The 55,979-nt window shown below is 44.3% G+C and carries 57 protein-coding genes (1 of these 57 cut by a window edge); 31 read left to right on the forward strand and 26 right to left on the reverse strand.

The window, feature by feature from the left end; translation table 11 throughout:
* The first annotated feature begins 1,380 nt into the window (after positions 1-1,380).
* Positions 1,381-1,821, forward strand: coding sequence for a hypothetical protein (locus ACHUFM_RS00990; RefSeq protein ID WP_394178690.1), 441 nt, complete (start codon positions 1,381-1,383; stop codon positions 1,819-1,821).
* A gap of 545 nt (positions 1,822-2,366) precedes the next feature.
* Here ACHUFM_RS00990 and ACHUFM_RS00995 read toward each other — a convergent pair.
* The gene (locus tag ACHUFM_RS00995; protein WP_394178692.1) at positions 2,367-3,551 is read right to left on the reverse strand and encodes an MFS transporter; all 1,185 of its coding nucleotides are present in this window, start codon (positions 3,549-3,551) and stop codon (positions 2,367-2,369) included.
* 263 nt (positions 3,552-3,814) lie between these two features.
* Here ACHUFM_RS00995 and ACHUFM_RS01000 point away from each other — a divergent pair, with 263 nt between their 5' ends.
* From ACHUFM_RS01000 to ACHUFM_RS01010, 3 genes are all read left to right on the forward strand, one after another.
* Positions 3,815-4,450 carry a DUF998 domain-containing protein gene (locus tag ACHUFM_RS01000; RefSeq protein ID WP_394178694.1) on the forward strand — a complete coding sequence of 212 codons (636 nt, stop codon included), beginning with the start codon at positions 3,815-3,817 and terminating at the stop codon, positions 4,448-4,450.
* A 161-nt stretch (positions 4,451-4,611) separates the two neighbouring features.
* The gene (locus ACHUFM_RS01005; RefSeq protein ID WP_394178695.1) at positions 4,612-4,935 is read left to right on the forward strand and encodes a DUF2834 domain-containing protein; all 324 of its coding nucleotides are present in this window, start codon (positions 4,612-4,614) and stop codon (positions 4,933-4,935) included.
* Positions 4,936-5,110: 175 nt separating this feature from the next.
* Positions 5,111-5,566, forward strand: a complete 456-nt coding sequence (locus tag ACHUFM_RS01010) for a GFA family protein (RefSeq protein WP_394178697.1) — start codon at positions 5,111-5,113, stop codon at positions 5,564-5,566.
* A gap of 330 nt (positions 5,567-5,896) precedes the next feature.
* Here ACHUFM_RS01010 and ACHUFM_RS01015 read toward each other — a convergent pair whose 3' ends face one another.
* Positions 5,897-6,364: a MarR family winged helix-turn-helix transcriptional regulator gene (locus tag ACHUFM_RS01015; RefSeq protein WP_394178699.1), complete on the reverse strand. Its 468-nt coding sequence runs from the start codon at positions 6,362-6,364 to the stop codon at positions 5,897-5,899.
* A gap of 90 nt (positions 6,365-6,454) precedes the next feature.
* Here ACHUFM_RS01015 and ACHUFM_RS01020 point away from each other — a divergent pair, with 90 nt between their 5' ends.
* On the forward strand, positions 6,455-7,621 hold the full coding sequence (locus ACHUFM_RS01020) for an Acg family FMN-binding oxidoreductase (protein WP_394178701.1): 1,167 nt from the start codon (positions 6,455-6,457) through the stop codon (positions 7,619-7,621).
* Between the two features lie 88 nt (positions 7,622-7,709).
* On the opposite strand, the gene ACHUFM_RS01025 is transcribed toward ACHUFM_RS01020, so the two are convergent.
* Together ACHUFM_RS01025 and ACHUFM_RS01030 are read right to left on the reverse strand one after the other, a co-directional pair.
* On the reverse strand, positions 7,710-8,357 hold the full coding sequence (locus ACHUFM_RS01025) for a LysE family translocator (protein ID WP_394178703.1): 648 nt from the start codon (positions 8,355-8,357) through the stop codon (positions 7,710-7,712).
* Positions 8,358-8,435: 78 nt separating this feature from the next.
* Positions 8,436-9,230 carry a helix-turn-helix domain-containing protein gene (locus ACHUFM_RS01030; protein WP_394178705.1) on the reverse strand — a complete coding sequence of 265 codons (795 nt, stop codon included), beginning with the start codon at positions 9,228-9,230 and terminating at the stop codon, positions 8,436-8,438.
* 189 nt (positions 9,231-9,419) lie between these two features.
* Here ACHUFM_RS01030 and ACHUFM_RS01035 point away from each other — a divergent pair, with 189 nt between their 5' ends.
* Positions 9,420-9,791 (forward strand): SpoIIAA family protein, encoded by a 372-nt coding sequence (locus tag ACHUFM_RS01035; protein ID WP_394178707.1) that lies wholly within the window; start codon positions 9,420-9,422, stop codon positions 9,789-9,791.
* A 7-nt stretch (positions 9,792-9,798) separates the two neighbouring features.
* On the opposite strand, the gene ACHUFM_RS01040 is transcribed toward ACHUFM_RS01035, so the two are convergent.
* Positions 9,799-11,145 carry an anti-phage deoxyguanosine triphosphatase gene (locus ACHUFM_RS01040; protein WP_394178709.1) on the reverse strand — a complete coding sequence of 449 codons (1,347 nt, stop codon included), beginning with the start codon at positions 11,143-11,145 and terminating at the stop codon, positions 9,799-9,801.
* 111 nt (positions 11,146-11,256) lie between these two features.
* Between ACHUFM_RS01040 and ACHUFM_RS01045 the strand changes: the two genes are divergently transcribed.
* Complete coding sequence (locus ACHUFM_RS01045) at positions 11,257-11,532, forward strand: LysR family transcriptional regulator (RefSeq protein WP_113875020.1); 276 nt, start codon at positions 11,257-11,259, stop codon at positions 11,530-11,532.
* Positions 11,533-11,543: 11 nt separating this feature from the next.
* On the opposite strand, the gene ACHUFM_RS01050 is transcribed toward ACHUFM_RS01045, so the two are convergent.
* Positions 11,544-12,203: an NUDIX hydrolase gene (locus ACHUFM_RS01050; protein WP_394178712.1), complete on the reverse strand. Its 660-nt coding sequence runs from the start codon at positions 12,201-12,203 to the stop codon at positions 11,544-11,546.
* A gap of 8 nt (positions 12,204-12,211) precedes the next feature.
* Complete coding sequence (pabB, locus tag ACHUFM_RS01055) at positions 12,212-13,648, reverse strand: aminodeoxychorismate synthase component I (protein WP_394178714.1); 1,437 nt, start codon at positions 13,646-13,648, stop codon at positions 12,212-12,214.
* 88 nt (positions 13,649-13,736) lie between these two features.
* Here pabB and ACHUFM_RS01060 point away from each other — a divergent pair, with 88 nt between their 5' ends.
* From ACHUFM_RS01060 to ACHUFM_RS01080, 5 genes are all read left to right on the forward strand, one after another.
* Entirely contained in the window at positions 13,737-14,603 is an 867-nt protein-coding gene (locus ACHUFM_RS01060) for an alpha/beta fold hydrolase (RefSeq protein ID WP_394178716.1), read from the forward strand.
* A 67-nt stretch (positions 14,604-14,670) separates the two neighbouring features.
* Positions 14,671-15,198, forward strand: a complete 528-nt coding sequence (locus tag ACHUFM_RS01065; protein ID WP_394178718.1) for a GspH/FimT family pseudopilin — start codon at positions 14,671-14,673, stop codon at positions 15,196-15,198.
* Entirely contained in the window at positions 15,195-15,557 is a 363-nt protein-coding gene (locus tag ACHUFM_RS01070) for a hypothetical protein (protein WP_394178720.1), read from the forward strand. The genes ACHUFM_RS01065 and ACHUFM_RS01070 overlap by 4 nt, the downstream gene beginning before the upstream one ends.
* Positions 15,557-16,453: a hypothetical protein gene (locus ACHUFM_RS01075; protein WP_394178722.1), complete on the forward strand. Its 897-nt coding sequence runs from the start codon at positions 15,557-15,559 to the stop codon at positions 16,451-16,453. The genes ACHUFM_RS01070 and ACHUFM_RS01075 overlap by 1 nt, the downstream gene beginning before the upstream one ends.
* Entirely contained in the window at positions 16,450-16,902 is a 453-nt protein-coding gene (locus ACHUFM_RS01080; protein ID WP_394178724.1) for a hypothetical protein, read from the forward strand. Before ACHUFM_RS01075 ends, ACHUFM_RS01080 begins: the two co-directional genes overlap by 4 nt.
* Here ACHUFM_RS01080 and ACHUFM_RS01085 read toward each other — a convergent pair.
* Positions 16,886-17,146, reverse strand: coding sequence for a PP0621 family protein (locus ACHUFM_RS01085; protein WP_394178726.1), 261 nt, complete (start codon positions 17,144-17,146; stop codon positions 16,886-16,888). The two genes, ACHUFM_RS01080 and ACHUFM_RS01085, sit on opposite strands and share 17 nt — an antisense overlap.
* A 73-nt stretch (positions 17,147-17,219) precedes the next feature.
* Between ACHUFM_RS01085 and ACHUFM_RS01090 the strand changes: the two genes are divergently transcribed.
* Positions 17,220-18,857, forward strand: a complete 1,638-nt coding sequence (locus ACHUFM_RS01090; protein WP_394178728.1) for an NAD+ synthase — start codon at positions 17,220-17,222, stop codon at positions 18,855-18,857.
* A 121-nt stretch (positions 18,858-18,978) separates the two neighbouring features.
* Here the strand turns inward: ACHUFM_RS01090 and ACHUFM_RS01095 are convergent, their stop codons facing one another.
* Entirely contained in the window at positions 18,979-19,944 is a 966-nt protein-coding gene (locus ACHUFM_RS01095) for a hypothetical protein (RefSeq protein ID WP_394178730.1), read from the reverse strand.
* Between the two features lie 654 nt (positions 19,945-20,598).
* Between ACHUFM_RS01095 and ACHUFM_RS01100 the strand changes: the two genes are divergently transcribed.
* The 13 genes from ACHUFM_RS01100 (at position 20,599) to ACHUFM_RS01160 (ending at position 31,225) form a co-directional block, all read left to right on the forward strand.
* Entirely contained in the window at positions 20,599-21,291 is a 693-nt protein-coding gene (locus ACHUFM_RS01100; protein WP_394178732.1) for an aspartate/glutamate racemase family protein, read from the forward strand.
* 58 nt (positions 21,292-21,349) lie between these two features.
* On the forward strand, positions 21,350-21,799 hold the full coding sequence (locus ACHUFM_RS01105; protein ID WP_394179060.1) for a DUF6151 family protein: 450 nt from the start codon (positions 21,350-21,352) through the stop codon (positions 21,797-21,799).
* A gap of 141 nt (positions 21,800-21,940) precedes the next feature.
* Entirely contained in the window at positions 21,941-22,561 is a 621-nt protein-coding gene (locus ACHUFM_RS01110; protein WP_394178734.1) for a pyridoxamine 5'-phosphate oxidase family protein, read from the forward strand.
* A 17-nt stretch (positions 22,562-22,578) separates the two neighbouring features.
* On the forward strand, positions 22,579-23,214 hold the full coding sequence (locus ACHUFM_RS01115; protein WP_394178736.1) for a LysE family translocator: 636 nt from the start codon (positions 22,579-22,581) through the stop codon (positions 23,212-23,214).
* Between the two features lie 8 nt (positions 23,215-23,222).
* Positions 23,223-23,573 (forward strand): putative quinol monooxygenase, encoded by a 351-nt coding sequence (locus ACHUFM_RS01120; RefSeq protein WP_394178738.1) that lies wholly within the window; start codon positions 23,223-23,225, stop codon positions 23,571-23,573.
* Between the two features lie 52 nt (positions 23,574-23,625).
* Positions 23,626-24,111 carry a DUF6653 family protein gene (locus ACHUFM_RS01125; protein WP_394178740.1) on the forward strand — a complete coding sequence of 162 codons (486 nt, stop codon included), beginning with the start codon at positions 23,626-23,628 and terminating at the stop codon, positions 24,109-24,111.
* An 81-nt stretch (positions 24,112-24,192) separates the two neighbouring features.
* A complete protein-coding gene (rluF, locus tag ACHUFM_RS01130; protein ID WP_394178742.1) occupies positions 24,193-25,227 on the forward strand; it encodes a 23S rRNA pseudouridine(2604) synthase RluF in 1,035 nt (344 codons plus the stop codon).
* 72 nt (positions 25,228-25,299) lie between these two features.
* Positions 25,300-25,899: a hypothetical protein gene (locus tag ACHUFM_RS01135; RefSeq protein ID WP_394178744.1), complete on the forward strand. Its 600-nt coding sequence runs from the start codon at positions 25,300-25,302 to the stop codon at positions 25,897-25,899.
* A gap of 11 nt (positions 25,900-25,910) precedes the next feature.
* Positions 25,911-26,909: a hypothetical protein gene (locus ACHUFM_RS01140; RefSeq protein WP_394178746.1), complete on the forward strand. Its 999-nt coding sequence runs from the start codon at positions 25,911-25,913 to the stop codon at positions 26,907-26,909.
* Between the two features lie 116 nt (positions 26,910-27,025).
* Positions 27,026-27,529, forward strand: coding sequence for a DUF2867 domain-containing protein (locus ACHUFM_RS01145; RefSeq protein ID WP_394178748.1), 504 nt, complete (start codon positions 27,026-27,028; stop codon positions 27,527-27,529).
* Positions 27,530-27,697: 168 nt separating this feature from the next.
* Entirely contained in the window at positions 27,698-28,975 is a 1,278-nt protein-coding gene (locus ACHUFM_RS01150) for a PqiA/YebS family transporter subunit (protein WP_394178750.1), read from the forward strand.
* A complete protein-coding gene (gene pqiB, locus ACHUFM_RS01155; protein WP_394178751.1) occupies positions 28,965-30,611 on the forward strand; it encodes an intermembrane transport protein PqiB in 1,647 nt (548 codons plus the stop codon). Before ACHUFM_RS01150 ends, pqiB begins: the two co-directional genes overlap by 11 nt.
* Positions 30,611-31,225, forward strand: a complete 615-nt coding sequence (locus ACHUFM_RS01160; RefSeq protein WP_394178753.1) for a PqiC family protein — start codon at positions 30,611-30,613, stop codon at positions 31,223-31,225. Before pqiB ends, ACHUFM_RS01160 begins: the two co-directional genes overlap by 1 nt.
* A gap of 50 nt (positions 31,226-31,275) precedes the next feature.
* Here the strand turns inward: ACHUFM_RS01160 and ACHUFM_RS01165 are convergent, their stop codons facing one another.
* Positions 31,276-32,193, reverse strand: coding sequence for a homocysteine S-methyltransferase family protein (locus ACHUFM_RS01165; protein ID WP_394178755.1), 918 nt, complete (start codon positions 32,191-32,193; stop codon positions 31,276-31,278).
* A 147-nt stretch (positions 32,194-32,340) separates the two neighbouring features.
* On the opposite strand from ACHUFM_RS01165, the gene ACHUFM_RS01170 reads away from it, so the two are divergent.
* Positions 32,341-33,003, forward strand: coding sequence for a hypothetical protein (locus ACHUFM_RS01170; protein ID WP_394178757.1), 663 nt, complete (start codon positions 32,341-32,343; stop codon positions 33,001-33,003).
* A 45-nt stretch (positions 33,004-33,048) separates the two neighbouring features.
* Here the strand turns inward: ACHUFM_RS01170 and ACHUFM_RS01175 are convergent, their stop codons facing one another.
* On the reverse strand, positions 33,049-33,891 hold the full coding sequence (locus ACHUFM_RS01175) for an alpha/beta fold hydrolase (protein WP_394178759.1): 843 nt from the start codon (positions 33,889-33,891) through the stop codon (positions 33,049-33,051).
* Positions 33,892-34,056: 165 nt separating this feature from the next.
* Positions 34,057-35,346: a cation:proton antiporter gene (locus ACHUFM_RS01180; RefSeq protein ID WP_394178761.1), complete on the reverse strand. Its 1,290-nt coding sequence runs from the start codon at positions 35,344-35,346 to the stop codon at positions 34,057-34,059.
* A gap of 271 nt (positions 35,347-35,617) precedes the next feature.
* Between ACHUFM_RS01180 and ACHUFM_RS01185 the strand changes: the two genes are divergently transcribed.
* On the forward strand, positions 35,618-36,481 hold the full coding sequence (locus ACHUFM_RS01185; protein ID WP_394178763.1) for an isocitrate lyase/PEP mutase family protein: 864 nt from the start codon (positions 35,618-35,620) through the stop codon (positions 36,479-36,481).
* A gap of 112 nt (positions 36,482-36,593) precedes the next feature.
* On the opposite strand, the gene dapA is transcribed toward ACHUFM_RS01185, so the two are convergent.
* Positions 36,594-37,466, reverse strand: a complete 873-nt coding sequence (dapA, locus tag ACHUFM_RS01190) for a 4-hydroxy-tetrahydrodipicolinate synthase (RefSeq protein WP_394178765.1) — start codon at positions 37,464-37,466, stop codon at positions 36,594-36,596.
* Positions 37,467-37,816: 350 nt separating this feature from the next.
* Between dapA and ACHUFM_RS01195 the strand changes: the two genes are divergently transcribed.
* Complete coding sequence (locus tag ACHUFM_RS01195; protein WP_394178767.1) at positions 37,817-38,434, forward strand: LysE family translocator; 618 nt, start codon at positions 37,817-37,819, stop codon at positions 38,432-38,434.
* Between the two features lie 89 nt (positions 38,435-38,523).
* Here ACHUFM_RS01195 and ACHUFM_RS01200 read toward each other — a convergent pair whose 3' ends face one another.
* From ACHUFM_RS01200 to leuS, 7 genes are all read right to left on the reverse strand, one after another.
* On the reverse strand, positions 38,524-41,142 hold the full coding sequence (locus ACHUFM_RS01200) for a cyclic nucleotide-binding domain-containing protein (RefSeq protein WP_394178769.1): 2,619 nt from the start codon (positions 41,140-41,142) through the stop codon (positions 38,524-38,526).
* Positions 41,143-41,168: 26 nt separating this feature from the next.
* The gene (locus ACHUFM_RS01205) at positions 41,169-41,777 is read right to left on the reverse strand and encodes a flavin reductase family protein (RefSeq protein ID WP_394178771.1); all 609 of its coding nucleotides are present in this window, start codon (positions 41,775-41,777) and stop codon (positions 41,169-41,171) included.
* Positions 41,778-41,928: 151 nt separating this feature from the next.
* Positions 41,929-42,612, reverse strand: a complete 684-nt coding sequence (locus tag ACHUFM_RS01210; RefSeq protein ID WP_394178773.1) for a TIGR02466 family protein — start codon at positions 42,610-42,612, stop codon at positions 41,929-41,931.
* 101 nt (positions 42,613-42,713) lie between these two features.
* Positions 42,714-44,735 (reverse strand): methyl-accepting chemotaxis protein, encoded by a 2,022-nt coding sequence (locus ACHUFM_RS01215; protein WP_394178775.1) that lies wholly within the window; start codon positions 44,733-44,735, stop codon positions 42,714-42,716.
* Between the two features lie 117 nt (positions 44,736-44,852).
* The gene (gene holA / locus ACHUFM_RS01220; RefSeq protein WP_394178777.1) at positions 44,853-45,890 is read right to left on the reverse strand and encodes a DNA polymerase III subunit delta; all 1,038 of its coding nucleotides are present in this window, start codon (positions 45,888-45,890) and stop codon (positions 44,853-44,855) included.
* A 24-nt stretch (positions 45,891-45,914) separates the two neighbouring features.
* The gene (locus ACHUFM_RS01225) at positions 45,915-46,490 is read right to left on the reverse strand and encodes an LPS-assembly lipoprotein LptE (RefSeq protein ID WP_394178779.1); all 576 of its coding nucleotides are present in this window, start codon (positions 46,488-46,490) and stop codon (positions 45,915-45,917) included.
* Between the two features lie 3 nt (positions 46,491-46,493).
* Positions 46,494-48,941, reverse strand: a complete 2,448-nt coding sequence (gene leuS / locus ACHUFM_RS01230) for a leucine--tRNA ligase (RefSeq protein WP_394178781.1) — start codon at positions 48,939-48,941, stop codon at positions 46,494-46,496.
* Positions 48,942-49,129: 188 nt separating this feature from the next.
* Here leuS and ACHUFM_RS01235 point away from each other — a divergent pair, with 188 nt between their 5' ends.
* Entirely contained in the window at positions 49,130-49,546 is a 417-nt protein-coding gene (locus ACHUFM_RS01235) for a hypothetical protein (RefSeq protein WP_394178783.1), read from the forward strand.
* 20 nt (positions 49,547-49,566) lie between these two features.
* On the opposite strand, the gene lnt is transcribed toward ACHUFM_RS01235, so the two are convergent.
* The 5 genes from lnt to miaB are packed head-to-tail and all read right to left on the reverse strand — an operon-like array spanning position 49,567 to position 54,943.
* On the reverse strand, positions 49,567-51,153 hold the full coding sequence (gene lnt, locus ACHUFM_RS01240) for an apolipoprotein N-acyltransferase (protein ID WP_394178785.1): 1,587 nt from the start codon (positions 51,151-51,153) through the stop codon (positions 49,567-49,569).
* A 1-nt stretch (position 51,154) separates the two neighbouring features.
* Positions 51,155-52,024, reverse strand: a complete 870-nt coding sequence (locus ACHUFM_RS01245) for an HlyC/CorC family transporter (RefSeq protein WP_394178787.1) — start codon at positions 52,022-52,024, stop codon at positions 51,155-51,157.
* Between the two features lie 12 nt (positions 52,025-52,036).
* Entirely contained in the window at positions 52,037-52,501 is a 465-nt protein-coding gene (gene ybeY / locus ACHUFM_RS01250) for an rRNA maturation RNase YbeY (protein ID WP_394178789.1), read from the reverse strand.
* On the reverse strand, positions 52,501-53,574 hold the full coding sequence (locus ACHUFM_RS01255; RefSeq protein WP_394178791.1) for a PhoH family protein: 1,074 nt from the start codon (positions 53,572-53,574) through the stop codon (positions 52,501-52,503). Before ACHUFM_RS01255 ends, ybeY begins: the two co-directional genes overlap by 1 nt.
* A gap of 13 nt (positions 53,575-53,587) precedes the next feature.
* Entirely contained in the window at positions 53,588-54,943 is a 1,356-nt protein-coding gene (gene miaB, locus ACHUFM_RS01260; protein ID WP_113874985.1) for a tRNA (N6-isopentenyl adenosine(37)-C2)-methylthiotransferase MiaB, read from the reverse strand.
* Positions 54,944-55,123: 180 nt separating this feature from the next.
* On the opposite strand from miaB, the gene ACHUFM_RS01265 reads away from it, so the two are divergent.
* Entirely contained in the window at positions 55,124-55,837 is a 714-nt protein-coding gene (locus ACHUFM_RS01265) for a hypothetical protein (protein WP_394178794.1), read from the forward strand.
* On the opposite strand, the gene ACHUFM_RS01270 is transcribed toward ACHUFM_RS01265, so the two are convergent.
* Positions 55,834-55,979, reverse strand: the 3' portion of a protein-coding gene (locus ACHUFM_RS01270) for an OmpA family protein (protein WP_394178796.1). 850 nt of this gene lie beyond the right edge of the window; 146 of the gene's 996 nt are visible here — the last part of the coding sequence; its start codon lies beyond the right edge, outside the window; its stop codon occupies positions 55,834-55,836. The genes ACHUFM_RS01265 and ACHUFM_RS01270 overlap by 4 nt on opposite strands.

The raw sequence follows: 55,979 nt of genomic DNA on the forward strand, positions 1-55,979 counted from the left end.
AACCTCACAGCAACTCGGAGTAGGCTACCAAACCAAATCTCGTGTTCCTTCCCATTTTCAAGGGGAAGGCTAGGATGGGGTTTTACTGTGTTCGATAGTTTGTTTGTTTCTTCTGAATGGCTTTGCTTGGGGAGCTTTTTTCCGCTCTGCTGAGCGGGTAACTTTTGCCAAACGATGCAAAAGTAACCAAAAAATCTTTTTCAGAATCATAAGGGCTCTTTTCTTTTTGACGCTTCCGATATCTATATAGCGTTCTGTACCGTAAGGTGTTGAATGGCACTTATAGCTGGAGGTTGACTGTCGGTTACTGACTTGGGAAGACCATAAGGTCGCGCAATCAGGATCGCGTCGAACTGACAACAGTTGAGTTGCTCATTACCTCTTTTTACGTTTAAAAGCGTTTCACACCTGATGAACTCTCATGTTCCTTCCCCTTATGTCTTCAAGGGGAAGGTTAGGATGGGGTTAGTCCAGCAACCTAAAACGAACTCATTGCCATCTACAACCAAACCAAATCTCTTGTTCCTTCCCCTTATGTCTTCAAGGGGAAGGCTAGGATGGGGTTTTACTGTGTTCGATAGTTTGTTTGTTTCTTCTGAATGGCTTTGCTTGGGGAGCTTTTTTCCGCTCTGCTGAGCGGGTAACTTTTGCCAAACGATGCAAAAGTAACCAAAAAATCTTTTTCAGAATCATAAGGGCTCTTTTCTTTTTGACGCTTCCGATATCTATATAGCGTTCTGTACCGTAAGGTGTTGAATGGCACTTATAGCTGGAGGTTGACTGTCGGTTACTGACTTGGGAAGACCATAAGGTCGCGCAATCAGGATCGCGTCGAACTGACAAGGGTTGATTGGCTCATTACCTCTTTTTACGTTTAAAAGCGTTTCAAACCTAAAGAAATCTCTTGTTCCTTCCCCTTATGTCTTCAAGGGGAAGGCTAGGATGGGGTTAGCCCAGCAACCTCAAACGAACTTAGTGCTTACTACGAAATGTATGTATTGGTCTGACGAACTCAGCGACATCAGGTAAGCCTTTTGAACGGTCATCAAAAAACTGCACATCTATACCGTTTATTTTTTGGATTGCCATTTTTTGGCGCGCTTTGCCTAAAAACTAATCATAGTATTGCGCGTTTGCGCTGGAAGAAAAATAAAAAGTCTTTTAGTATCAATGGATAGGGATATCCTCAGCAAAAATAACGCGCTGTGGATAAATGAAATAACGCGCATGTTCGTTATTTCAGTTTTGGATTTTGTTTATATATCGATAAAAACTTTTTATATCAATGGTTTATAAAGGTTTTGGTAAAGTCTCTGAGTTGTCTAAACGCGCATGCGCACTATTAAAATGTTAAATTTCTAAGCGAGGAAGCACAAGTATATGGCTAAACCAGCACGGATGGTTATGCCAGATGAAAATGATCCACAAGCCATAGAGCTAGCAGGCAAATACGAATCAGCCTTGAAAAAGGAGTTCTATATTTGCGTTGCTCTATTAATAGTAACTTTTGGCATATTTAGTTCTTTAAATTTTGCTCCATTCATGAGGCCGAGCTTTGAAACGGCAGGCTCATGGCTTGAAAGATCGGGGGCACTAGTTGGTGTAATGGCAATGTTTATCGAGTTTCGCTCGAGACGCATTAGCAACCTATTAGATAATGTAATACCTCAACTTCCGCCATCGCTATTTCAACAAATTGACCGTTACTCTACTCATGAATCTATTATTCATAAAATAGTACTTTTTTTAGGCATATCGGGCGCAGTTATATGGAGTTACGGCTCCCCAATACTTATTGGTATACAAAGCTTATGCGGGTAAAAAATTTAACAAGGCAAGGCAAAATCGCCCTGCGGGCTGGACGCGCTAACGCGCGCCTTTGCTTGCGGCGTTAGCTGTATTTCAAGGAGCGATAATATTAACAAGGATAGAGTTAAACGGTTATTTATAGGATTTCTTTTACCACCCATTCTTGGTTCATTATGTATTAGCATGATTTTTTTATTGCTAGGCAAAGTGAGTATAGCTTTTAGTGGGTTAATTCTATATATCCCGTTTGCATTTATACTCACAGGTTTTCAATCAATTGTATTTAGCTTTGTGATGGAGTTTTTTGTATTACCTAAAATTTCATATAAATATTATGTGATTTTAATCGGCCTTACTTTAGGCATATTGAGCTCATTCTTTATGGGGGCAGTGTTTTGTGTGGTTGGGGCGCTAGTTGGTGCTATGACCAGCAATTTTTTATTTGGGCGGTATAATACCGCTAACAAGCCAATAAGAGGCTGATAACCGTTTGTTCTGTTTCGCTTCACATTTTTAAACTAAAGTGCTCTGCCCCGTTTTTCAACAGCTGCCACAGTTTAAGTCGTTTCTGTCGTTATCATTGGAAGCGACTTTCTAGCGCTGAGCCATACGCTTAACATGGCGGCAAGGATAAAAGGGATCATTAATAAGTTGAGTATTTCCCAGCCGAAAAGATTTTGCCAGTAGCCCGCTAATACACTGCCGATCGTTGCTCCCGTGAAGACTAAAAAATCGTTTAATCCTTGTACTTTTGCTTTGTCTGCTGGTTGGTACGTTTTGGTTAACAGGGCTGTTGCGCCAATGAAGGTAAAGTTCCAGCCAATACCAAGAAAGATCAAGGCAGTCCAAAAGTACCAATAGCCTGAACCAAACTGATTTAAGACAACGCAAATCAGTAAGAGCAAACAGCCTGCTTGTATCACCTTCGTCGTACCATACTTTTGAATGAATTTTCCGGTGAAAAAAGAAGGGGCAAACATCCCTAATACATGCCATTGAATCACGGTGGCAGTATGCCCAAAGTGAAAACCATGTCCATGCATTGCTAATGGTGTTGCGGTCATGACCAGAGTCATAACGGTATAGCCAATCACACCAGACGTAATGGCGGCGAGTAAATTGGGTTGTTTTAGTAGGGTTTTATAAGATCTTGGTGTGCCCGTTTGCTCTTCTTGCGTTGGTTGCCTAAGAGGTAACATAAGAATCAGAATGGTGGTAGCAATATACAAAACCAATAAAGCGGCGAATGCGCCAAGATATTGAGTATCCGGTACTATAAATTCAGCCCAAATAGCCATATTAGGTCCTAATATGGCGGCGATCACTCCCGCTCCCATAATTAAGCTAATGGCTTGTGGAGTTTTGTCATTAGGGGCATTTTCAATGGCGGCGAATCGATACTGTTGGCCAACACCAATGGCCATGCCTAACAGTAAGGTTGCACAGCAAAAAAGGACGAAATTAGTCTGTTGTAACGCATAAAAGGCGGTAAATGCTCCAATTATGCCGATAAGGTTGCCAATGAAAAAGCCCTTTTTTCGGCCCACCGTTCGCATTAATAGTGCGGCTGGTAAAATGACGCCCATTAAACCTAGAAATTGCGTAGCGACAGGCAATGTTGCCAGAGATAAATTAGGAGCGAGTTGTTGTCCTATTAAAGCAGTAACAGAGACAAGTAAAATGTTGCCTGTTATTAGCAGCGCTTGTCCTAAAGCCAAACCCCAAACACTTACTCCTAACATACTCATTCCTTGTGGCTGATTTATCGTTTTATTTGATTTTACCATCAAAATAAAAGAGGCAAATCAGTATAGTGTTTACCCTAGGGAAGGTGCAAATAAGTCGTCTGCACATCACTCTTCAGAGATCATTTCTCTAATAATTGGGGGCAGAGTAAAATTAAATATAGTTTTACTCTGCCCCCTTTAATAAATATAGTTTTACTCAGCTCCCTATAAGACTCACAAGCTCGCTGGACAGCCTTAGACAAACAAGGAAGGACACGTTGAACCGTCGATATTTGCTTCTCGCTTTACCTGTATTTAGCTTTCTTTGGTTTGCCTGCACTATTTTCATAGCGGGTCACTTTTACCCAGATTACAGTCATGTTGCTCAATTTATTAGTGAATTGGGGGCAACTGGGTCGCCCTATGGGAATTATGTAAACTATTTAGGCTTTATCCCCACTGAGTTGTTTCTGCTTGGTTTTGTCTTTGTTAGTGATTCCGTATTACCTCGTACAAAATGGAATACCATTGGGCTTATTTTGATTGCTGTCTATGGGGTTAGTCTTGGTGTCGCAGCTTTTTTTCCATGTGACTTTGAGTGTGAGCCCGATGTACCAACACTGTCTCATCTTATTCATATGGCGTCGGCTTTTCCGGGCTACCTATGCGGGATTCTCGCTATATTCTGTATATCTTCAGCTTCTAAGTCATGGTCAAAATCAAAGACATTTAAATACACTGGTTATGTGGCAGGGATATTCGCTTTGTTCGCATTGGTAAATTTAGACCCGAGCTCAAACACAGTAGGGTTAAATCAACGTGTTTTGGAGTTTACACTGTATTCATGGTTTATTTATTTTGGGTACTGTTTGAGAAGGAAATTGCCTAACAAAGCTATAAAAGGGGACAAATAACAGCTGTATTTTTGCACTTGAGGCAAAGGCGTATTGATCAGCTTCGCAACCCCTTTAATCCTCTTTGGTAAGGGGATTAAAGGGGTTGCTCAAATTCTCGTTATGTTGCTTACTGGTTACCTCCGGTCGATGAGGAAGTCATTTTTCAAAAGGATTAGATTGTGAATATCAAACATTTATATTTGTTGCTTTGCGTTGTGGGAACCTTGGTTCCTTTAAGCCAGTTTGTTCCTTGGGTTTTGGAACATAGGGTAAATATTCCATTATTTTTCGATGAGCTTTTTCAAACAAGAATTGGTGCTTTCTTCGGACTGGATGTGGTTATTTCAGCATTGGCGCTGTTTGCTTTTATGTTTTATGAAACAAAGCAGCGCAAGATAGCCTATGCTTGGACAGCGGTATTAGGCACGCTTTGTATTGGTGTTTCTCTTGGTCTTCCTCTGTTTTTGTATTTAAGGCAGCGGAGTGTGGAGCAAGGCCATTAAGCCACTCGTCAACTTACCGCAGCCGTCATATTGAGTCTGTTCGTGTTTTCATAAGGATAGACATAGACTGCGCAATATTACTCATGACAGGGATTTATTTTTCAGTATTTCGTTTCCAATTTTTGGTTCGGGATCGAATAAGCGCTAACGATTTTATATTTGGAGGTAGAGTAACGTGAACAGTACATCTCATAAGGTTAAGGGACATTGCCGTTGCGGTCAGGTCACATTTGAAATGGATGCTAAGCCAATGATTACGATGGCTTGTCATTGTACAGGGTGTCAGCAAATGACGGCGAGTGCATTTAGCTTGAGTTCGTTATTTCCGAGTGCTGCGTTTTCGATTACGTCAGGGGAGCCTGTAATTGGTGGACTGCACGGCAGCACGCGTCATTTTTTCTGCGGGCACTGTATGAGTTGGTTGTTTACTCGCCCAGAAGGGATGGATGATTTTGTCAATGTGCGTTCAACCATGTTAGACGACGCAGGAAGCTATCAATCATTTATTGAGACCTACACGGATGAAAAGTTGGCGTGGGCAGTGACCGGTGCAGAACACAGTTTTAGTCAGTTCCCGCCACAGGAAGCCTTTCCTGAGTTGCTTCAAGCCTATGCGCAAAAGCAAGGCTAAAGATGAATACACTTGGTATGCAATAATCTAAGGGAAGATGGTTAGTGGCGTTCAAGTGTAATCTTAGTCTCTGATGCCTTTACTTTAACCTTAAAGCTAGTGGTGTTCCCTTGTTTTTTATTTTTATTGGTAAATTTTGAGCCAACGAACATCATCGTTTCATCGAAATTGGTTGAGCGGTTGGAGCCAAGCATAAGGTATTTCTTATAAAGGTGGTTCTCATATGTCTTGTTAGTATATAAGCAAGGATGGCCATCCTGTCTGTCCATGTTTGTACCACATGGTGTTACTTTCCGAGAGCAACTGGTTGATGATTCAAGACCATGGCTTCTAGCGAATACGGTTATCATCTAGCCAGTCTTTTAGCGTTTCAAGATGTTGATGAAATTGCTTTAAATTCAGGTCGTCCCATTCACTAAACGTCTGAGAAATGTCCGGAAGCAGAGACTTGAAGATATCATTGCACAGTATTTGCCCTTCTTTGGTGATGGTTAAATACCGTTTGCGTTTGTCATAGGCATCCGTTGTCGCATTTAAAAAGCCCTTATTAAGCAATGTGGTGACAATTTTTGTAATACCTGGCTGGTTCATTTCCATCACTTCTGCAAGTGCGGTGACTGTCCAACTTTTGTCTGGCTGGTGGGTAAAGTGGTTGAGCACACTGAATTGCGACAAGGTGAGTGGCATGCCTTCAAATAGACGATTCTGACGAGTCGTCATTAATTGTTGAATGATGCTCAGTAATACGGTTGTGCGTACTTGTATTTGTTCTCGTTGATCCAGTTTTTGTTGCGACATAAAAATAATCTCTTGTATATGTATTCCGGGGAATGTAATGTTTATTCCTTGGAATGTATATTAGCACGTCAATCAGTGGAGAGACTAGCCATGAATCGTAGGAACTTTATCAAAATCATTGGAGCGGGAACGGGTGGGGTGGTATTGAGCAGTCATTTGACAGGGTGTGACGTTGCATTAGATAACCAAGCTTTCGGTTGGAATGGTCCTGATAAATCGATACAGGATATACGAATGCAGGTGCTTGCTTATGCCATGCTTTGCCCTAATCCACACAATATTCAACCTTGGATGATTCGCCTGACCGGATCGGATAGCTTTAATTTGTATGTCGATCCTGAGCGGATTTTGCCCGAAACAGACCCGATTTACCGACAAATACACATAGGCCAGGGCACTTTTTTAGAAACCTTGGCAATCGCTGCGAGTGGATTAGGGTATAAGGCTGAGATGACGTATTTCCCTGAAGGAATGTACGGCAATACGGAGTTGGTTGATAAGCCTGTAGCGGGGATTAAGCTGGTTAGTGAGGCGGGAATCATTAAAGATCCGCTATTTGATTTTCTGTTACTGCGTCATTCGAATAAGCGTGAATACAGCGATTATCGAGTCGTTCAAAGCGAGCTTGATGCATTGCACGCAGCGCATCAGCGTCACAGTGAATTCTCATTAACCTTTGTGAATTCGCCACAGGAAAAAGCGCTTCTGACACAAATACTCACTGAGGCAATGCAAATTGAAGTGGGTAATCGACAGCGTGATCTGGAAACAATCAAGATGTTCCGTTTCAATGAGGATGAAATCCGAACATTTCGCGATGGTTTTGGGGTAGCTCAAACGGGGCTGACGGGCTTCAAGAAAATCTTTGTCGAAAGCTTTTTGCTGGATCGAAAAACAGTGGAGGCTGACACGACGGAATTTGGTCAACAGAGCGTTGATATGGTGCGGAAAGTGGCTGAATCTACCAACACATTTGCGTGGATTTCGAGTCGTGGGAATACTCGATTGGATCAGGTAAAAGTAGGTCGAGATTATTGTCGTATGAATTTGCAAACGGCCTCTATGGGGCTTGCACAGCATCCAATGAGTCAAGTTTTGCAAGAGTACGATGACATGCTCGCGCTTCAGGGGGAGTTTAAAAAGCACTTTGGTATCCCTGAGTCGGAAACCGTACAAATGCTTTTCCGACTCGGCAAGGCAGCTCCTGTTGAGCATGGTCCGAGACGATTGGTGGCTCAGATTATTAAAGTGATTTAGCAAGTACGATGGATCGCATGGTAAAACGATGAGTCATGAAGGGCTTGGAGATTCATCGTTAATATTTTCCATGTTTTCAATGTTCTTCCTAAACCATTAAGACTCCCCATAAAATGCCAGCGCCGAGTAAACAAAAGAGCACACCGCAAAGTAGGTCTATGTAACGACTGATGTGTGCCAGTAGTACTTGGCTAGCGGGTTTGGTCAGTAGCCAAGCTAAGGCGCTGAACCAAGCAAGAGACAATCCCCAAATAATGAGTAATGCGGAGCCTTTGCCTGCCCATGACATACTGGCTGGGATTAAGCTGGACATAAGGCTGATGAAAAACACCAATGCTTTTGGGTTGAATAGGTTGGTTAGGAAGCCTTTTGAAAATGCCTGTTGTTTTTGACTTAATATCGCTTTGCTTTGTGTCTGCGAGGGGGACGGAGTTTGCTGCCAGTTTCGGTAACTGCTAATCAAAGCGCTGCTGCCTAGATACAAAAGGTAAGCACTGCCTAAACCTTGTAAAAGGTGAAATAAAGTTGGTTGCTGATGCACCAGCAAGCTGATGCCGGTAATACTAAGAACGGCGTGAGTTAAGATACCTAATGACAAGCCAAGGGCAATGTAAAAACCGGTTTGGCGACCATAACGAGACGCGTTTTGTACCACGAGGGCAAAGTCAGGTCCTGGGCTGATTAAAGCAACAAGATGCACTAGTGCTAAGGTGAATAAGAGGGATACTTCGTTCATTCTACTTTCTACTGTTTACTATAGGAGGAAGTTTATTATTGTTAATCTTTTCATATTGAGCTTGTAAAATATTGACGTTTAACGAATTTGTGAAGGGCAAAGGCCAAAGCTGTGTTTAAAGGCTTTGCTAAAGTGAGCTTGGTCGTAGAAGCCTACCTGTTGTGCTACGTCTGTGCCGGGTACTTTGGACTTTAATAATTTCACAGCCTGCTCAAGGCGCAAGCGAGTAAACCAAGCGTAAGGTGTTATGCCGATTTTGGCTTTAAATTGGCGTTGGAATTGGCTGGGGCTGAGGCCACATAAGTCGGCCAGTTGCTGTAAGGAAACCGGTTCGGCTAGATGGGCCAGTAAACATTCTCTTAACCTTTCTAGGTCACTTTTCCCCAAGGCGTATGTTGGTCTGATGCGGTTTTGGCCATAACGTTCGATCAAGGGCGAGAAGCCTTCGTAGGGTAGACAGTCACGGGCTAGCTGGCTGATGCTTTCATCACATAAGGCCACATAGGCTTGGCTGAGTGATTGGAATACCATTGGGTCTTGAATAATATTATGAGTAAAAGCTAATTCGCCTTGGGGTGATCCTGAGATGTTTAGGTCGTGAAACCAGTGTGGTTCCACTGAAAAGACCTGCGTCTTATAACCTGACGCTTCTAGTGCACGACCATCGTGTAGGACATCCGGCGGCATGATGACAATGTCGCCCGGCCCAACACGCTGGCGCTCACCTTGTGACGCAAAGGCTTGTTGACCTTCTGTAATGAGCCCAAAGTGATAATCAAGGTGGTAATGGCGGTCAAATTCGAAGGATTGATAATGTCCGCTGATTAAACTCACGCATGGGTCAGACGATGTGAAGTGTTGTACTTTGTCCATGTTGGTGCTTTATCCAAGACGATACTGTGATTTATGAAGGTGCTGTTATTCTTGAAGGCCGTGTCTCAGTCGTTGATTTTATTGATTAGCTTAATGTAGGAATGGTTTGTTGTCTTGTAAAAAACTGACAGTCTCAGGGAAAAGGTCTAACGTTAAAGTCACGGATTGCTGCTTCATAAGGAGAAGAGTATGTTTCGCGTTGAAAAACAAGGTGACAATCATTTACACATTGAGCTTGACGGTCAGATGGATTCAGGGCAAATGGAAGTCGCGTTAAATGAGTTTATTCTATTGGCGCAAGGCATTGAACAAGGCACTATGTTGTATGAAATTACCGCTTTTCATATGCCATCGTTTAGTGCTATTGGTATTAAATTATCGAAATTACCTACTCTGTTTCGTTTGCTCGGTAAGTTTCGTAAAGCCGCGGTGCTGAGCGATGAAAAGTGGCTACAGACAGTCAGCGAGATTGAAGGGCTGTTGATTCCTGGCCTCGACATTAAGGCTTTCCCATTGGCTGAAAAAACGGTCGCCGAGGCATGGTTGGCGGCAGAATCCTAGTAAGTCTTTACATGGGTTCGAATACTGAGCCTAAACTTGGCACGAACAGTTTGTTGTACATGCGGCTGGCGTAGTCATCGGTCATGGATGCCATGTAGTCACAAATGATGCGTAGGCCGCTTTCCCCTCGATCACAACTTTTTTGCCATTCGCGAGCGATTTCTCTGGGTAATAATCTGGCTGGATCAGCACTGTAGGTTTCGAACATTTCTAGTAGCATTTGTTGGCCTTTGTAAACCAGCATTTGTACTTCTGGGCGTTGAATAATGTGCTGCATTTCAAACTGCTTGAGTAGGGCTAAGGCTTGTCGTTGACCTTCAGGTAAGCCCACTTGATAGCGTAATAATGGGTGTTCGAAATTCGGATTTTCCACCACCTGACAGGAGGTAATGAACCAGCTGACCAAATTGCCAATGGCTTCTTTGCGTAAATGGCTTTGACGGCTAAACAGCTGAGTTCGCAAGGTGTTTAGGTGGTCTTTCAAGAAAGGTGAGGCGAGCGCTGACAGTTTTGGCTCCAAGTGCTCTTGCCACATTTCCTTGGTGACCATACCGAGCACAATGGCGTCTTCTAGGTCGTGTACGCCGTAAGCGATGTCGTCGGCTAAGTCCATGATGCTGGTGTCAAAGCTGGCGTGTGAGGCTTTCCCATGTGCTTCTGGTGAGCTGCGATGAACATCCTGCAAAGCGGTTTTGTCGGCTTCGCTGAAGGGGGCGATAATCCAATCCAAGAGCGCTTTTTCCTCTTCGTAAACGCATTTTGGTGGGGCCCAATTTGCCGCCTTGAATTGGCGGAAATTGTTTGGCTTGTCTGGGTATTGGCCAACCACTTGATTGTGTCGTACTGGGTATTTCAGAATGCCGAGTAAGGCACGACGGGTCACGTCCATGCCGTAATTTTCTGAGTAGGAGCCGCGTTTACCAAGGATGCGTAAGGACTGAGCATTGCCCTCAAAACCACCGTGGTCGAGCATCATATAATTGAGGGCAATTTCGCCTCCATGACCAAAGGGTGGGTGGCCAATGTCGTGACTTAGGCAGACAGTTTCAATCAGCGCGTCATCCGCTAGCCATGGTTGAAAGTCGGCATCGGCGGAAGAGCTAAACTTGAGATGGTGAACAATGCCGTTACCAATTTGCGCGACTTCTAGGGAGTGGGTAAGGCGAGTCCGGCTGTAGTCGTTTTGACGTATCGCTAGAATTTGGGTTTTTGATTGCAAACGACGAAACGCTGCACTGTGAATGATGCGCGCTCTGTCCCTTTGGTATGGGGTTCTATAGTCGTTGTTGCGGGATTCTTTATGGCCAGATTGTCTTTCTTGCCAAGGTAACATCTCATCGTTTGCCACAGTCATGTTTTTTATCTATCAAGGTAAAGAAACCTCAATCTTTCATGAAAACACGATATAGGTCAATGTTCGTCAAAAAAGCCTTGGGCATAATGGAGCTTATTATAAGGAATCTTTATGCTTAATACTCAACATTTAATGACATACAAAGCCTTGGTGGAGACAGGAAGCTTTACGCTTACTGCTAAGCAATTGGGTTTGACGCAACCAGCGATCAGTCAGCATATTCAAAAGCTAGAAAAAGAATTGGGTGAGTCGTTGTTGATCCGTCATGGGCGCCGAATTGAACTGACCCAAGCGGGTAAAGTGTTACTCAAACACATAGACCAACTAGAAGGCTGTTACCGTGACTTTATGACTTCGTGGGAAAGAGTGGCCGAACACGCTCACTAACGAGCACCTACTTAAGGAAGATTGGTAAGGTGTCGTGATAGCGTCTGATAAAGGCCGTATAAAATACCTGCAGTCACTCCCCAAATACGAATGTCTTGGTAGTAAACTTCAAAGTAACCACGCGATATGGCATCCAGTTTGCGTTGTTTGAATGCATAGTTTTGTGGCGTTAGTAGGTGACGCAACGGAACCCAATGAACGGATTTGACTTCTTCTTCACATAAGCTCAGTTCACTTCGGCGTGTCATCTCGGCCACGATGGGCTTAATGCAGAAACCTGATAAGGTGCAATACTCGCCAAGTTCTCCCAGTAAATCAAAGCAATCTGGCGCTAAGCCCACTTCTTCCAAGGTTTCTCGCAATGCTGTGTACTGAATGCTGGCGTCATCTGGGTCGTGTTTGCCACCCGGAAAGGCGATTTGACCTGGGTGATTGCGCATGTGCAGAGCTCGTTGAGTCAGCAACACATAGAGTTCGCCGTCTTCTGGTGCTTGCCAGATCGGAATCAATACGGCCGCGGAACGGTAATCTAACTCATAACCCTGCGGAAACATTTCTTCGTCTGGGTTATGGATGCTCTGCCGATAAGGTGTTTTGTCTAAGGCGGCACGAATGTCATCTAAACTAAGGTCAATTGGGGGAGCATTTAAAAACTGCTCTATGTCTGACATGGTAAGACCTACTTCAAAAAATCTCTTTCTAGAGTATGGGTTAATTTGCCTACTTTGGTAAAGGTTTCTTGGTACTCTTCTTCACATTTTGAATCGGCAACCAAGCCGCCGCCAGCCCAACAATGTAATTTACCCTGATCCGCTACCAAGGTGCGAATGGTGATGCTGGAGTCCATTTGACCATTGCTACTAAAGTAAACAATGGAGCCACAATAAGCGGAACGTTGGTGAGGTTCCAGTTCATCAATGACTTCCATAGCACGAATTTTAGGGGCGCCAGTGATGGAGCCGCCAGGAAAACTTTGCTGGAACACGTGAATGCTGTGTTCGGCTTTGTCGATACGGCCCTCCACCGTGGACACCAGATGATGCACATTGGCATAACTTTCCAAGGCGAATAACTTAGGTACTTTAATGCTGCCTGTTAAACAGGTGCGGCCTAAATCATTGCGTAATAAGTCAACAATCATGAGGTTTTCAGCGCGGTCTTTTTCTGATGACAACAGGGTCTCGGCGTTGGTTTGATCTTGTTGCGGAGTTTCTCCTCGTGCAATGGTGCCTTTAATGGGTTTGGATTCGACTCGACCTTGATCACACAAGAGGAAGCGCTCTGGCGAATGACTCAGTAAGCTTTGGTGCGCAGAGAATTCCAAGTAGGCGGAGAACGGCGTCGGGCAGACTTGGCGAAGTGCTTGATAAGCGGTGAAGGTGTCACCTTGGTACTGAGCGGTAAAGCGTTGCGCTAAATTGACTTGATAACAGTCACCGGCTTGGATGTAGTCCTGCACCTTAGCAAACTTGTTCGCGTAGTCCTCGGCGGTCATGTTGGAGGTAAAACCTGAGGTCAGTTGGAAGGCGTGCTTTTCCAATAAATCCTGGTGTACTAAGACATCGTCCGATGCACTGGTAAAACGGTTGATCAATTGACTGACTTCGTCTTCGTGACACCAAGGTGTGTAAATGAGCTCGGTTTTTTGCGTTTGATGATGAGTAATAACGGCCCAGCCGTAAAGCCCCATATTGAATGTGTCGAGCTGGATGTCATGGCTGACGCTGTCTGGCAGCTGCTCGACATAATGACCACTTTCGTAACCGTAATAGCCCAATAGTCCTCCCGTAAAGGGTAAGTCTTTTGGTGCCGATTGCGCCCAACTTTCTTGGCAAATACGTGACATTAATTCATTCAGTAATGCCATCGGGTTTTGTTGCTCGGACAAGGTGTACAAAGGGGTGCCGGTCCACTGAATAACGTCACTCTGATCCGCTTTTTGAGGGTTGCCATGAATGCGGGCAAGGGGGTTAGCTACCAGAATATCAAACCGTGTGTCGCTGAAATGTTCGTGGTTACTGTCCAGTAAGGCTGGGTAAGGTAAATCCCGTACGGCGGCGTAAAAAGCCAGTAAGTTGGACTGATAAGGAAGATTTATCCGTTTGATTTCTGACATTTTGTCTTATTACCTAGTAAAATGTTGCCGCAGATGGAATAGCGAATATTGTATTCCTTTAATAAGGGTCCTCACAGGTTAATTACAAGTGTCTGACGTTTTTTTTCTTTCTTTGCCCAATGCACGTATTGCGTATCGCTTACACGAAAACCCTAATGCCTCTTCGGATGCCGCGTGTTTAATGCTGCATGGTGCGGGTGTGGCTGGCGATATTACTTTTTCTCCCATGTTGCCTTATTTGACTCCTTGGCGTTGGATGCTGATTCCTGATTTAAAGGGAATGGGGGATTCTTTCCATGCAGATGGGGAAGAAAAGGCCGTGTCGGTTGCGGATTTGACCACGGAAGTGATGGCGCTATTGGACCATGTAAACTGGACCCAGTTTGACTTGGTGGCTTATTCCCTTGGCGGTTTAGTGGCGTTGAATTTAAATTATCAGCGACAGCAAGCGGGCCAACCGCCCGTGCGGATGGCCTTGTTAGAACCGGCTTCTTTGGACCGGGAAGATTTGAGCCATTTAAAAGAGGTGCGGCAAAAGTATCGTCATGCCTCGCAATTAATTCGTGAAACGGGAGATGTGGAGCTGGGCGTTGCTTGCTTTATGGACGGTGTTTCACCTAATCGTCGTAAGCATCCTGTGGCGGAGGCCACCACGCAATCTCGTTTGGCGCATCGGCCTTTTGGTTTTGCTTATGCATTGGATGCGGTCACCGACTTTGTTGAGCAGGCGGCTCATAATCCACATATTCGTCATGCCATGATAGAAGCGTCACCGGAAGTCTTTTTGTTCTCTGGTGAATTGAGTCATGAGGCATTGAAACAGCATTATGAGTTATTGAGCGAGCGCAATGCTGCGTGGCAACACACAGTGATGAGTGCTTGTGATCACTCATTGCCCTTTCAAAAGCCGAGGCAAATTGCCAAGCATTTAAATAATTGGTTTGCCTCGTCCTAAGCTTACGCTAGGATAGATTAGTGAGCAGGAAGCTCACCCATAAAACAATAGAACAAGGAGGTGTTCTATGGTCCAGCAATGTGGTTATTCCTTATTGGAGCTCTTGTGCGTGTTGGCGATTCTAAGCTTGTTGGCACACCTTGGCTCGTCTCATTTCCTCTCTGTTAATCAAGATCTAGAAAATCAACGGACACTCAAAACAGAAGTCGCGCGTTTAGCAAATGGCTTGACTCAAGCACGTCAATTGGCGGTGGCCAGTGGCCGACTCAGTTACCTTTGCGGCGGCATTCGACATTGTACAGGGGATTGGTCAGCTGGCTTTCGTGTGTACCAACACACTGAGTCAGGTGAGACGGAAAAGACGTTTGCCAGCATGCCATTTGCTTCCGGCTTATTGGTCGCTTGGCGAGGTTTTCCTGCTCAGAAAACGCAAATTGAGTATCGGCTTAATGGCTTATCAGGCTATCAAAACGGCACCTTTGTCTTTTGCTTAGGACGTTGGAAAATGGCCTTAGTACTTAATCAAAGTGGCCGATTTTATGTGTCGTCTTTGCAACCACAGACAGCATCCTTGAATGTGGGAGACTGCGAATGAAAAAGTCATTACGAATTAGATCATTGCAGGCTCATCAAGATGGCTGGGTGTTGTTGGAAGTGACACTCTGCTTGGTTGTCATCGGCGTCATTTTGTGGGTCATCATGCAGCAAACAGACGCTCAGTGGCACAGTCTGTCTTTGAGTGAAGCGCAAATTAAGGCCGAACAAAACCGTCACAAAGCCCAACGGATGGCGTATTTGTTAGGTCAGGATGTGGCGTTTTTAGTTGATGAAGTGGGGAAAGCCGAGCAGCGTTTTGCTTATCCAGATTGCCAGGTTTGTACTCAGCAGAACCTTCATCAATGGTTTAAGGCCAGCTTGTCGCCTGTTACACCTTTATTGGAGTCAGCCGAGTAATGGTTTCTCGTATGAGGTTAATGGGTGGGATTTTATTTGAGTTGCTCATCGCCTGTGCTGTGTTGGGCTTCAGTTTACCTTTTATGATGAACGCCTTGCGGGATAGTCAAGACGAGCAATTGAAGCGCCATGCCTATATGCAAGGGCAAAGTCTTCAGTCCGCCATTGATGCGCATTTTCGTTCTCAGTGGCAGCGTTTGCTGCCAGCACAATGTCATCAGGACAGTGCTCTGTCTCTTACCATTGAAAGCTCGGCGAATTCCCCCGCGCGTTTGTCTGCCCGTGCTTTGGTCGCTGGTTCAGATTGGTTACTGGCGAGGGATCATGGTTTGTGTCGTGGTTCGCTAGCGGTGAACGAAAATCCGTTGATGGTGGCGCTGGATTGCCATTGGGACGTTGGTGATCCAGTGCGGTTCAGTAGTTGTGATAGAAGTGTTTTAGGACAAATTGAGGGGATTTCGAGCCAAGGTGCGCAAATCGCCTTCACCACAGATGACGTACTTGGTCAGTCTGGTGTCATTGCTAGTGAAGACGGTTTTTATTGGTATTTGGCGGAAGGGAAAACAGGACAAAGTGCGTTATGGCGCTCTCCAGAAGTCAGTGGTAATGCGTTGGAGTTATGGAATGGCATCGAGCGTTTATCGATTCTGCCCTTGTTGGATCAGGATCAAAACGGCTTTGTTGACACCTTAGATACCCGTTACGGCCATTATGCTTTGCAGCAGGTCCGTGCTTTGTGGGTAGAATATCAATATCGCCTTTGGGATTGTCATCTAGATCTGACTGAAGCCGTGCCTCTAAGTTACCTTTCTATGCGAGGAGAGGAGTGGCAATACCATCGTCCTTGTCAGCAAGTGGGTAATCAGATTATTGAGTTACGGGGAATGCCCCTATGATTCATCAGGCTTTGAATCAGCAAACCTCAGCTGGTTGGTTAGGCTTACCTGTGTTGATATTGCTGTTGCTTGTCGCCAGTATGTCGGAGGCGTTCCAAGATAGATTGCTGGCGCAATATCAGTGGCGAAGCCAATTGCAAGCGGTAGTGGACGAACGAGCTGCGTGGCAAGACTTTAAACGCGTGTTGGTAGACCCCCCTGAGTTTTCGCAAGCAAGTGAGTCTCATTGTCTTGGCTTTTGTCCGTTGCAACAAGAGAAAGCTAGCCAAGAACAAATAGAATGGCGTAGCGAGGGGCGAACGGTGTTGTATCAATGGCATCGACATGAATTAGACGATGGCACGGAATACCATCGTCTTTGTGCTTCCATGAATCAACAGAGTTACCATTGCTGGTGGTGGCAAAATCGAATTTTACGACACCAAGGCTGGCTTACTCTGCTTGATTGAACGCTTTTAAATGTTCCGCACAGCAAAAAGCACGTGCTTCTTGGTCATGTATCGCATGAGAACGCGGAATATAGGTCTGACACTGTTGGCACTGAACCATGCTTTCTTGTTCTGCGGATGGTGACTCTGATGACGACTTTTTGTGCTTAGTCGGTGCTTTTTTTCCTTTCAAAATGACAAATTGGCGATATAACCACCAGCCAATAAAGAAAATCGCAACAAAAACGATCAAACGGACGATCATATACTTTACCTAAGTTGGCTAATTCCAGACAATAAAGGGCATATTCTAACAGAGTTGATGAGATAGCAACGGTATGACATTAAGAATTGCAATGGCCCAACTGGATATGTTGGTCGGCGATATTAGCAAAAACACCCAATCTGTGATTGATGCGGCCCTCAAAGCGCGTGATCAAGAGCAGGCTGATGTCGTGGTTTTTCCAGAATTAACTCTGACGGGCTATCCCCCAGAAGACTTATTACTGCGCCCAAGTTTAGAACCACGTATCGAATCGGCCTTAGCGAAAATTCAAGCTGAGGTCACTGGCATTCATCTCGTATTAGGTTACCCAAGACGCATTGATGGTGAGTTGTTTAACTGTGCTGGGGTTATTTATCAGGGTCAGATGTTGGTTGAGTACGCCAAGCAGAAGTTGCCGAATTTCCTCGTATTCGATGACAAGCGTTACTTTAGCGAAGGCCGTGACGCAGGTTTGGTCGACATTAAAGGCGTTAAGGTGGGGCTGAGTATTTGTGAGGACATCTGGCATCCTGAGCCCATAGCGCAAGCCAAAGCAGCTGGAGCGGAATTGATTCTGAATTTGAATGCATCGCCTTACCACATTGAAAAAATGGGCGAGCGCGAAACCTTATTGCATAAGCGAGCCACGGAAACCACCTTGCCAATTGTGTACGTAAACTATATGGGCGCGCAGGATGAATTGGTCTACGAAGGTGGCTCGTTTGTGGTCAATGCGAAAGGCGAAAAAATCATGCAAGCGCCTTGGTTTGAATCTGGATTGTACTGTGCAGACTTCATCGTGAATGACGGTCAAAGTCATAAGGTTGAGCCGGTGTCCGCGATCATTGCTCCGGCTTTGAGTGAAGAGGCCAGTGTGTATCAGGCGATGGTGCTGGGTCTTCGTGATTACATCGAAAAGAATCGTTTTAAAGGTATTGTGTTGGGTTTGAGTGGTGGCATTGATTCGGCTTTGTCTTTGGCAGTCGCGGTGGATGCCATTGGCGCTGATCGCGTACAAGCGGTGATGATGCCATACACCTATACGTCGTCTATTAGTCTTGAAGATGCGGAAGAAGAAGCCAACTTATTGGGTGTGAAATACAGTGTGTTACCGATTGAATCCATGGTGTCGGCGTTTAATGATGTCTTAGCGCCAGAATTTGAAGGTTACGACAAAGACACCACGGAAGAAAACCTGCAAGCGCGTACTCGCGGTGTGACCCTGATGGCGATTTCCAATAAAAAGGGCTACATGGTTTTGACCACCGGCAATAAGAGTGAAATGGCGGTAGGTTACGCCACTTTGTACGGTGACATGGTGGGCGGTTATTCAGTCTTAAAAGACGTATTTAAAACCCTAGTGTTTAAACTTTGTCGCTATCGAAACACCTTAGGTTATGTGATTCCTGAGCGCGTCATTACGCGTCCACCATCCGCAGAATTGGCACCTGATCAAAAAGATGAGGATTCCTTACCAAGCTACGATATTCTTGATCAGATCTTGCATATGTACATTGAGCAAGATATGAGTGCCGAAGCCATTTTAGCAACGCATCAGTTTGATCGAGAGACAGTGTATCGTGTTTTACGCTTGGTGGATGTCAATGAATATAAGCGTCGCCAAGCGCCAACAGGTGTGCGTATTACTGCCCGTGGCTTTGGTCGTGATCGTCGATACCCCATTACTAATGGCTGGCATATTGGCGAGTAATTCCTCGCTTTATAAGGCTATTTAATGGTTGTGAAAGGCGGAACGAAGGAAAGAACAACGCACTTTAAAAGGGGTTAAAAAGGGCGTTGTTCTTAAGTTTCTATTGCTAGAAGGTTAATAACTAGAAAGTGTAATTAAAGCGTAGACGAGTGGCCAAGACTTTATCGTTCACTCCTGCTGCTACATCGTCTGCGGTTGAATAAGATGCCGCTAATGTCATTGAGGCATTATCGATATCAAACACCGGCATGGTATAGGCCGTGTACAAAGTGGTGACGGAAGGATCGTTAGCACCATCATCAACATTAGACGTAATGATCCCAAGACCAAAATTGTCGTAGGTCATGTTGGCTGTCATCGAGCTGACTTCTTCGTCTGTGTTGTCATCTTCCATTTGGGTGACTGCAAGGTTGACATTGGCTCCAGACACATCAAAATTGGCGGCTAAGGCGAAGCCAGATTGACTGACATTTGCTCCGCTAGTGAGCTCATAATCAACACTTTCGTAGCCTGCTGTAATGGTCGCTGAACCTGCTTTGAACGTAATGATAGGACGAATGCCGGCGATGCTAGTGGTGTTGTCGCCAGTAGCATTGTTAGAGTCACCTGCCCCATAGATGGTGCCTAATTCAAACTGGACGGCTTCGTTGGCATTTACATGTATGGCGATTTGGCCGCCATCATCACTGGTTCGGCCACGCACTTTGTTGGCTTCGTAAACAGACACGCCGCCTGCGTTTTCAACGACGACATCTTTGCCTTTAGGGAAGAGGTTAGTGGCTTCAAAACGGCCCAGTTGCACGTCGATATTGGCGTTACCTATTTTTAGGTAAGCATCGGCAATGCCAGAGGTGCCATTGACTTTCAATTCAATCGTACCTTTGCCTTCAATAAAGTTATCTCCAGAAGTGTGTTTGCCATAGCTATTCAACTCGACACGACCTCTTTGAAAATAGGTGGTATCACCTAATTCCTTATCGATTACATCCGTATTTAATTCGAAGTTTGCGTCAAATGAAGGGGCCGCAACAACACCGGCAGATAATAAGCTGCTGAAGACTGCTGTATACAGAGTGCTTTTTTTCATAATGATAAAACCTATTATTTTTTTTATTTGAATTTGGAAATTTAAGTAATTTCATTATTTATATTATGGATGATTTTGGTTTTATACAATATTGTTTGTGCACATTTTTTACTTAATTTTATCTTAATTCATAACTAGTAAAGCTTCTCTTTATATCTTGATTTTATTTTTATTAAGTTGTTGAAAATAAAGGGTTTAATTTTTCTTTAACGTGTTTTTATGTGTTGTGTTTTTGGCTTTTTCTAAGATTCTGGCATTGCGGATTCTGTTTTTAGGGCCAATTTTTCGTCTGGCGTTCTTCTTTATGTTCGATATATTTTAAGAAAAAAGTAACAGTTTAAATGTCTGGTTTTTCTATGATTTTACCTGTTGTTTGCTGGTGTTTTTGATCTAAAACCTTTCATGTTTAAATATTAAGTTAGATTTTAGAGTTTAGTTTGATGGTCTCGATTCTCACTGTCGGTGGGATGCTTTTTTAAGGTGGTAAAGGATTCGTTTGTATTAATAAAATCGGACTTTTTACTATTTGACTTGTTTAAATATCTGCGAGTTTTTCTTGTCGCCTACATCCGTTTTTGGGGATGCCGATAGCGGCATTGATCTCTGCCTTATTGAGTTTTATTGTAAAGAGACGCTTTTAAAGGGAAAGCAAAGATGAAAACGATTGGTTTGTTAGGTGGTATGAGCTGGGAATCTACTGTTAGCTATTACACGGCGTTGAATCAGGGCGTAAAACACACTTTAGGTGGTTTGCACTCTGCGAAGATCAATATGGTTAGCGTTGATTTTGCAGAAATTGAGCAACTACAGCATGCTGGGGATTGGCAAGCAACAGCCGATATTTTAAGTCGAGCTGCTGGTTCAATAGAAGCATCAGGAGCGGATGGGCTGTTAATTTGTACTAACACCATGCATAAGGTGGCAGATCAAATTCAAGCCGCTATTCATATTCCAGTGATTCATATTGCTGATGCGACAGGTCAGGTGCTGCAAGCGGATGGCATTACTAAAGTAGGTTTATTAGGCACGCGTTTTACGATGGCGGAAGACTTTTACAAGGTACGTTTGACGGATCAATTTGCCATAAAAGTCATGGTGCCAAATGAATCACAACAGGCGATTGTTCATCATGTCATCTATGATGAATTGTGTCGTGGCGAGATCCGCTCAGAGTCTCGCCAGCAGTACATAGAGATCATTGAAGATTTACATCAACAAGGGGCGCAAGCGGTGATTTTAGGGTGTACCGAAATTGCGCTTCTGGTGAAGCAGACTGACACTAACGTGCCACTTTATGATACCACTAGCATTCATGCGCAACGGGCTGTGCAGTGGATGCTGTCATGACTTATTGAATCTGGAGAGATAGAAAGATGACAACAACATGTGTGCTGTTCGCTTGTCAATGTGGTTCGGTAGAAGGTCAGTTAAGGAAGGTGTGAACAAGTCCTCTTCCTTAACCTTAGATGATACTACGCGCTCTCACTTGGTGTGTTATTGTTGTGACTGTCGGGCTTATGCTCAACAGCTTCAACAAGCTGACATCCTGCTAGATGAACATGGTGGAACTGAGCTCGTGCAAACGTATCTCTCTAATATGCAGATCATCCAGGGTTATCAACACATTGTTTGCTTGCCACTATCGGAAAAGGGCATATATAGATGGCATACGAGTTGTTGTAATACGCCAATTGGCAATGCGGCCCGTTTAGCGAAATTGCCTTTTGTAGGCATCCCAGTGGCTTTTATGTGGTTTGAGTCTGCTACTCAAAAAAGCAATTGCTTGGGAAAATTGTCTTTTAGGTGTTTGCAAAATACGCCCAAGGTCCGATGCCAAAAGAGGTTTTTGGCTTAACAAGCAACACCCATCACCTTTTTTTTGTGCTGGAAAACCAGTTAGTACGCCACAAGTTGTAAAGGTGTTTTCATCACGGTCGTTTTTATATGGGCCTTTTAAAAAGGTACTTGTCTTATCGTTAAAAAGTAGAGGGAATTTATGCAAAAGATCAAATCAATAGAGGCTTTGGAAGCGCATTATGGCGACCCCATTGAACGAGCTTTATGGAAAGAAATTACCTATTTAAATGATCATTATCGAGCGTTTATTGAAGCCTCCCCCTTTCTGATCTTAGCGACCCATGGGGAGAATGGCTTGGATTGTTCGCCACGTGGTGATCCGGCGGGATTTGTGCGAGTAGTCGATGAACATTGTCTTCAAATACCTGATCGACGAGGCAACAACCGTCTTGATTCCCTGCGTAATATTGTTCATAACCCTAAAGTAGGACTGATTTTTCTAGTGCCGAATGTGGGGGAGACCATTCGTGTTAGTGGTACCGCGCAAATTTTGGTGGATCAGGCTCTTTGTGAGTCTTTTTCTGTGCAAGGCAAGGCAGCGAGTTCAGTCATTTCTATTCAAGTTGAAAAAGCTTTTTTTCAATGCCAAAAAGCCATTGCGCGATCTGGGTTATGGTTGACAGAGCATTATGTTGAGCGCTCTGATTTGCCCAGTGTAGGGGAGATGGTAAAGGTTTTTGCGGAGATGAATAACAAAGAATTCAGTGCGGAAGAGTATGATAAAAATTTTCCTGAGCACCTTAAGAAAACAATTTATTGATATATTGAGGGCAAGCCATGATAGATATATTTTCTTTATTAACCATCGGCTTCGCGTTTTTTGTGGTGGCGGTTTCCCCAGGCCCTGCAACGCTATCAAATGCCACCATTGCCATGAGCGAAGGGCGTAAAGTGGCACTGGTGTATGGTTTGGGTTTGTCGTCTGGTATGTTCTTATGGGGGCTGGTGGCGGTCAGTGGGATGGGGGCCATTCTGCAAAGCTCTGTGTATGTTCTGATGGTGTTGAAAGTGTTAGGCGGATTGTATTTATTACGCTTGGCGTATGTGTCTTTTAAGGCCTCTTTAGCTGTTGAAAACCAACAAAATTTGGCGCATATGCAAGCCACTAGTTATCGCAAGTGGTTTATGCGCGGCTTTATATTGAACTCTTCCAATCCAAAAACTGTGGTGGCTTGGATGGCGGCCTTGTCTATGGGCATGCAGGGGCATAACGATCTGATGTCACTGACGTTGGCGTTGTTGACTTGCATGTTGGTAGGGTATTTGGTCAACATTCTGTATTCGCTGGTGTTTTCGATTCAAGGTATTATGGGAACGTATCAAAAGTGTCGTCGCTGGGTAGAGCGTGCAACGGCTAGCATGTTTGCTTTGGCGGGGTTAGGTTTACTTAAATCCGCTCTAAATAGAAGTTAAGGAAAGGTATGTCTAAGAAAGTCTATTGTATCGCACAGTTTTTGCCCAAACCTGGTCAGGAGAAAGCTTTGTTTAAGGTTTTGCAGTCTCTTGAACCGAATACTTTGCGTGAGGATGGTTGTATTGCGTATCGAGTGACTCGACACATGATCAGCCCGTTTGCTGAAGGTAAGAGTTTTCCGATTGCCTTTAATGAAATTTGGCAGGACATGGCAAGCTTTGAAGCTCATTGTCAGCGTAAGGAAATCAGTGACTTTTTTGCCACTTATTGTCAGGCAGAGGATGGCTTAGCGGCCGATTGGAATGTGTGTATTTATACGGATGAGCCAGAGGATTTTGATGCCCCCGTATTGGACTAAGGGTCAATAAAAATTGAGTGTTTAGCGTTTGAAGGCAAATGGCGAGGTATTTATGGACATGGTTAAATGGGCTGAAAAACTCATGTCCATGGATGAACAAAGTTGGAGTAGGCACGCTAACCCTTGGAGTGTTTATTCGCGTTTTTCCTTTATGCCACTGTTGAGTTTGGCCATTTGGTCGAGAGAATGGGTAGGTTATTATTGCCTTGTTTTTATCCTACTCTGTGTGCTTTGGGTCTGGCTAAACCCACGGCTATTTTCGCCTCCGAAAGATCATAATAATTGGGCCTCCAAAGGTACGTTCGGTGAGCGGCTATATTTAGATCGAGCAAACCAGTCTCTCCCTGCCCATCATTTGGTTATGGCAAAAGCCTTACAGTGGGGGGCTGCGATTGGCCTAGTTTTCTTTATTTACGGCTTATGGGTGCTAGACATTTGGGTTGTCATACTCGGAAATGTTTGGGTGATGGTTTTTAAAGCTTGGTTTGTTGATCGTATGGTGTGGTTATACCAAGACGTAAAGGCGAATAAGCAATAGATTCGCCTTATTTCAGTGTCACTTAAGTGTATAATAGTCCGCTCCGATAAGTTACCCCCAAGAATGACAGCGATTTTTTTTATGTTCAATTCCTCAATTCGATTAAATAAATACATCAGTGATAGCGGTATGTGCTCGCGTCGTGAGGCAGACCGCTTTATTGAGCAGGGCAACGTGTTTATCAATGGTAAACGTGCCAAGGTTGGGGATCAGGTTGCTCCAGGTGACACGGTGCGTGTGAACGGTCAAGTGATTGAGCCACAAGATGCCGAAGATTTTGTCTTTATTGTATTGAATAAACCGGTGGGTATTGTCAGTACTACAGAGAGCAGTGAACGCAATAACATTGTCGACTTTGTTAGTCACGGCGTGCGCATTTTTCCTATTGGTCGTTTGGACAAAGACTCACAAGGGTTAATCTTTCTGACCAATAATGGCGATTTGGTCAATAAGGTATTACGAGCCGGTAATAACCATGAGAAAGAATATTTGGTAACGGTGAATAAGCCTATTACCGAGAGCTTTATTTCTGGCTTGGCTGGGGGAGTGCCTATCTTAGGGACCATGACCAAAAAATGCCCTGTGGTTAAAGTGGCTCCAAATGTGTTTAACATCACCCTTGTTCAGGGGCTAAATCGACAAATTCGTCGTATGTGTGAGCACTTTGGCTATGAAGTGACTAAGCTCGAACGTACTCGCATTATGAACGTCAATTTAAAGGGCTTGCCTGTCGGTGAGTGGCGAGATTTAACGCAAAAAGAGCTGTCTGTTTTATTGAAAGCCATAGAGTCGTCCTCTTCTGAAGCCAATCCATCGACTAAGCGTTCTCGTCCAAGCAATAAAAAAAGCACCAGCAGTCATGCGGCTAAGAAAAACTTAGCCAAAATGCCTTATGCGTCAAAGCCAAATACCAAACACTCTCGCGGAGAAGAAAAAAAACCGGGCGCTTCTTCGGGTAAAAATAAGGATAAGCGACCCTTTGGTGGTCCTAATAAGCCCATTAAAGGACGTAAGCCAACGGGAAATAAATCGCAGGTGAATAAACCACAAGGAAAAGCGATTTCTAGCGGTAAACCAACGGGTAAACGCCCAGTGCGTAGCAAAGGAACTCGTTAGCTACTATGTTCTTTTTAGGCTGATTAATTTGCTTAGATAGAAAGGATTGTCAATTTAGGGAGTGGATGCATTATGGAGTGGAACATAAAGTTTGTGTTTAGCGGTATGGCGATCGTGTTGACTTTAGTGGCCTTTTTACCCTACTTACTGTCGATTATTCGAGGCCAAACTCGACCCCATGTGTTTACTTGGGTGATCTGGGGGCTGACCACTTTGATTGTTTTTTTTGCTCAGTATGAGGCTGGAGCTGGTTGGGGCGCTTGGCCGATTGGCATATCTGGGGGAATGACGATTTTGGTGGCCTTGGCAGCTTACTGTAAACGGGCTGATGTCAGTATTCATCCTGTTGATTGGGTGTTTTTTTTAGCGGCTTTATCTTCTCTGCCATTTTGGTATGTTATGTCAGATCCCATGTGGGCGGTGATTTTATTAACCACCGTTGATATGCTAGGTTTTGGTCCAACGTTACGCAAAGCCTACACCTTTCCTGATCAGGAAAATGCGACGTTTTTTGTTTTATTTATTCTACGCAATACCCTTGTATTATTGGCTTTAGAAGAATATTCAATCGCCACGGCTTTGTTTCCCTTTGCTGTGAATATAGGGTGCTTTGCATTACTCTTTTTGGTTGTATTTCGACGCTATCAGCTTCGTACCTTCCTTAAACAATAAGGACAGTTAATATGTATACAGATGAAGATCTTGATTCTGCGGTTAAACAGGGTGTTTTGTCGCCGCAATCCGTGATGTCATTTCGCGAATTTATTGCGAGCTCCCGAAAAACCTCTGTGGTTGATGAGGAAAACTTTCGCTTAGTGGGCGGGTTTAACGATATTTTTGTGGTGATTGCCTGCGCATTATTGCTCTTCTCATCCTTGTGGGTTTTACAGTTGGTCAATCCAATTGTGGCTCATTTGGTGTTTGTTATCCTCGCTTGGTGGCTAGGAGACATCTTTATTTCGAAACGTAAAATGGCTTTGCCTGCGATTTTCCTCCTGCTCAGTTTTGTGGGGGGAAGTTTTATGTTGAGCCAGGCCATTTTTGCAGGTCAGCTGTTCGCTGAAGTTATTTCTACATCAGTATCGTTGGTTGCGGCTTACGGACACTGGCGACGTTTTAACGTGCCGATGACCATCGCGGTGGCAACCGCAGCAGGTATGGCCATAGTGGCTTCGGCCATTATGGCTTTTCTCCCTGAAAATGGTTTGATAGTGATGTCGACTTTGTTTGTTTTTGGGGTGTTGTGTTTTGCCTTTGCCATGTATTGGGACGCTCAGGATACTCAACGTATTACTCGGAAATCGGATGTGGCGTTTTGGTTGCATATGTTGTCAGCGCCTTTAATTATTCACCCTGTTTTTTCGACATTGGGGATTCTTGACGGCAATGAGAGCCTTCTTAATATGGTGTTTATTGTGCTCTTGTATCTGCTCATGACATTGATTTCTATCACGGTAGACCGTCGCGCGTTTATGGTGTCTTCTTTGTTTTATGTGATTTATGCGTTGCAGGCGTTGTTTGCTAGCTTCGGCAATGTGGCGGACAGCATTGCTATGACGGGCGTGGTCATGGGAAGTATATTGCTCTTGTTGTCGGTTTATTGGCAAACGTCTCGACGTTTTATTGTGTCTCACTTACCTTTGACGTTAAGTCAGTATCTTCCGGCCATAAAAACACAATAAATTAGGACGTATTATTACAGTTTTCTACAGGCTTACAGAGCAAAATTGGCTAGTATAATTAAATGAAAATGAGTTGAAATTTACGTATTAATCACATTGTTTTTAGGGACGAAAAAATGCTGAAGGTACCGAGTACAGCGGCAATTAACCAATTAATGGCGAACGCTTATTTTACCGATTGTTTTACTTATCACACTATGAATAAAGGGCAGTCGGCCATGCAGGTGTGGTTAGACATGGTGAATAAAACCCCTCGATGGGTAGAGCAATTAATGTGGCTTCGTAATCGAGTTGTGATCTTGTTTGGACTAAAAAATTTGGGCTTAATTGGCGATGTCATTCCAGCGAAACAAGCGTGTGATTATCTAATTGGTGATCAAGTCGGCATCTTTAAAGTCTTGTCCAGCAAAGAGCAGGAAGTGATTTTGGAAGATAAAGACAAACATTTGGATGTGAAGTTGTCTTTGTTTTTAGAACCTGAAGGCGATTTGCTTAAACTTTACGTCACGACTGTCGTGCATGTGAAGAATCGTTTCGGCAAGGTTTATATGTTCTTTGTAGCGCCCGTTCATAAAAAGATCGTGCCGGCGACCTTAGCTCGTTTAGAGTCTGTGTCATAACTTATGACCTAGGTTGATAAAGAATATGAATGAGTTCGCTATTTTTGTATATCTTAGATAGCTTGCATTGTGGGTGGGGTATCGTGTTTGATACCCCTTTTTTATCCTTTGAGCACTTTTTTCTTTTGAATACTAAGAGCAGTTACGCCATCTTTATGTTTGCCTTGTATGAGTCAAAAAATGTTTTCTGAGCAGGTCACGGTTTGTGAGCAGTGTGATCAGGTGAATCTCATGCCTGATTTGCAAAGTGGTGAGCGTCTACGCTGTACTCATTGTGATCATATTCTGGTCAGTGTTCATTCTTATGCTCCCCGGCGTATTTTGTCTTTTGGCTTGTCCTGCTTATTGATGTTGCTGTTAGCCATCAGTTTTCCTTTTTTGAGTTTTGCGACAAATGGGGTTGAAAGAAGTGTGACACTGATTGATACCCTGACGGTTTTATTAGGACAAGGTTATTTGATTTTAGGGGCCGTGATCAGTTTGGCGCTGTTTGTTTTTCCCTTGGTGTATTTGAGCTCTATCTTGTTTTTGGTATTAAGCTTCCGTCATTCAAGTGTATTCAATAAAGCGCAGCGTTACTGTGTAAGATGGTTATTGGTGGTGCAGCCTTGGTTGATGGTGGATGTGTTTTTAGTTGGTATTCTTGTGGCCTTGGTAAAGGTTAACAGCTTGGCGGACATTGAGTTAGGGCTGTCGTTTTGGGCTTTTTGTGGTTACGTATTGTTGTTATTAAAAACCGTTTCCTTAGTCGATAAACGTTGGTTGTGGCATCAAGTGGCTGGCGCAGCGATGAACCCTACTGTTGATATGGGCAATGCGCAGTCACAAGGGCTGATTGGTTGTCACTTTTGTGGTGCGGTATTGTCCGATGATCATCAGCATTGTCAACGTTGTGGGCATTCAATTTATACTCGGCGACCACGTAGCTTATCCACTACGTTGGCGTTGTTGATCGCGGCTTTGGTTATGTATATTCCTGCTAATGTGTTTCCGATCATGCAAACCACGTTTCTCGGTAACACGGAACCTTCCACCATCATGGGCGGGGTATTTCTGCTTTGGTCACTGGAATCCTATCCCGTCGCACTGGTGATTTTTGTGGCCAGTGTGGTCATTCCATTGGCGAAAATAGCGGCGTTATTTTGGTTAATCTGGCAATGTTATTTTCCTAGTCGCCATCTGACCAAACAGAAAATGAAACTGTATAGATTGACAGAATTGGTTGGTCGCTGGTCCATGATCGATGTATTTGTGGTGGCGGTTTTAACCAGCATGGTACAAATGGGGAATCTAATGGCCATTTACCCAGGCCCAGCGGTATTGTCTTTTACTTCTGTGATCATACTAACCATGTTAGCCGCCATGTCGTTTGACCCAAGATTACTGTGGGACAGAGACCGGTATGAAAATGATGTATATAACAAGGGAGCAAAGCGTGAGCGATGATCTGAATCCAGTCGAGAATATGCGCAAGGTACGTTTTAATTCAATTTGGCTGGTGCCACTGATTGCTTTGATAGTGGCCGCTTGGATGTTGTATCAAAATTGGTCTAGTCAGGGGCCTTTGATTACCTTGGTGGCTGCCAACGCAGACGGTTTAGAAGTCGGTAAAACCAAGCTCAAATCCCGTAATGTGGATGTGGGTAGGGTGATTGATATCCGCTTAAGTGATGACTATGAAAATGCCGTGATTCAGGTTCGAATGAACCAAGGTACGGATCAAATGCTTAAGCAAGATGCGCAGTTTTGGGTAGTAAAGCCACGCATAGGTAAAGAAGGGGTGAGCGGTTTAGGTACCTTGTTGTCCGGCGCTTATATAGACATGACGCCGGGGGAAAAGGGACAAATTCAAACTCGCTTTACGATTTTAGATCAGCCGCCTTTGGCCACAGAAAATGAAGGCATTCGAGTTAAGTTAGTGAGCGAAAAAGGCGCCACACTCGATGTGGGTGCGCCAGTGCATTTTCGTGGTTATGAAGTCGGCTACATCGAGAAGGTGGACTTTGATGCCAAACGAAAGGCCATCACCTATCAATTGGTCGTTCGCTCGCCTTATGACGCTTTGGTGAACTCAGCGGTGCAATTTTGGGTAACCCCAGGTGTGTCGTTTAAGAGTTCTGCCAGTGGCTTTGAGTTTAGTTTAGATTCCTTGGAAACCTTTCTCTCGGGAGGGATTTCTTTTGCTTTGCCAGATGGCAGGCCCGCAGGTGATGCTGTAGCCGATCAGTCTGAATTTCAATTGTTCGACTCGAAAGAAAGTGCTGATAACCAAGTTTATGATGAGTTCATCGAATATGTGTTTTTGTTTGATGCGAATTTGAGTGGTTTATATCCTGGCGCTGCCGTTGAGTTTCGAGGGGTTCGCATTGGTACTGTTATGGAAGTGCCTTTTAGTGGTATTTCCATGACCTCCTTATCTAAGTTGGATACACCTGTTATACCTGTGTTAGCACGCATTGAGCCGCAGCGCTTAAATACCCCAGATATGCCTGATGTGATGTCATTGTCACAATGGGACGCTATGTTAGACGATCGTATGGACAAAGGGTTACGGGCGTCTCTGGTGATTGGTAATTATTTGAACGCCGCCAAGGTCATTAGTTTAGACTTTATGGACACCCCTTCACCTATTCGCTGGCGGGAATTTGAGGGCTATGATGTGTTCCCTACGGCCCCCAATTCGCTTGCTAACATCGAGTCCAAAATTAGCTTGATGCTCGACAACCTAGCACAAGTCCCCTTGCAGAAAACCTTTAAGCAATTGGGGCATACTATGTCGGAAGTGGATACGACGTTACAGCGTTTACAACAAGTCAGTGACAGTGTCAGGAAATTGATGGATCAGTCGGAGACGCAACAAATCCCTGGTGATTTATCCGTTGCTATTAGAACCTTGAATCAAACGTTGGAAACCTATCAAGCAGACGGTTTGATTGGACAACCATTACGCCAAAATCTGGTGTCGTTAGATAGGGCGTTAAATGAGTTGCAACCTTTATTAAGGCAACTGAGAGAAAATCCGAATCGACTGATTTTTGATAGTAAACCTAAAGTAGAAATACAGCCCAGAGCGGCGCAATAATGAAAAGGTTAAAGTTGTTTATGTTAGTAAGAATGATTGTCTTGGGCTTGATTACGGGAGTATTGGTGGGCTGTGCTAGTTCGACACCACCCAGTTATGAATATCTCTTAGTCGACAGTTCAAGCGACGAAGTAAACGTCATAGCAACGGCACCAATGCAAATCCAAATGATGCCGGTCGAGGTGGCAAATTATTTGTCTGGTAACGAGATCGTATTGGTATCAAAGACGGGTGGTGTGCATCGTTCGCAAAGTCATTTGTGGGCGGAAGCTTTAGCGCCACAATTGACCCGATTAACTCAACAGCGTCTGGAGAAAACTCTGAATAACATTTCCTGGTATTCCAGACAGCGTTTACCAAGTTATGCTATTGCCCAACTAAACATCGAAGTGGATCGTTTCTATGCGGATCTGCAGGGCGGAGTGAACATTACGGGGCGCTGGCAATTGATTTCTGCGGAAGGAAAAATACTGAATACTCAAGTGTTTGATGTGACGGATTATCTTCGTTCTGACGGTTATTCAGCCTTAACTCAGACCCTCGCCAGTAACTGGATTAATCAGATTGTGGAGCCGATGGCAAAACAGATTGCCGAAGCGCTCAATACGCCTTAGTCTCTTCAAAAAAGTAGGCTAAATCACGTGATTTAGCCTACTGTACTGACTCAATATTTGTGGTTTTGAGTGTATTCTTTAATAGCAAGAATGTGCTCAGGTCCAATGCCGCAACAACCGCCAATCAAGCTTGCACCTTTGTTCTGCCATTGTTGAACCCAAGTTAGGTAGGCTGGTGGAGTAAGATCTTCACGCAATTCATCTAAACCGTCATTAGCCGTGGCATCTTTTGGCGTGGGTGGGAAGGCGTTGGCGTAAGCGCCGATCTCAATGTTATTTGCGCCCAGTTCATTCAATAGCCTTTGCGTCAATTCAATGGCTTCACCAATGATTTCTGGCTGGCTGCAATTAAATAGAATGGCATCTACACCCAGTTTTTGCATGGCTTTTACTGCGTCGACGACGGTTTCACCTGAGCGCAGCAAAGGCTCTTCCGTTTGCTCTGAATCTTCTAGAGTGAAGGATACCCAAATAGGCTTTTGGGCGGTGTCTATTTGTTCGATTAAAGCAATAACTCGGCTGGACTCGTCGATTAGGCATTGAGTTTCTAATAGCCATAGATCCGCGAACGGTGCCAGCTCTTCGATAATGGGGGTGGCAATCTCAGTAACTCGATCAGCTTGGTAAAGGTCGGCACGGTAAGAGCCAAATAAAGGTGCCACGGAAGCCGCTACTTGTACTTTATTGTCCGCTTCATCCGCAGCGTCACGAGCGAGTTTGCCAGACAAGTGAGTCAGTTCACGGACACGTTGTTTAAACACGTCTTCGCCTATGTGAAAAGGCACCAGAGAATAACTGTTGGTGGTGATTACCTGAGAACCGCTGTCAATAAAAGACTGGTGGATGGCCTTCACGATTTCAGGGGCTTCCATTAACGCGAGAGCAGACCATTCTGGCTGTTTAAAAGGGGCGCCAAGACGCGCAAGTTCACGGCCCATGCCACCATCTAGAATGGTAATGTCGGTCATAAAATAATCCTAGTCTTAAGTTGAGTATGTGGCGATTTTAGACCGATTTTATAACTTATCAATAGTTAATCTGTGATGAAATCGTGATAAGAAAAGGTTCCTTGTAATTGTTTTGAAATTAAAATTTAATAAAGAGCCAAAGGCGTTTTGAAGGAAGATAAAATGTTACCGATCTGGAAAGGACTTGGTTGGCTTGCTCCGGTCATTTTTATTGCCGCCTTTGTGGATGTTCAAATGCTCGTGGATGGCGTGATGGGGGAGGATTTTTACCAACAAAATCGTTGGGTGAAAATATTTTCTTTAGTTGCTATTGCTTTGTTCGTTGGTGTCATTGGTTTGTGGCTTAATGTGCGAGATCGAATATGGCGGGTGCATTCGGAAACGGGTAAGAAAACACGGCCTCCAGCCCATACCTTTTTGTTTCTTCCTATTGAAGTCTGGGCGGTTATCGTACCTTGTGTGTTTCTGGCGAACGATTATTTTCAGCAAGAACAAGAAAGCAAGACATTGAGGTATCTAGAAACACCACGGGTGAATGATGTTTATTTTGTCGACTTTTCAAAGATTTTTCAGAATGAAGATCCGATATACAAGTACGGTACAATGATGGTTATTACTGTAGAGGATAATCAAGTTCTTCTCAAAAGTAGCTCCCATGCTTACGATGGCAAACGAGGGCTGCGCAAAGACCTTAAGCTGGGAGAGATCAAAGACGCATCTTATTATAATAATCAAGTCACTCAAATGAGTATTAGAGAGTTACTTAGCTATTACAAAGAAGATACTTTATTTGCCGTTTATCGAGAGTGACAATCGTATCTCCGCTTGTTAAAAAAATCGACCTCAGAACGAAGGTTATTGTGCCGCTAGAAAGTGTTTTATGCTGTCCATGACATTTGCTGGATTGGTCATGTGTAGACAGTGTCCTTTGCTTTCTATGATGTCTAATTGGTTATCGGGGATTTCGTTTGCCATGAATTCTGCGACGTTTAAGTTCACTAATAAGTCGTCTGAACACTGTAAGATTAAGCTGGGGCGATTGATGTGTTTTAACAGATGGCGGTTGTCAGAGTAAAAACAGGCTTTGGCAAAGGGTAAAGAAAAGGTCACATCCATTGCACAGAAACTGTTCAGAAGTTCCCAAACCATTGATTCTTGATCGTCTACTTGAGAGGCATCATCAGGTAACTCACTGCCCATAACAATTGGTGCGAGATATTGTCCCCAACCTAGATAATCTTGACTCATCAGATCAATTAACCCTTCTAGATCTTGCCTATCAAAACCGCCTGAATAGCTGTCATCTATGTTGATAAAGCAAGGGGATGGGCACACCATAATGTGATGGGAAATCAAATCAGGACGTTGTTGATTAATAATCCAGCCAATGGTTGCACTGATTGAGTGGCCAACAAAAATGCAATCTTGAAGGTCAAAGGCATCGCAAATTTCAATGATGTCCTGAGCATAACCATCTAGGCAATGGTAACGGTCTTCTCGGTACGCTTGACAGTCAGATGAGCCACAACCAACATAATCAAATAAAACGATTTTGTAGTGCGGTATTAACTGGGGGAGAAGAAAGCGCCACATGGTTTGATTACAGCCAAAACCATGAGCAAGTATCATCGTTTTTTGACCTTCTCCTAGAGTTTTAACATTATTACGTTTACTTATCTCAGCTTGATCAAGAGTCATTTTATGGTTCCTCGACACAGCGTAAGATCCTTCTTAGTCATAAATAGTTGTTGTTGAGTACCATCCTAATATAGCGTTAATCTAATACACTTAACCAGTCATATCAGAGACTTATTACTTATTTAGTGTCATAAAAAAGACCTTACGGTCTTTTTTATTTAGGCATTAGTCGTCGGCTTTGTGTTGTGCTGCTTCAATACTTCTTTGAATCAAAGGTGAAATGGTTAAGCCTTGTACAATGATGGAGAAGATAACTACCACATAGGTAATGATGACGATTAAGTCATGTAAATCAAATCCTTCGATCATGATTTTTTCTGATGGTATTGCCGCCGCCATAGCTAGAGCAAGACCACCGCGAAGTCCACCCCAAGTTAGAATTTTAACGGAGTGCTTATCGTAGTGACGGAAGCGTTTAAAGATTAAATAAGGGCTGCCAACACTGATAAAGCGCGCCAGCAACACTACAGGGATCATGACTAAACCAAGCCCAATGACTTCCCAAGAGAACGGCATGGTGACGATGAGCATGCCGATAATGAGGAAAAGCAGCGCGTTTAAAAAGCTGTCTGTCGCGTGCCAGAAGTCTTTCACATAGCGGGTACCATCTGGACCACGACGTTTAATGGCTTTTTGGCGTGTAATGTTACCTAATAAAATACCGCTGGTGACCATCGCCAGTGCGCCTGAAATTTCCCAAATATTTGCTAAGGCAAATCCAGCCGATGGAATGGTTAAGGTGACCAGTAAGCGAATATTAATGTCTTTACAATTGATGATGACAAAGTGGCCAACAACAGCGATGACCAAGCCAAACACAATGCCACCAATCGCATCGACTAGAAAGAGTTCTGCAACATCCACGAAATGCGCTTCCGTACCGTAGAAGGCGACTGAAAAAATGGTAGTAAAGATGACTAAGCCAACCCCATCATTAAACAATGATTCTCCTTCGACTTGAATGGAAATGCCTTGGGGCGCACTCATTTGTTTGATGATGGCAAGTACCGCAATCGGGTCTGTTGGACTGATTAGTGCACCGAACAATAAGCAATAAATCAAAGGGACAGGGAAGCCCAATAGACCAAAAATATAAAAACTTAGGTAACCAACAATCAAGGTTGAAACCAAGGTTGAAAAGAGTACCAGAATGGTGATTTCCCAGCGTTGTTTGCGAAGTGCTGTTAGATCAATTTCTAATGCGCCCGCAAAGAGAAGGAAACCTAACATGCCTTTGAGGAGCAGTTGATTAAAATCTATTCCTGCCACCACTTGAGTAATAAACAAGGCTGTTTGATCGCCAAGCATTTTTACTGCAAGGATCAAAAGTAGTGAAATAACCACTGAGCCAGTTGTGATGGCAATAGTGGTTTGCATTTTTAAGACATATTGGTTCGTAAAAGCGATAAAAACCGCTAAAGCCGAAAGAAAACAAATGAGATACCAAGCGTTCATTTGAGAACCTTATTTTTATCAATAGTTTTGAAGACAAGAATAGATGCATAGAGGAATGCTAGGCTGGCTATGTTAGCCCTTGGGGTCTGTTGTGTCACGGAAATCACAGATTAAAAATTGATCTTAATCTAATTAAGTGCGGATTAAGGCAAAAATGTAGTAATTTACTTTCAAAACTTAACCAAATGGTTGGTTAGAGGTGAAGCGAAATCATAAGCTCTGTATAATGCAGCGCAATATCACTTTGTGACCGTTTTTAGGAGTAACTCTAATGGCAACACCTTCGCAGCATGATTTGCGTAATGATTTTCGTAAGCTACTACAAAGTGGCAAATGTTATTACACGGCTTCCACTTTTGATCCTATGTCTGCACGTATTGCTGAAGACTTAGGTTTTGAAGTGGGCATCTTAGGTGGTTCGGTTGCCTCGTTACAAGTATTGGCAGCGCCGGATTTTGCTTTGATTACGTTGAGTGAATTTACTGAGCAAGCTACGCGCATTGGTCGTGTGGCACGTTTGCCTATTATTGCGGATGCTGATCATGGTTATGGTAATGCATTGAACGTGATTCGCACTGTTGTTGAATTGGAACGTGCTGGTGTGGCGGCGTTGACTATTGAAGATACACTGTTGCCTGCGAAATACGGTCATAAATCAACAGATTTGATCCCTGTAGAAGAAGCCGTGGGCAAATTGAAAGCGGCATTAGACGCACGAATTGACCCTGCTATGAGCATCATTGCACGGACTAATGCTGGTCAGCTAACCACAGAGCAAACCATTGAGCGAGTGAAGGCTTATCAAGCGGTTGGTGTGGATGGCATCTGTATGGTGGGTATTCGTGACTTTGCTCACCTAGAAGAAATCACTCAGCACATTGATATTCCTGTCATGCTGGTGGCTTACGGAAACCCCGAATTGGCAGACAGAGATCGTCTTGCGGCCAATGGGGTGCGCATTGTGGTGAATGGACACGCCGCCTATTTCGCCGCGATCAAAGCCACTTATGACTGTCTTCGTGAGCAACGTGGCATTGCGGAAGGTAAATTGAATGCTTCTGAGCTTTCCACTCGTTATTCAACATTGGACGAAAATCGCGTCTGGGCCAATAAATACATGGATGTTCAAGAGTAATTGACCTGCCGTTAGTTGTAACAGTTAACGGCTCTGAGATATGAAAAAGCCTGCAAAATTTGCAGGCTTTTGCGTTTCTGGCCGCTGATTTCATTGAGCGTACTTGGCGAGCTTAAATTAAGTTAATCGCTTCCATGGCTGCTTTTATTGTGGCTTTAGTGCTGTCTTGTAACGCAACAATAGGTAGACGGCACTCTTCCGTACACAAACCAAGCAAAGACATAGCGTATTTTGGGCCCGCTGGGTTTGGTTCAATGAATAATGCACTGTGTAATGCGAACAGTTTGTCTTGTAATTGCGCCGCTTCGACAAATTGACCTTGGCGACATAAAGCGTGCAGTTCTGCTACTAATTTAGGAGCAATGTTTGAGGTGACCGAAATGCAGCCATTACCACCGCCAATATTGTACGCCACACTGGTGACATCATCGCCGCTTAAGTAATTGAAGGTTTTGTTGATCAGAGCACGTTCACGAATTGGACGAGTTAGATCGCCAGTGGCATCTTTCACGCCGATGATTCTAGGCAGTTCTGCTAATTTAGCCATGGTGTCTACATCCAGCCCGACGATCGAACGTGGTGGAATGTTGTAGAGAATAATGGGCAATTGGCTGTTGTCATGAACGTATTTGAAATGCTCGTATAGCCCAGCTTGATTCGGACGGTTGTAGTAACCTGCCACATGAAGTGTTGCATCCGCACCAGCTTGATAGGCATAGTCAGAGTAAGTGACGGCCTCCACTGGGTTGTTAGAACCTGCGCCAGCTAAGACGGGAACCGCTTTATTGGCTTCTTGTACGGTGATTTCAATAACACGCTTGTGTTCATGCTCGCTTAACGTAGGGGACTCACCTGTGGTACCCACTGGCACTAAGCCATTGATACCTTGGTCTATTTGCCAACGAACAATTTTTCGTAACGCTTCTTCGTCTAATTGACCATCACGAAATGGGGTAATTAAAGCCGTAATTGCACCGTGAAACATGTTTTTGCCTCGTTTGTGCCGGTTGGCATTCTTGCTGAGAGTATTTGCTGCTTGAGCGAAGGGAGATACCGTCAGCGGGAATGCTGCCGGGTAATAATGAAATCTTAAATACGCACGTCAGCATCGCAAAGCTTGTAGGCTTTACGTTTATCGCCGTTGTGTTTATTCAAGACAGTTAAGTTCATAAGATAGATTAGATCGCTTTGTAAAAAGTCATTTTATCCTGACGTTTTTTGAGAAAAAGGTCAATACGATTTTTTAGTTTTTGAATTCAAAATGAACGTCGTTTTTTCACCATGGCTTGGTTAGAATACCGCTTTAAAATAACAATCGATGTAAAAGGTGTAGAAATGGATTTAGCCAGTTGGTTATCTTTGGTGGTGATTTGTGTCATGGGCGCTTTATCACCAGGCCCGAGTTTGGCTGTTATTCTCCGTATTTCGGTGTCTCAATCTGCTTGGCACGGCGCATTGGCCGCGATTACTCATGGCTTAGGCATTGGCTTTTGGGCCTTTTTAACCTTACAGGGGTTGGCGGTGTTGATGCAGCGCTATCAAGAAGTATTCTCTGTGTTAACGGTTTTAGGGGGATTGTACCTTGCTTGGTTGGGAATCAAGGCTTGGCGTTACGCTGGTATGTCGAGTGATGACACTATTGAGCCTGCATCTTCGTCTTATTTTGGCGCCGCCCGGGATGGCTTATTGATTGCCTTAATGAATCCGAAAGCCGCACTGTTTTTCCTCGCGTTATTTAGCCAAGTGATTCCTCATGAAATGACCGGCATGATCAAATTCCAACTTTGGTCTACTGTGGTGTTTATTGACAGTATTTGGTATGTGATTGTGGCGTTGTTATTGGCTGGAGGGCCTGTGCTGGCATGGTTAAAGCGTCATATTATCTGGGTTGACCGTGGCATGGGCAGTCTATTGATTTTGTTGGGTGTGAAAGTGGTATCGGGGATTTTTTAAGCGACTGTTAGGTGATGCCTGTGCCGTTAAGGTAGAATAAACGCTCAGTTCATCCACAGATGACTGAGCGTTTTACTAAGTAGAAAAGGTTATTTACTCTGGAAAATAAAGTCCGCACTCTCTAGTAGTTTTTTGCTCCATAGCTCATAAGCTTTTGGTGCCAGATGCAGACGATCCCCTTCGAATAAGTTTTCTCTTATCTGATTTTTCTTATCCAGCAAAGTAGAAAACAAATCAACGTATTGAGTATTTGGACGGGTTTGCGCTAAACGCTCAATTTGTCGGTTGGTTTGTTCAATCACATCACGCATTTTTTCACGAGTTGGACTGCATTTTATACTAATCAGTGTCACTGGAATGCCCGCCAGATAGTGATCGACTTTTTGTAACAGCTCGATATAGAGCTCAACCACTCGGTTGCTGTCACAATGGTTGCCGATGTCGTTGTCGCCAGCGTAGATCACCAATGAACGAGGCTTGTGAGGCAACACAATACGTTCAAAGTAATAGACGCAGGCTTCTAAGGTTGCTCCCCCAAAACCGAGGTTAATGCCGTCTTTGTCACGAAATTGTTCTTCAAATTCATGCCATAAACGCATAGTAGAGGAGCCATAGAAAGCCACTGGCTGTTCTTTATACTCTTGATGAGAAAGGTGGAATTCCAGCTGACGAACGTCGGACTCAAATTCCACATCAATTTGATTCAAGCTCATAACATTGGAGCGGTAGCCGCTTTTTGCACTGAAAATTGGGTACTGTCGGATTTCCTGTGATAACTCAATCGCTTCGTTAACATAGCCTTTGTATTCTTGTTGATACTCGACTAAGAACGCATTTAATGCTGCTTTGTCGGTATAATCTACTCGGCTCGACAGTTTGAACGCCGGTTTGATGACCACAGTATAAATATTGTGGTCGGCACGTTTATCAAAGTTTGCTACGGCAATAGGGACGATCCAAGGTTCCTCTTCTCCCATGGAACCCGCAATTTCAAACGCATGAGGCAAGAAGGCGCCAGGTGAATGTTGGGTATTAAAGCTTTGTCCTTCTGGTGAAATCATCAATGGGAAATTTTGTTTTAATGTGCTTTGAGACGCTTGAATAAAGTCATCGTATTCTGGTGTCTCGCGGCGTAAACCTTCCCAGCTGCTGATAAAGATATTGCCGAATTTTTCATAGAAGTCATCTCGCCAAAACTCGCTGTCCTTACTACGGCGAACCACGCGTTGACCTGAAATACCGTACTCATTGTCAATGACCATGGAACCAATGAACTGAGCGTCCATAGAAAAACGGAAGCCATTTGGTAGTCGGTTGGTTGGGGAGCCAAGTAAATGATTGTAGATGAAAATAGAACCGGCTTTTTTCGGTAGATTTTCCAGGCCTTTAATCACGTAAGGAACTTGCTGGAAAGCTTGTTTAAAATACTCTGTGCCGAAACGTCTGGCGTCCAGAGCTGGGGTGTCCTTAGGTAAGCTGTTGATGCCGTCATAGGCTGTTTGCAACTGGCGATAGAAGGCATTCTCTCGTTGTAAGTCTTTTAAAATGTCCAAACACATACCGGAGATGGTTCTTTCTAAGACACTGCCAAAATGCAGGCATTTGTACATGATGCCAAATGCTTCGTCTGTGGTAATGGCACTTTTTAACAGTTCACTGACTTTGTAAAGCGGTGAACTGACCGGTAAGAGTGCGGCATTTTGTTCAATAACATTACTAACCGCGAGCACTTCATCGTTGGCAATCTGTGATAAATAACGCATTCGAGCGGCGAGCAAATGAGCACCAACGAGCCAGATCAAACGATACATGTATTTCACTGAGAATTTTTCGTTCTCTTTGAACAGGGTCATTAAATCATCTTGTTTGATGTATAAAACACTGCTGTCTCTTGAGGAAATAATGGAAGTACGATTTTTCAATTGCGCATTCGGCGTTGACCAAGCTAATACGGTGCCCGCTCTGGAAATAGAGCGAGTGGTAATGATGTCACCAGAATCCGTTTGATAACTGACTACCACCTTACCCTTGATCAAAAAGTAGAGGCCATCCGATGGTTGATCTTGCTGGCACAAGATATCCCCTTGGTGAGCGAGCAATATAGTGGATTTTTTAGCCAAGGCATGAATGTCGGCTTGAGTGAAAGTGTCACAAAATGGTGCGTAGTTCAGCAGGCTAATTGCGTCTTTTAGGGCATGAGTTTGTGTTTCCGCCTGAACCAACGGACGGGTTTCTTCAAACGCGAGGGACTCATTGGAAAAGAAGGGACGAGTCTGGTTTTGAATATTGGTTAATACCGGTAACGATTCTTGATAGACAAATTGCAAGAAGGCATTAGCAAACCCTAGGTTGCTGTCTAAAAGCGTTTGTAATTTGACTAGAGGCCACACCAAGAGTTTAGAGGACTTAGTCGCCGTAAAAGTGGTGGCGTATCGAGATGGATGACGAAAGGCCGACCAGCCAATAGGCGATAGATGTTGGCTGATGGTGCCGACGTTATAGGATTTTCCTGAGTCTTGTAAGGGCACAGAAATGGCCACTTCACCTGATAATAGAAAATAAATATTTTGCCCAATTTCAAACTGTTTGGCTAACACCTCACCGGCCTTTAAGCTTCTGATATTGGCCAAGTCTACAAGAGATGAATGCAGTTCCGGGGGTAAATCGGCCATGAATGGAAAAGCACTTAATTGTTTTGTCACGTCCATTATTATTACCTCTAATCAGTATTGCCCTAATCAGGACGTTTAATCGTCATTGTCTCGCCTAACAAGGCATAATCATTGCCACCCAGTCTTGCGAGTGGGTTGAGTGATTGACTATTCACATAGGTACGGTCGCCTTTTTGCTGAATTAGTTCATCCTCAACGTGTAGATTTTGAATTTCCAGATACACAGCTTCAAAATGAGTTCCTGCTAAGCTATGAACATCAAATAGACGACAATGAAAAGCCACTTTTGCGGCTTTTATACGGGGTAAATTCGGTGCAAACTCAGTCAGTTCTAAACCTGTTTTGGATACCTCAGACTCACCGTAAATCAGGTTGGCTGCGCTGTCATTGACTTGGTTTACGAGTTCGCCACTGGGAATATGCAAAACACATTCCTTTTCGCGGAGTAAATTTCGTTTGGTATCTTTTAAGGTTTCTGGGTTTTTGTTGCCAATGGAGACAACCAATAAAGCCGGATCAGAAGAAAGAGAAGTGAAATACGAAAATGGGGCGAGGTTAAAAGAGCTGTCTTCATTCTTGGTCATGATCCAAGCAATGGGTCTGGGTATCACAGTTTGGGTGATCAGGTGGTAACGTTCCGTGCCACTAAGTTGATCAAACGGATAATGCATAACGCTCCCCAAGATGGTGAATGGTATTTTGTTAAATTACTACAAAACCCCATTGCTTGTGAATCGTTGCATAAAAACTTAACAAAAATCTTTATGGCTTTCCCCGTCAAATGTTGGTTGCTTGATGAGGAAAGTGGATGAGGAAGGAGAGTTAATACAATTCAATAATACTGTTAAACGCGATGACGACTCGATCTTTGTCACCAAAGTACGGTAAGGCGGAATGTTTTAAGTAAGAAGGGAACAATACAATCTGGCCTTCTACTGGCGTGAAATCCCAAACGCCATGTTGACCTAAATACGCGGTACCAGGGTCCGCATAATGTTCGGCATTAATACGAGGGTCGTAAAAACGATTTACACCACCCACGTTCGACTGAGCTGCGTCACCTGGGTCGAGGTAATAGATACCACACCAAGAACAGTTAGGGTGTGAATGGGCATCATGGTAGCCGCCTTTGCTCGTTACGTGATACCAGGATTCAATGATATGAGCATCCGCTTGCGCATCTTCAGGCCAATGGGCTTGGTTTAAGCCACTTGCCACCTCTAATATTAACTCTTCTAGTTGACGCTTTGTTTCCATCAAGGTGGCATCTTGTTGATCAAGGAAATCCAATTGACTTTCGTGCAACGCGTGTTTCGCAGAAGGCGCCACTAAGCTATCGATGGCGGTCTGTTGCTGTGCTTTTTGCTGATAAATCAGTGCCATCAAGTCATCTTTCAGAAATTCATGATCTGGCATTTGCGTAACAAACAGCGGCGTTGTCCAGACATCCAGTTGTTCGATACTGTGTTCAGCGATGGATTCTATTGAAAAGTCGGTGGAATTCATTGGGTCGTGTCTTATGCAAAGGTGAATGCTGGGCATCATATCAGGCTAACAAAGTAAAGGAAGCGACTGAGCTTCCTTTACTTGTTTGAACGTTGGAATGATTAGAGGTCGTTAGCGCGTTTAAGGTTTTCGATAACCGTTACTTCATGATCAATTTCTGCCATTCTCTCAGTCATATTTTCAATCGCCTGAATGCTATTATTGACGTCTTGACTGGCCACATTGGAGGCTTCACCAAGGGCATCAATTTGTCCTGTTAAAGCTTGTGTGTTCTCGATCAAACGTGACATAAAGCCTTCAATGTGCTCAATCGATTGACTAATAGACCCCGTCGATTCAGTCACAGAGGAAATGGTTTCTCCTGTTTTATCTAAGCTGTCTTGGGTGTTTTTAGAGAGCTGACGAACTTCATCGGCTACCACCGCAAAACCCCGTCCAGCTTCCCCAGCTCGTGCAGCCTCAATTGCGGCATTAAGAGCTAATAAATTGGTTTGATCAGCAATACCAGAAATAACCTTTAAGATCGCCATAACTTGCTCAGAATTGTCTCTTAATTGATTTATATTGTTTCCCAGTGCTTTTCGACCTTCCTCTTGCGCATCAATGTCAGATTTTAAACCGCCAAAGGTGCTACTGACATTGTGAATGATGTTTTCTGTCTGTTGAGAGTAGTTGGTGATTTGGTTGAAGCTTGTTAGCACTTGTTGTAACAAAGGGCGATATTCAGATAAATAGCGAATCAAGTCAGCTTGTAAACGGTTTATTTGACTCAAACTGTTGATTTTTGAAAGGGTGAAAAACTCTTTAAAATAACTGTAGTGAATCGGGAAGTTGTCTACCACAGGGTCGCTAAAACTTTGCCCAGCTTCGACTTTAAAGAAGAACAGGGCGGTGAGGGTCTGGTTCATATGAACACCAAGTAATTCACCAAAAGTGGAGAAACCAGCGGCTTTGATCTGCTGAAACGCAGTGAGTTTATTTAATTCAGAGGCATTGTTTAGGCGGCGTAAAATGCAATCATTTGCCAGCATGGCGATAGGCTTAGGTTTGCCTTGCATAAAGTCTTCAAAAGCGCGTTTAGTGCTATCAGCAAAAGGCTTGGCAGCGACCAAGATTAATTCGTCACCAAAGTCCAAATCACTAAAAAAGTGAATGACTTTGTTCGTCACATCAATGTTGGCGATAGAACGAATAAAGAGCTCTTCGCCGATTTCCACTGCAAAAGAGTGGTTGGTTAGTTTGTCATTTAAAGCATTAGCAGGGCAGCCAAAGTGCTCACATAAGTGATCCACTATGTTAACGATTTTTCCGCTGCTTTTTGAAATAACACTGGTAACAGTACGTTTTTCAGCGTTCGCTTCGGCAATGTAAAACGATTGGGGCGTTTTCTCAAAATTGTGAGTTTTTAGAATGCCGTAACGTATATCTTTAGCCAGTTTAGCAAAGATAACCACAGCGCTGTTGTCGGCGATCATTTGACCGTCGTATACAGAGGCTTGCTTAAAGTCTAATTTGCCACCCGCGGAACCGCCAATAAAGTGACAAGGAAAGCGTTTACTATCGTACAAGGCTTTCATGAAGAAGTTTTCACTGGACGATAAACCGTCCATAAAGGTCATGGCGACTGTGTCTTGATAATTGACTGATATGTCGACCTTGAGCGCTTCAATTTCCTGTTGAATGGCCTTTAAGCGGTCAGCTTTATTTATGTCGACACGACCTTGTTTTAGATCTTCACAATGCAAAGGAATGGTTTTGATTTCGACTTGAGAAAAAAGCGTTTCACTGAAGCTTTGCAACACAATGGAGTCCCATGCGCCATCTGTTGTTTGGTAAAATTGATCTTGTTGACTATTGAGTTCTCCTGCGGTCATCATGCCGACGACACGATCACAAAACGGAGTGCAAGCTTGGATTTTTTTGATGGTACTTTCAAACTCAAGATTAGCAGAAATAAAAGCAAAAATGAGTTGAGTTTTTTGACCTGGAAAAGCGAGCGAAGCAAGACTTTGCTCTGATACTTCACTGGCTCTCAGCTGAAGAATATTCACACCTTGAGTGGGGCTTTGGTTCCCATTAAGGTGATGAGGGGATAACACTTCCTTTTTTTTAAACCAGGACATACAAGCTTCTACCTCGACATAGTGTGATTATGTTTATGTTCTCATTGGTAAATGTAGAACACTGTGAGAAATTTGTATTGATCTGTGTTAAAAAATTAACCCGACATTTTTTATGGGTTAAAGCTGAGGTGGTAAGTCCAATTCCGTCATGGTGGGCTTGTAACCGCAAAACATCATAACTAGGTTTCTAAGGCCGATTTCAAGATCGGGGCCATCCAGTCCTTTGACGCTTTTATCCATCAAAGCAAGGTAGTTTTGTATGTAGGGCAGGGTGACTTGATTGTGTCGTGACATGGCGCTTTCATAAAACGGAATGCGTTTATCCCATATTCTTTGATTTTGACAGGCTTGACGTAAACTGCTCGACGCCATGGCTTGCAATAGGCTGACCAAAGTATTGGTTTCACGGTTTATCAGCCAAAGAATAATATTACTTTCAATGCCTTCGGCTAAAAGCTGGTTCAGACAATGTAAGGCTTCTTTGACTTTTCCCATAAGCAAGCGATCACTTAAATCATAAATCGAGTATCGACTGCTGTCAGTGACGGAATCGATGACTTTCTCAGCATCAATTTTCGCGCCCGCACCATGCATCAAGGCAAGTTTTTCGAGCTCTTGTGACAAGGCTAAAAGGTTTCCTTCACCTCGTTCACAGATGATAGCCGCCGCATCGCGAGATAGGGATAAATCAATGGCTTGCGCTCTTTGTTGTACCCAAGCCGGTAGACGGTTAGCGTCGATTGGCCAAATCTGTACAAATACGCCTTGTGACTCGAGTTGGCTAAACCATTTGGCTTTTTGAGTGCGTGCGTCCACTTTCGGCAAGGTCAGCAAAATGACATTGTCTTCGCTTAGGGATTGGCCCAATTGGGCTAACGCTTTGCTGTGTTTCTCCGCCATTTTGTCGATTTGAATGTCGAATAAACGACGAGAAGAAAACAGAGATAAACTTTGGCTTTCCAAAATGACATCTTGCCAATCAAACTGTGCATCGGCGACAAACCTTAGGCGTTCTTCAATTTGATGATGTTGCGCGGCTTTGCGAATGCTGTCAGCGGCTTCTTGGCACAGCAATACCTCATCCCCTGAAATAATATAAATCGGGGCCAGATTTTTGTTTAGTTGAGTGACAAGCTGATCGGCACGAACTTTCATAAGGTTGGTTTGCTGTCTCGCTGGTTACAGCGGAGCGTATCCTAGGTCATACATAAGTTGTTTTGCTAAATCGGCATACATGTCTTTCATTTGTGCTTGGTTGTAAGACAGCTTGGCACTTTCTTCCGCATCTTGGTTTACCAGCGTTTTATCGGTACTGATGTTACGAGGACCGTATAAGGATTTGCCATCTGCTTGCCGAATGAAATAGGCACCAGCAAGGCGACGTTGCACTTGAGACACGTCGTTGGAACTGTTACGCGCTAATTCTGTGTCGGAAGTGCTGAGTTTATTGACCTTTAGCTCAAGGGTGTCGGCATCGGCTTGAGAAGCCTCTAGGATAATAACGCCTTGTTGAGATAGCGCCAGACGCAATGCACGATCAAAATCCTCTGAGCCACTTTGGGAAGACAAGGTCAGCACTTTGAGTCTGTCTGGAAGTTGCACGGATCCTACGAGATGAAAACCACAGGCCACTAGACTCATAGCAAAGAAGGCAAGTAAAAAGAGACGAGTAGTGTGTTTGAAAGCGACTGTCATATCCATGATCTCTGTGCGAGTTAAGAAAATAGGGATGGCTATTAGCCATCCCAGTTGCATGGCTTAGTTTGCCACAATATTGACCAAACGACCGGGTACCACGATGACTTTACGTACCGTTTTACCTTCAAGGAATTTGGTGACATTAGGGTGCGCTAAGGCTTCTGCTTCAATGGTTTTGTTATCGGCACTGGCTGAAACGGTTAACTCTGCGCGTTTTTTACCCAATACTTGAACTACGATCGTCAACTCGTCTTTTACCAAAGCGGCTTCGTCTAGAGAAGGCCAAGGGGTATCGACGATGTTGTCCGTGTTGCCTAGGTCCATCCAAAGTTGGTGAGCGATGTGAGGCACGATAGGAGACAACAATAAGATAGTGGCTTCTAGGGCTTCACGTTCAACAGCCAAACCAAGTTCAGACGTGTCCTCGAACTTACTGATTTCGTTGCACAATTCCATCACAGCGGCAATGGCCGTGTTAAAGGTCTGACGACGTTCGATGTCATCGGTGACTTTTTGGATGGTTTCATGGGTCTTACGGCGCAAGGCTTTTTGCGCACCGTTAAGAGCGTCGATGTTCAATTCACCGACTTTGCCCGCGTTAACATGACGAAGTGACAAGGCCCACAAGCGGCGTAAGAAGCGTGATGCTCCGTCCACACCAGCGTCATTCCACTCTAGAGACTGCTCTGGTGGCGCACTGAACATGATGAATAAACGCACCGTATCGGCACCGTATTTTTCGATCATTTCTTGCGGATCAACTGTGTTGCCTTTGGACTTAGACATCTTCGTGCCGTCTTTGTTGACCATACCTTGCGTCAACAGACGTTTGAATGGCTCGTCAGAGTTCACAAGACCAGCATCACGTAGCAACTTATGGAAGAAGCGAGAGTAAAGTAGGTGAAGAATTGCGTGCTCTACACCGCCCACATATTGGTCAACCGGCAACCAGTAATTGGCTTCTTCCGTCAACATGGCGTCCGTGGCATCTGGGCAACAGTAACGAGCGAAATACCATGAAGATTCCATGAAGGTATCAAAGGTATCAGTCTCGCGTTCGGCTTCTTCTCCATTAAACATAATGGCAGAGAAATCCGGGTTGTTCTTGATTGGCGAGTTTACACCGTCCATGACCACGTCTGTTGGTAGTTCAACTGGCAATTGGTCAGCCGGAACAGGCACAACCGAGCCGTCTTTTAAGTTAATGGTTGGGATTGGTGTTCCCCAGTAACGTTGACGGCTTACGCCCCAGTCACGTAGACGGTAATTCACTTTTACTTCACCTAGATTGCGCTCAGTCATCCAAGCGGCAATGGCATCGAAGGCTTCTTTAAAGGTCAAACCATCGAACTCACCTGAGTTACATAGCACGCCTTTGTTGGTGTAAGCCTCTGTTTCGATGTCCGCCTTGTCGTCGCCAACAGGTTGAATTACTTGTTTGATCGGTAAGTCGTACTTTTTCGCGAATTCGAAATCACGTTGATCGTGAGCTGGAACCGACATAACGGCACCAGAACCGTATTCCATCAACACAAAGTTAGCAGCAAACACGGGAACGGCTTCACCTGTGATGGGGTGAATGGCTTTAAATCCAGTGTCTATGCCTTTTTTATCCACGGTGGCCATGTCGGCTTCAGTGGTCGACATCAACTTGCTTTCCGCAATGAAATTCGCAAGCTCTGGATTGGTTTCAGCGGCTTCTAAAGACAATGGGTGTTGTGTGGCAACAGCAACATAGGTCACCCCCATAACCGTATCTGGGCGTGTGGTGTAAACCGACAAACGGTCTTCTTTGCCTTTTACTTCGAAGCTGAACTCCAGACCTTCAGAACGGCCGATCCAGTTACGTTGCATGGCTTTTACTTTTTCTGGCCAGTCGTCTAACTGATCCAAATCATTTAACAATTCTTCAGCATAATCCGTAATGCGGATAAACCACTGAGAGATTTCTTTTTTCTCTACTGTAGTGCCACAACGCCAGCAGCCACCATCTTCTACTTGCTCATTAGCGAGAACAGTTTGGTCATGAGGACACCAGTTAACCGCAGCGGTTTTTTTGTAAGCTAAGCCTTTTTCGATCAGCTGAGTAAAGAACCACTGTTCCCATTTGTAGTATTCTGGTGTGCAGGTTGCGATTTCGCGATCCCAGTCATAGGCAAAACCTAGCTCTTTAAGTTGGCCTTTCATGTAGGCAACGTTTTCGGTTGTCCATTTTGCTGGTGCCGTTTTGTGCTTAATCGCCGCATTTTCTGCTGGTAAGCCAAAGGCATCCCAGCCCATAGGTTGTAAAACGTTCTTACCTTGCATGCGTTGGTAGCGAGAAATTACATCGCCAATGGTGTAGTTACGAACATGACCCATGTGCAGTCGACCACTTGGGTAAGGGAACATGGAGAGGCAGTAAAATTTTTCTTTATTGGAATCAGCGACGGCTTTGAAGACTTTGTTTTCGTCCCAAAAAGATTGTGCAGCTTGTTCGATTTGCTGCGGATTATATTGCTCTTGCATGATGTATGTTTTTCCCATGATCGACGTGAGGTTGGTAGACCTGTATTCTCTTTATATGTGATTGTTCAGCATTATAACGACCTAGCTCAAGATTAGGGAGCAAAGGCCAACAGAGTCTGAAAATATCCGCTATTTTATAGAGATGGCGCGCTAATTAGAAGGTGCATAGAGAAGGAGTTATGAAATCTATGAAAAAAGATCTGCAAAACAGCACTTCGGATTCCAATTTAGTCGAAGAAGCACGTAAAACATTGCAAGGTGCGAAGGATTGGTTATTGGAAGACATGGCCTTAATGTCCGCTTATTGGCATGACAAGATGGGCTACACAGAAGCCTGGGTAGATGCCAATTGGCATCTGGTGTTAGACGGTGGACACGAATTAGTTGAGGAGTTGGATGAAAAGGAAGATGCCGCTTTACTTTGGCTTATTAATCACGTGAACAATAACCCAGTACCTTTAGAAGAATGTCATGTCGCAGGCACACAAGTAGAGGCCGGAACTTATACTTGTATGTCATGCGGTCACTTGAATGAGCAGCCGCAAGCGCAAGCGTTGCCAACCTGTGAAATTTGCCATTACGGTTTAATGTCTTCACACGGTTAGACTTTTTAAGAGCAAAGGGCTTATGCACTTTGCTCTTTTTGTGTCTGACGAACCGAAGCTGTTTTGGAAAAGAGGCTGTTGAGATAGCAGAACAACGCCGCTAAACCGATTAAGGCTAGAGTAGGCCAAGGGCCCCAGGTGACATAAGGCGTACTGCCCGCAAAGGCTTTGGCGTTCGTCGTTAAGCTTGTTTGTTTGAATTGTGGGGCTTGAGCCACAATCTCACCTTGTTCATTGATCACTGCGGTAATGCCTGTGTTGGTGCCGCGGATCACATAGCGTCCGGTTTCTTTGGCTCGGAATTGTGCAATTTGCAGATGCTGCCAAGGACCAAAAGAGGTGCCAAACCAGCCATCATTACTAATGGTGATCAATAGATCGCTGTCGCGTACCATTTCACGAACCTGTTCTGGGTAAACGATTTCATAGCAAATAAAAGGCGCGATGCCCCATTCACCTACTTGTAAAACGGGTTGATTGCCATCGCCAGATTGAAAGTTGGACATGGGCATGCCAAAGATGTCCAAAATAGGGCCAATATAATTGGCTAAAGGGAGATATTCCCCAAAGGGTACTAAGTGTTTTTTGTAGTAAAGACCAAAACCATCGCCGGTTGCCCAAATGGCGTTGTAATAGTCTTTACCGCCTTGTACGTCTGGAATACCGGTAATCAAAGTGGTTTTGGTGTCAGCCAGTTGTTGGCTGAAATCCGCCAAATAGGGTTTGATTTGCGAGTAGGAATAGGTCACGGCGGTTTCGGGCCAGACAATCAAATCACTGTCTAAATGCGCCAGTGTGGTTTGTTGGTAATAATTTAAGGAGCGAGCGGCGGTTTGCGCCAACCACTTTTCATCTTGTTTGACATTGCCTTGCACTAAGGTGGTTTTCAGGGTGCCAGTTTGCGTGACCCACTGATTTGGAAAGTAGTTCAAATAGACAGCACCACCCCAACTTAATGCCAGGATTGTCATTAGCATGATTTGATTGCGTTGTTTTAGCACCAGACCTGCTAAGGTAGTGGCCGTTAGAACGACGACAAAACTGGTGAGCCAAATACCACCAATGGGCAGTAGCTCAAAAAGCCAAGTGTTTTCAACCGCATAACCGGGCAGCAGCCAAGGGAAGCCGGTAAATAAGACGCTGCGTCCTAGTTCTGCTAACAACAGGCTGAACATTACCCAAAAGCTGGCAGGCAGGGTTTTGAATTTATCTTGTAAGCGCCACCCCAACCAAGCGGCAAAGGCCCAAAAGGCACTTAACACAGCGATAAAACAGAAGGTGATCAGGACGGCGATCACATCACCGACTTGGCCATATTCAGCAATGCTGACAAAGACCCACGACACACTGGCGGCAAAGACCCCAAAAGCAACGGACGTGCCTCGCCATAATGCGGTTTTGGCAGTTGGGCTGGTAATGACTAAAATGGCGTAGAAAAATAGGCTAATAAAATAGCCGGGCCAAAAATGGAAAGGGGAGAAGCTAGTCACACCGATTGCGCCAGCGATCACGCCAATCAGCAAAGCGGCAGTCAGAGGTAAACGTGAGAAAAAGCGAGGAATTCGCCCCGCCATTGTATCGGTTGAATCGGGGCGAATGGCTGACATTTTAGTCTATCGTCTCTTCTGTAACAGATTTTGACACTTGGATGGTTTTCACGCGGCGACCATCGGATTTCACGACTCTGAAGTCGAAATGATCAAAGCTGATAGTTTCATCACGTAGTGGAACGTGACCAAATTGTTGTACGAGAATACCACCAACGGTGTCAAACTCTTCTTCGTTAAGTTCGGCTTTGAAAAACTCGTTAAAGTCTTCAATGGTGCAAAGTGCTGGCACTAAATAGACACCGGCGTCACTGGTGACCTGAATACCTTCATGTTCGAGTTTGTCGGTTTCGTCTTCGATTTCACCAACAATTTGCTCTAATACGTCTTCAATGGTGACGAGTCCAGACACACTGCCGTATTCATCAAGTACCAGCGCCATATGGTAACGCTTGGTACGGAAGTCGTTAAGCAAGACGTTTAGGCGTTTACTTTCTGGAATGAAGTTAGCAGGACGCAAGCGAGCGAGAATGTCTTCGTTGGTGATGTCGCCATCTTTAAACAGCAACGGCAATAGGTCTTTGGCGAGTAAAACCCCTAAAATTTCGTCAGAGTCTTCGCCCACCACAGGGAAGCGTGAGTGGGAAGAGTCAATGACTTTGCGAATAGACGTTTTTGGGTCGTCTTCAGATTTGATGACCACCATTTGCGATGGTGGAATCATGATGTCTCTGGCTTGTACTTCAGACACTTCGAGAGCGCCTTCGACAATGGTGAAGGCATCGCGGTCTATGACGTCAGACTGCACAGCGGTTTCCAGAAGTTGAATGATGTCAGCACGGCTGCGCGGTTCATCATTAAAGGCTTGAAGGAAACGTTCAAACCAGGATTTATGTTGATCGTTGTTTAAGCTCGATCGGTCATCGCTCATTAGGGGATTAACTCACTCTTTTATCAAATAAGGGTCGGAAATCGACAAAGAAGCCAATAATTCAGTTTCTAAGTTTTCCATTTCTTCAGCGTCATCGTCATTTATATGGTCATAACCACGTAAATGCAAGATGCCGTGAATCGTCATGTGTGCCCAATGGTCAAACTGGGCTTTGTCTTGCTCAATGGCTTCTTTTGCCACCACTTGCTGACAGATAACCAAATCACCTAATAAAGGTAATTCGATGCCAGGTGGGGATTCAAAAGGAAACGACAGCACATTGGTGGGTTTGTCTTTGCCACGGTATTCGTGATTCAGTGCTTGGCTCTCTGCTTCGTCTACGATGCGAATGGTCACTTCGTATTCATCACCAGAGGTGGGTAAGGCTTTTTCAACCCATAAGCGAAAGTCAGCTTCACTAGGAAGCTGATCTGTCTTATCGGTGGCAATTTGTAAGTCGAGTTCTAAATCTGGCATTAGGTTTTCGTTTCTGTTGTCACATTTGCACTGTCTGCCGTTGCCACTTGGGCTTTTTCGGCAGCTCGAGCTTCATTGCGAGCTTTCTTTTCAGCTTCGGTTTCTTCATCGAATTTGTCATAAGCTTCAACAATACGTTGCACCAATGGATGACGGACCACGTCGGATGAACCGAAAGAGGTGATGCTGATACCTTTGACGTCTTTTAACACATGCATTGCTTGTGCTAAACCAGATGACGTGCCGCGTGGTAAATCCACCTGAGTACGGTCACCAGTAATGACAGCCGTTGAACCAAAACCAATTCGCGTCAAAAACATCTTCATTTGTTCGCGCGTGGTGTTCTGACTTTCGTCCAAAATGATAAAAGCATTATTTAAGGTTCGACCACGCATGAAGGCCAAAGGTGCGATTTCAATGACGTTTTTTTCAATCAGTTTATCGACCAACTCAAAGCCCAGCATTTCGTACAAGGCATCGTACAAAGGACGTAAGTATGGGTCAATTTTCTGTGACAAATCACCTGGTAAGAAACCCAATTTTTCACCGGCTTCCACCGCAGGACGAACCAACATAATACGCTCAACTCGATCCGCTTCTAAGGCTTCGACCGCACAAGCTACGGCAAGGTAGGTTTTACCTGTACCAGCCGGTCCAATACCAAAGTTAATGTCGTGTTTGCGAATTTGCGTCACGTAACTTTGCTGATTTTGGCCTTTAGGTTTGATAAAGGCTTTACGGGTTTTAATCACCACTTGATCACTGTGATTGCGTTTGTTGCGAGTCAGGGATTCAATGGCTGATTCCTGTAAATACAGGTGAACCGTTTCTGGCGACACTTGTGGGTTGGCTAACGCTTCACGATAAAGGTTTTGCAACAAGGTTTTGGCGGCCATGACATGTTCAGCATTGTCGCCAGACAGGTCGAATAAATCACCTCGATAGCGAATCTCTACCTCAAGGCGTTTTTCGATCAATTTGATGTTTTCATCGAGTTGCCCGCACATGCCAGCCAAGGCATCGACATTGGCTGGTGTTAGGCGAATTTGTTGAGTTGTCTGTGTGGTTTCCAAGGGCTACCTGTGCTTATTGAATGACAAAGTCGTTGTCGAGTTCAGAGCTGATCAATTCACCCAATAGGGAATTAGGATAAGCGTCTGTAATGACAACGTCGGCAAATTTACCAATTAATTGTGGATCAGACGCACGGAAGTTCACAATGCGATTGTTTTCCGTACGGCCTTGAAGTTGACCTGGATCACGCGGCGAGTAGCCACTGATCAAAATGCGTTTTACTTCGCCAACCATGGCCAAGCTAATATCAAACGCTTGTTGGCTGATACGGCGCTGTAAAATCGCCAAACGTTCTTTCTTCACCTCTTCAGGGGTGTCGTCTTCAAGGTCAGATGCTGGCGTACCAGGACGTTGACTGTAGACAAAACTGAACGAATGATCAAAGCCAATTTCTTGGATCAGATTCATGGTATCAACAAAGTCTTCATCGGTTTCACCAGGGAAGCCAATGATAAAGTCGGATGATAAGCTGATGCCAGGACGTGCGTCTTTAATGCGGTTAATTTTATCAATGTAATACTGACGATCGTGGCCACGTTTCATGGCACTCAGAATGTTATCGGCACCACTTTGAACTGGTAAGTGTAAATGGCTGACCAGCTTTGGCTCAGTGCGAAAGGCTTCAATCAGACTGTCCGTAAATTCCACTGGGTGTGAAGTGGTAAAGCGAATACGCTCAATGCCATCGATACGCGCCACAGCGTGAATCACGTCGGCCAAATCGGCTTCATCACCTTCTTCTGTTTCGCCGCGGTAGGCGTTCACGTTTTGACCCAGTAAATGGATTTCACGCACACCTTGTTCAGCCAACTGAGACGCTTCTAGTAGAATGCTGTCAAAAGGACGACTGACTTCTTCGCCACGGGTGTAAGGTACGACGCAGAAAGTACAGTATTTGCTGCAACCTTCCATGATGGATACAAAGGCTTCGGCCCCTTCTACGCGTGGCGCAGGCAGGTGGTCAAACTTTTCAATCTCCGGGAAGGTGACGTCAGTAATGGGAATGTGTGTGGCGGCAGCATTCACCATCTCTGGAAGTTTGTGCAGAGTTTGTGGACCAAAAATCATATCCACGTGTTTCGCACGTTTACGAATGTTGTCGCCTTCTTGACTGGCCACACAACCGCCAACCCCGATCACTAGATCAGGATTTTTTTGCTTGAGCTTCTTCCAGCGACCAAGTTGGTGAAATACCTTGTCTTGCGCTTTTTCACGGATCGAGCACGTGTTGAGAAGCAAAACATCTGCTTCGTCTGCATTGTCTGTTAGCTCCATCTCATGACTTTCGCCTAATAAGTCGGCCATACGAGAAGAATCGTATTCGTTCATCTGACAGCCATGAGTTTGGATAAAGAGTTTTTTTGCCATGTAACCTATAAACCTAAAAAAGAGTTCGTCATATCGACTTTGCGCCTATTATATTTGGCTTTGCTTCCGAATCCCAGACTTGTCATTCATTCCCGCCATTTTTAATGCAAATATCACAACAATTTCCATGTTTGGCTGGCACTTAATGGGGAATCTATTCACAATACCGCGTAGAAGCGATTGGATGAATTATTTGCCGGAGGCGAAAAACGGGTGTTGTTACGCGGTTTAATTATATTACTCACCTTTTCTAGTGTGGCTTATGCTGAAGAGCAAAAGCCGAATTTTGCAGTGGGCTTGGGCTACGGATTGCTGGAACGTAAGTCCTTACTGAACATCGACTTCAAAGTGAATATCCCAATCAATGATTACCTCTCGACTCAGGTGTTGCTAAACAGTAATTACTTGATTACCGGTTCCAGCAACGACAGCTTTGCTCAGTCAGAGTTTTTCTCAAATTGGTTCATCAGCAACCAATATGCTCGTCTTGGTGTTGGTTTAGGCGTTAGTGAATTGGAACCAATGGATGAGGACGTAAAAGGGGAGCGTGAGGTAATAGGGCAGTTTACTGGAGATGTGTTTTTTGACGAGGTGACCTTAATTGTCAACACGCAATCTAACCAAGCAACCTTGAGTAACATCACCAGTTCGCGTTTAGGGCTTAGCTATTATCAATCAGAGAATGTACGTTTCTCTTTGTATCGTGAAAAATACAATGATTTGGACACGGGCTGGCGATTTGAAAGTTATTACCAGCCGGAAAAGTATCAAGATATGGCAAGTGTTGGCGTGATTGTACGAACGGGAGAAAAGTATGATTACATTGGCGCTGTTATCCAATATTACTTTGATTATGCTGTGCCGCTTCAAGAGCGAGAACGACACTTCAATTAGTTTGATTGGAGCGAATTCTCCAGCTTATCGACACTCCAAATGGTCCATTTGGGCAAAACCACTTGTTGGCTGACCTGCATCTGTTCCAAGAGGCGAACCTCTACACGACGATTTAGTTGACGATGGTATGCGGTATCATTCT

This window comes from Marinomonas posidonica, assembly GCF_043643765.1.
GTDB classification, from domain to species: domain Bacteria; phylum Pseudomonadota; class Gammaproteobacteria; order Pseudomonadales; family Marinomonadaceae; genus Marinomonas; species Marinomonas posidonica_A.

What these genes read in the sequence shown, in the direction of transcription:
- ACHUFM_RS00990 (WP_394178690.1), top strand. Translation starts at nt 1,381, where the DNA reads ATGGCTAAACCAGCACGGATGGTTATGCCAGATGAAAATGATCCACAA.
- ACHUFM_RS00995 (WP_394178692.1), bottom strand. Translation starts at nt 3,551, where the DNA reads ATGTTAGGAGTAAGTGTTTGGGGTTTGGCTTTAGGACAAGCGCTGCTA.
- ACHUFM_RS01015 (WP_394178699.1), bottom strand. Translation starts at nt 6,364, where the DNA reads ATGTCGCAACAAAAACTGGATCAACGAGAACAAATACAAGTACGCACA.
- ACHUFM_RS01020 (WP_394178701.1), top strand. Translation starts at nt 6,455, where the DNA reads ATGAATCGTAGGAACTTTATCAAAATCATTGGAGCGGGAACGGGTGGG.
- ACHUFM_RS01025 (WP_394178703.1), bottom strand. Translation starts at nt 8,357, where the DNA reads ATGAACGAAGTATCCCTCTTATTCACCTTAGCACTAGTGCATCTTGTT.
- ACHUFM_RS01030 (WP_394178705.1), bottom strand. Translation starts at nt 9,230, where the DNA reads ATGGACAAAGTACAACACTTCACATCGTCTGACCCATGCGTGAGTTTA.
- ACHUFM_RS01035 (WP_394178707.1), top strand. Translation starts at nt 9,420, where the DNA reads ATGTTTCGCGTTGAAAAACAAGGTGACAATCATTTACACATTGAGCTT.
- ACHUFM_RS01040 (WP_394178709.1), bottom strand. Translation starts at nt 11,145, where the DNA reads ATGACTGTGGCAAACGATGAGATGTTACCTTGGCAAGAAAGACAATCT.
- ACHUFM_RS01045 (WP_113875020.1), top strand. Translation starts at nt 11,257, where the DNA reads ATGCTTAATACTCAACATTTAATGACATACAAAGCCTTGGTGGAGACA.
- ACHUFM_RS01050 (WP_394178712.1), bottom strand. Translation starts at nt 12,203, where the DNA reads ATGTCAGACATAGAGCAGTTTTTAAATGCTCCCCCAATTGACCTTAGT.
- pabB (WP_394178714.1), bottom strand. Translation starts at nt 13,648, where the DNA reads ATGTCAGAAATCAAACGGATAAATCTTCCTTATCAGTCCAACTTACTG.
- ACHUFM_RS01065 (WP_394178718.1), top strand. Translation starts at nt 14,671, where the DNA reads ATGGTCCAGCAATGTGGTTATTCCTTATTGGAGCTCTTGTGCGTGTTG.
- ACHUFM_RS01070 (WP_394178720.1), top strand. Translation starts at nt 15,195, where the DNA reads ATGAAAAAGTCATTACGAATTAGATCATTGCAGGCTCATCAAGATGGC.
- ACHUFM_RS01075 (WP_394178722.1), top strand. Translation starts at nt 15,557, where the DNA reads ATGGTTTCTCGTATGAGGTTAATGGGTGGGATTTTATTTGAGTTGCTC.
- ACHUFM_RS01080 (WP_394178724.1), top strand. Translation starts at nt 16,450, where the DNA reads ATGATTCATCAGGCTTTGAATCAGCAAACCTCAGCTGGTTGGTTAGGC.
- ACHUFM_RS01085 (WP_394178726.1), bottom strand. Translation starts at nt 17,146, where the DNA reads ATGATCGTCCGTTTGATCGTTTTTGTTGCGATTTTCTTTATTGGCTGG.
- ACHUFM_RS01090 (WP_394178728.1), top strand. Translation starts at nt 17,220, where the DNA reads ATGACATTAAGAATTGCAATGGCCCAACTGGATATGTTGGTCGGCGAT.
- ACHUFM_RS01095 (WP_394178730.1), bottom strand. Translation starts at nt 19,944, where the DNA reads ATGAAAAAAAGCACTCTGTATACAGCAGTCTTCAGCAGCTTATTATCT.
- ACHUFM_RS01100 (WP_394178732.1), top strand. Translation starts at nt 20,599, where the DNA reads ATGAAAACGATTGGTTTGTTAGGTGGTATGAGCTGGGAATCTACTGTT.
- ACHUFM_RS01105 (WP_394179060.1), top strand. Translation starts at nt 21,350, where the DNA reads ATGTGGTTCGGTAGAAGGTCAGTTAAGGAAGGTGTGAACAAGTCCTCT.
- ACHUFM_RS01110 (WP_394178734.1), top strand. Translation starts at nt 21,941, where the DNA reads ATGCAAAAGATCAAATCAATAGAGGCTTTGGAAGCGCATTATGGCGAC.
- ACHUFM_RS01115 (WP_394178736.1), top strand. Translation starts at nt 22,579, where the DNA reads ATGATAGATATATTTTCTTTATTAACCATCGGCTTCGCGTTTTTTGTG.
- ACHUFM_RS01120 (WP_394178738.1), top strand. Translation starts at nt 23,223, where the DNA reads ATGTCTAAGAAAGTCTATTGTATCGCACAGTTTTTGCCCAAACCTGGT.
- ACHUFM_RS01125 (WP_394178740.1), top strand. Translation starts at nt 23,626, where the DNA reads ATGGACATGGTTAAATGGGCTGAAAAACTCATGTCCATGGATGAACAA.
- rluF (WP_394178742.1), top strand. Translation starts at nt 24,193, where the DNA reads ATGTTCAATTCCTCAATTCGATTAAATAAATACATCAGTGATAGCGGT.
- ACHUFM_RS01135 (WP_394178744.1), top strand. Translation starts at nt 25,300, where the DNA reads ATGGAGTGGAACATAAAGTTTGTGTTTAGCGGTATGGCGATCGTGTTG.
- ACHUFM_RS01140 (WP_394178746.1), top strand. Translation starts at nt 25,911, where the DNA reads ATGTATACAGATGAAGATCTTGATTCTGCGGTTAAACAGGGTGTTTTG.
- ACHUFM_RS01145 (WP_394178748.1), top strand. Translation starts at nt 27,026, where the DNA reads ATGCTGAAGGTACCGAGTACAGCGGCAATTAACCAATTAATGGCGAAC.
- ACHUFM_RS01150 (WP_394178750.1), top strand. Translation starts at nt 27,698, where the DNA reads ATGAGTCAAAAAATGTTTTCTGAGCAGGTCACGGTTTGTGAGCAGTGT.
- ACHUFM_RS01160 (WP_394178753.1), top strand. Translation starts at nt 30,611, where the DNA reads ATGAAAAGGTTAAAGTTGTTTATGTTAGTAAGAATGATTGTCTTGGGC.
- ACHUFM_RS01165 (WP_394178755.1), bottom strand. Translation starts at nt 32,193, where the DNA reads ATGACCGACATTACCATTCTAGATGGTGGCATGGGCCGTGAACTTGCG.
- ACHUFM_RS01175 (WP_394178759.1), bottom strand. Translation starts at nt 33,891, where the DNA reads ATGACTCTTGATCAAGCTGAGATAAGTAAACGTAATAATGTTAAAACT.
- ACHUFM_RS01180 (WP_394178761.1), bottom strand. Translation starts at nt 35,346, where the DNA reads ATGAACGCTTGGTATCTCATTTGTTTTCTTTCGGCTTTAGCGGTTTTT.
- ACHUFM_RS01185 (WP_394178763.1), top strand. Translation starts at nt 35,618, where the DNA reads ATGGCAACACCTTCGCAGCATGATTTGCGTAATGATTTTCGTAAGCTA.
- dapA (WP_394178765.1), bottom strand. Translation starts at nt 37,466, where the DNA reads ATGTTTCACGGTGCAATTACGGCTTTAATTACCCCATTTCGTGATGGT.
- ACHUFM_RS01195 (WP_394178767.1), top strand. Translation starts at nt 37,817, where the DNA reads ATGGATTTAGCCAGTTGGTTATCTTTGGTGGTGATTTGTGTCATGGGC.
- ACHUFM_RS01200 (WP_394178769.1), bottom strand. Translation starts at nt 41,142, where the DNA reads ATGGACGTGACAAAACAATTAAGTGCTTTTCCATTCATGGCCGATTTA.
- ACHUFM_RS01205 (WP_394178771.1), bottom strand. Translation starts at nt 41,777, where the DNA reads ATGCATTATCCGTTTGATCAACTTAGTGGCACGGAACGTTACCACCTG.
- ACHUFM_RS01210 (WP_394178773.1), bottom strand. Translation starts at nt 42,612, where the DNA reads ATGAATTCCACCGACTTTTCAATAGAATCCATCGCTGAACACAGTATC.
- ACHUFM_RS01215 (WP_394178775.1), bottom strand. Translation starts at nt 44,735, where the DNA reads ATGTCCTGGTTTAAAAAAAAGGAAGTGTTATCCCCTCATCACCTTAAT.
- holA (WP_394178777.1), bottom strand. Translation starts at nt 45,890, where the DNA reads ATGAAAGTTCGTGCCGATCAGCTTGTCACTCAACTAAACAAAAATCTG.
- ACHUFM_RS01225 (WP_394178779.1), bottom strand. Translation starts at nt 46,490, where the DNA reads ATGCAACTGGGATGGCTAATAGCCATCCCTATTTTCTTAACTCGCACA.
- leuS (WP_394178781.1), bottom strand. Translation starts at nt 48,941, where the DNA reads ATGCAAGAGCAATATAATCCGCAGCAAATCGAACAAGCTGCACAATCT.
- ACHUFM_RS01235 (WP_394178783.1), top strand. Translation starts at nt 49,130, where the DNA reads ATGAAAAAAGATCTGCAAAACAGCACTTCGGATTCCAATTTAGTCGAA.
- lnt (WP_394178785.1), bottom strand. Translation starts at nt 51,153, where the DNA reads ATGTCAGCCATTCGCCCCGATTCAACCGATACAATGGCGGGGCGAATT.
- ACHUFM_RS01245 (WP_394178787.1), bottom strand. Translation starts at nt 52,024, where the DNA reads ATGAGCGATGACCGATCGAGCTTAAACAACGATCAACATAAATCCTGG.
- ybeY (WP_394178789.1), bottom strand. Translation starts at nt 52,501, where the DNA reads ATGCCAGATTTAGAACTCGACTTACAAATTGCCACCGATAAGACAGAT.
- miaB (WP_113874985.1), bottom strand. Translation starts at nt 54,943, where the DNA reads ATGGCAAAAAAACTCTTTATCCAAACTCATGGCTGTCAGATGAACGAA.